The following is a 51,317-nucleotide window of genomic DNA, read 5'->3' on the forward strand; positions in this document are numbered from 1 at the left end:
GGCGCCACTCCGGCCACCGCCCCCGTCCCCACGCCGCTCGCCACACCGGCGTCACGCCACACGCTGGCCGGCCTCCTGCTCCGCCACCGCGAGGCCGCGGCCGAACTCCGCGCCCTCGACGCCGCGATCACCCAGGCCAAGTCCCGGATGCCGCCATGGGAGCGGCCGCCAGCCTCATTGTCACGCGAGCGATGCCGGTGGCCCGAGTGGACGCGGGCGGATCTGGCGGCGCTCGGCCTTCCCGACACCCTGCCGGCCCGTCCGGCGCTGGCGGATTTCGAGGCCGTCCACCACCGCGCCCTGGTGGCCGCTCCCGCCGATCACGAGGCGTTGGCCGCCCTGCATCACACCCGTGTCGTCGCGTGGGAAGCAAAGCGGAAGCGTCAAGGGGACTGGTCGCGCCGCTCCGGCCTGGATGAGTTGCGGGAACGGCAGGATCTGGCGCGCAACCGGAAAAAGCGGGTCGAACGGGCGATCCTGGCCCTGCTGACCGACCCGGCGGCCGGCTTCGACGCCTGACCCTCGCCAACCCAACGGGGCGCCGGCCACTGCCGGCCCCCATGGGCGGCAACGTAAGGAATGGCCAAGGCGATCGGTCAGCGTTTCCGTACAATGGATCCCCGGATCAAGTCCGGGGATGACGGAATAGGGGTATTTTCTTCCGATAATACCTAAAAATCGTCATCCCCGGACTTGATCCGGGGATCCATTGAGCAGGAATGTCCCCATACCTCCCGGAACTGCCGCCCACCCCCAACCCCCGCGGCATCTTCCAACATGTGGTTCCGAAAACGGCCAAACCCGCTTACATAGTGTGGAGCGTGAGGAAGCGGGGAGCTTGATGAGGATAGTCTACGTCGATACCGAGACCAGCGGGGCCGTCAACGGGCCGGGTGGCTTGGTCGAGATCGCGGTGATCGACCAGGACGGCACGGTGCTGATGGACCAGCTGGTCAACCCGATGCACCCGATCACGCCGTTCTGCACCCAGATCCACGGCATCACCGACGAGATGGTCGCCCACTCCCCCACCTGGGACGAGATCCTGCCGGAACTCTCCCGCCTGTTGGAGGGGTCCCACTTCGTCGCCCATAACGTCCAGTTTGATCTGGCCGTGGTCGGAGAGGCGGCGGCCAACATCGCGGAGCGCACCTGCACGGTGGAGCTGTGCCGCCGCAAGCTGGGTCAGGCGCTCAAGCTGTCCTTGGCGGCGGAGCGGGCGGGTCACGTCGCCGCCGGGCCGTGGCACCGCGCGGCGGCCGACGCGCTGGCCTGCCGCACCGTCCATGGCTGGCTGGAGAGCCTGCCCGACCTGACGGCGGAGGAGCGGAAGGCGGTCCGCTCCGCCATCAACCGGGAGAAGGCGGCGCTCAAGTCGGCGCGCAAGGCGTTCGATCCGCGCCTGGTCAAGGTCAAGCGCGAGCGCTGCCCCGAACCGCTGCGGCGCGGCCAGCCCTGGACCGCCGAACAGGACGAACGCCTGCTGGAGATGTGGGACGGCGGCGCCGCCGTGGTCGATATCCTGGAACTGTTCCTACGGACACCCGTCTCGATCTTCGCCCGGCTGGTCCACCTCAAGCGGATCGAACCGGCCCACAACCCCTACGGCCTCCGCCCCCACCAACCCTAGGCTTTCGAACAAACTCAGCCCTCCGCCATCCGGGCCAGGATGGCGGCGTGGGACCGCATGCCGTTGCGGTAGCACGCCAGTTCGAACTTCTCGTTGGGCGAATGGATCAGGTCGTCATCCAGCCCGAAGCCGACCAGGATCGAATCGAAGCCCAGGATGCGCTGGATATACCCGACCACCGGGATCGAGCCGCCCGACCCGATCAGCACCGGCGGCTTGCCATAGATGTCGGCCAGCCCCGCCATCGCCTTCTTCAGATGCGGCGAATCCGCGGGAACCTTGATCGCGGGCGAGTTGCCAAACGTCGTCACGTCCCAGCGGCAATCGGCGGGCGTCCTTGCGTCCAGGAAGGCGCGGATGCCGGCCAGGATCTTCTTCGGGTCCTGCCCCGCGACCAGCCGGCAGCTGAACTTGGCCGAGGCCCTTGCCGGGATCACCGTCTTCGATCCGGCTCCGGTATAGCCGCCCCAGATGCCGTTGATGTCGCAGGTCGGCCGCGCCCAGACCCGCTCCAGCGTGCTCCAGCCCTCCTCGCCGCGTGGCGTCTTGAGCCCGACACCCGCCAGGAATCCGTCCTCGTCGAAGCCCAGGCCGCGCCACTGCTCGCGCTCCGCTTCCGACAGCGGCGTCACGTCGTCGTAGAAGCCGGGGAACTGGACGCGGCCCTGGTCGTCGTGGATCTGGGCCAGCACGCGGGTCAGCGCGTTGATCGGGTTCAGCACCCCGCCGCCATACAGGCCGGAATGCAGGTCGTGGCTCGGCCCGTGCAGCGTCACCTCCAGGTACAGCATGCCGCGCAGCATGTAGGTGATCGCCGGCGTATCGATGTTCCAGCTGTTGGTGTCGGTCACGACGCAGATGTCGGCGCCCAGCTCCTCCCGGTTGGCCTCCAGGAACGGGACGAGGTTGGGACTGCCGGTCTCCTCCTCGCCCTCGAGCAGCACGGTGATCCGGGCCGGCATGGTGCCGTGGACGGCGTGCCACGCGCGGAACGCCTCGATGAAGGTCATGACCTGACCCTTGTCGTCGACCGCGCCGCGAGCCACCACCCGCTTGCCATGCTTGGCGTCCACGATGGTCGGCTCGAACGGCGGGCTGTTCCACAGCTCCAGCGGCTCGGGCGGCTGCACGTCGTAGTGGCCGTAATAGAGCAGGTGCGGCCCTGTTGCACCCGGCGGCCCCGGATGGTGCGCCACCACCATCGGATGGCCGGGCGTCTCGCGCAGGCTGGCCTCGAACCCCATGCCGGTCAACTGGTCGGCCAGCCATTGGGCGGCGCTTCGCGTCTCGTCCTTGTACGTAAAATCGGTGCTGACGCTGCGGATGCGCAGCAGGTCGCACAGGCGGTCGACGGCGCCGTCGAAATCACGGTCGAGATGGTCCAGCACGGGGGCTACGGCGAGCATGGTGTCAATCCGGTTCTGCGGGATTAAGGGACTATGCGATACCAAAGCAGATGCCGAAGCCACCGGCAATAGTTCGAGATAAGCCCTGCGGTCAGGTCAGCGGGCCGGGTGGATTGTGCATCGGCGGCACCGGGATGGGAGCCGGCGGCTCGTCGATCGGCGGCGGCGCGTCGGGGTCGGCCGGGTTGTCGGTATCGGGGATGCCAGGGGTCGGCGGGATCGGTCCGGTCATCACGTGTTCCCGGATGTCCAGCACGTCGTCGAGCGTCTCACGCATGGTGTCTCCTCCGCGTTGAAGGTTTCCCCATGGCAACACGTCAGCCTCATGCCCGTTCCCGATTCAGATCCTGACCAAGTCCGTGAACACCTCGTTGAGGAAGCGCGCTATCGTCGCATTGACGAACTTGATGTCAGCCGGTATCACCCCGCTGGCCATATGCCCCTGGTCCGAATCGATCTCCACCAAACTCGCCTTCGGTATGTGCTTGGCGGCGAACCTCGCGTCGGACGGCGGATGCAGCAGGTCGCGGGTTCCGGGCATCAGCAGCGCCCGCGCCTGGATCTTGCGGAACGCCGCCGCGTAGTCGCCGCCGTTGGCGATGTCGTGCAGATCCTCGGCGCGCGTCTGATAGATCAGGTCGTTGGCGTCCCAGGCCTTGGCGGTCTCGGCCGTCTTGGCGTCCAGCCACCCGATCACCTCGCCATTGTCCTTGAACTGGCGGTCCAGCCCGTCCCAGTGGCGGACCCAGACCTCCAGTTGGGCGGCGGCGGCCCGCAAGCCTTTCTCCGGCTGCTCGACGTAATCGCCGCCGTCCCAGGCCGCGTCGGCCATGATGGTCTGGCGCAGGCTCTCCCAGATCGCGGTGACCCAGGGCGTCGTCCTGCCCATCGACACGATCGGCACGATCGCCGCCATGGTGTCTGGGTACTGGACCGCCCACTGGTAGGTCTGCATGCCGCCCATCGACAGGCCGACCACGGCCAGCAGGCGTTCCAGGTCGAGCCCTTCGGTCACCAGCTTGTGCTGGGCCGTGACCATGTCGCAGATCGAGAACTGGGGAAAGGCGATGCCGTGCTGGCTCTCGCTGTTGCTGGGGGAGATCGCGCGGCCATTGCCGATCGTGTCGACCGCGATGATGAAGTGCTTTTCCGGGTCCAGCGCCTTGCCCGGCCCGATCAGGAAGTCGTGGCGATGGTGCGTGCCCATCAGCGACGGCAGCACCAGGATGGCGTTGTTGCCCTGCTCGTTCAGCTGGCCGTGGGTGACATAGGTCAGGAAGCCGTTCTCGATGACCTGTCCGTTCTCCAGCGGAAAGTCGCCCAGCTCGAACCGATGATGCTCCGGCTCGCCCCGCTTGTCGGCGAGCGCCACCTCCGGAGCCGCCACCGGCGCCGAGGCCAGGGCGAGCGCCACGCCGACGGCGCGGGCCTTGTTGATCCACTGGTTCATCATGTCTCCCCCCGTTGGGCTTTGAAGCGCCCTCCTGGGATTGAACACATCGAGCCGACTTCACGCAAGGTTGACCTGAACCGCAGGACAGGCCAGCTTCCCTCCACGAGCGACAACCGAAAGCGCCAGGACCGATGACGACCGAGATCGAGACACCCCTGCTCCCCTACCGCATCACCATCTGCGGCCTCGACGAACTGGCCGGCCATGCCCAGGCCGGCTTCACCCATGTCGTGTCGATCCTCGACCCGGAGCGGGCCGATCCCCAGGACTTCACGGCCTATGCGCCGCACCGCCGTGTGCTGTGGCGGTTCGACGACACGGTCCGGACCAACCCCGGCATGACCGTCCCGTGCGAGCGCGACGTCCGCAAGATCCTGTCCCTGGGCGAGGAGTTGCTGGCGGAGAAGGCGGACCAGCTGCTGATCCATTGCCACGCCGGTGTCTCGCGCTCGACCGCCACCGCCGTCATCCTGATGGCCCAGAACAACCCGGGCCGCGAATCCGACGTCTTCCGGGAACTGACCCGCGTCCGCCCGCGCAGCTGGCCCAACAGCCTGATGGTTGGCATCGCCGACGAGATCCTCGGCCGCTCCGGCGCCCTGGTCCGCGAGTTGCGCGCCCACCACGCCAAGGTGGCCGCGGCCTACCCCGACCTCGCCGAGCAGATCGGACGCCACGGCCGAGCCCACGAGTTGCCGACCGCTTAAACTCCCAGATAGCGCTGCCGAAGCTCCGGCCGCGCGGTCAGTTCCGGGGAGGTTCCGGACCAGACCACCCGGCCCTTCTCGATCATGTAGTGGCGGTCGGCCAGCCTCAGCATCGGCTCGATGTTCTTGTCGATCAGCAGGATCGACTGGCCGGCCTCCTTCAGCCGGGCGAGGCAGTGCCAGATCTCCTGGCGGACGATGGGGGCCAGCCCCTCGGTCGCCTCGTCCAGGATGACAAGCCGCGGGTTGGTCATCAGCGCCCTGCCGATCGCCAGCATCTGCTGCTCGCCGCCGGACAGCTGGTTGCCCATGTTGCCGGCGCGCTCGCGCAGCCGGGGGAACATGTCGTGGATGGCGGCGAGGTCCCATGGCCCCGGCCTGGAGGTCGCGATCAGGTTCTCGCGCACTGTCAGGTTTCCGAAGATCTGCCGGCCCTCGGGCACCAGCCCCAGCCCCGCCTGGGCCACCCGGAACGCCGGCAGGCCGGAGATCACGGCGCCGTCGAACCGGATCGTCCCGGCGCGCGGCGGCGTAAGGCCCATGATCGACCGCACCGTCGTGGTCTTGCCCATGCCGTTCCGCCCCAGCAGGGTCACGACCTCGCCGGAGCCGACTTCCATGGACAGGCCGAACAGCGCCTGGCTGGTGCCATAATACGTCTGGACATCGTCGAGTAGGAGCATCGCTCAGACTGTCTCCTCGCCCAGATAGGCCCGGCGCACTTCGGGGTCGGACCGGATCTCGTCCGGCGTGCCGGTGGCGATGACGGCGCCGTTGACCAGCACGGTGATCCAGTCGGCCAGCGCGAAGACCGCGTCCATGTCGTGTTCCACCAAAAGGATGGTGTAATGGCCCTTCAGCTTCCGCAGCAGCTCGACCATCCCAGCGCCCTCCGCCGGACCCATGCCGGCCATCGGCTCATCCAGCAGCAGCATGCGCGGCCCGGTCGCCAGCGCCATGGCGATCTCCAGCTGGCGCCGCTCGCCATGCGACAGCAACTCGGCCGGAACATCGGCGCGCGGCCCCAGCCCGACCAGGTCCAAGGCTTGCCGCGCCGGCCCGGTCAGCCGCCCGTCGCGTGCGGCATCCCGCCAGAACCGGAAGCTGTGGCCGGCATGGGCCTGGACCGCCAGCGCCACGTTCGCCAGCGCGGTGAACGGCGGGAACACGCTGGTGATCTGGAACGACCGCGCCAGCCCGGCGGCGGCCCGGTGCTGGACCGGCAGGGCCGTCACGTCCCGCCCATCGAACAGGACGGCGCCGCCATCCGGCCGCAGCTCCCCGGCCAGCTGGGCGATCAGCGTCGTCTTGCCGGCGCCATTGGGTCCGATGATGGCGTGAAGCTCGCCCGCCTCGATCGACAGCGACACGTGGTTGGTCGCCACCAGCCCGCCGAAGCGCTTGTACAGGTCCCGGGTCTCCAGCATTGCCTATCGATCCTCCCGCGCCGGCCCGGCGATCCATCCCCAGATGCCGCGCCGGGCGAACACCACGACGAACAGCAGGACGGGGCCCAGGACGATCTGCCAATGCTCCGTCAGATCGGCCAGTCCCTCCTCCAGCAGCAGGAAAGCCGCGGCACCGACGACGGGCCCGAACAGCGTCCCCATGCCGCCCAGCACGACCATCACGATCAGCTCGCCGGACCGCTGCCACGACATGTATGCGGGACCGACGAACTCCGCCGCGTTCGCCAACAGGGCGCCCGACAGCCCAGCGCCGGCTCCCGAGATCACGAAGGCGGTCAGCTTGTGCCGATACGGCGAGAAGCCCAGCGCCCTCATGCGCCGCTCGTTGATCCTGGCTCCCCGCACCACCATGCCGAACCGGCTGCGCGTCAGCCGGCGGCACAGCCAGACGAACACCACCAGGATCGCGAGGCAGACGTAATAGAACGTCGTCTTGTCGAACAGGTCGATGCTTGACCCGAGCCCACTCTTGTTGTACAGGGCGATGCCATCTTCCCCGCCGTATGTCCGCAGGCCGATCGCCAGATAGAACAGCATCTGCGCGAAGGCCAAGGTGATCATGATGAAGGAGATGCCCGTCGTGCGCAGGCTGATCGCTCCGATCGCCAGCGCGAACAGGGCCCCCATCAGCGCCGCCAGCGGCCAGACGACGAAACCATTTTCCGTCCCCTCGATCACGACCGGCCATGTCATCAGCGGCGAGCCGTCGAAGACATGCCACGACAGGATCCCGACGACATAGGCGCCGATCCCGACGAAGGCGGCGTGGCCGAAGCTGACCATGCCGCCATAGCCCAGGATCAGGTCCAGGCTGACCGCCGCCAGGCCGAGGATCAGGATGCGGGTGAACAGGGTCACGTAGAAACCCTTGCCGATGGCGTCCGCCAGGAACGGCAGGGCCACCAGCAGCGCCAGCCCGATCAGGACCGCCGCCGTCTCGCGCTTGTTCCCCTCGTTTGTTCTCTCAAGCATGGGCCGGAAACAACCCGCGTGGCTTCCAGGCCAGCACCGCCGCCATCAGGATATAGATCGTCATCGACGCCAGCGACGCGCCCATGCCATCGGCCTGCGACGGCGGCATCATCGTCCGCAGCACGGTCGGCAGCAGCGCCCGCGCCAAGGTATCGACCATGCCGACCAGCAGCGCCCCGACCAGGGCGCCCCGGACGGAGCCCAACCCGCCGATCACGATCACCACGAAAGTCAGGATCAGAATGCTCTCGCCCATCCCGACCTGCACCGCCAGGATCGGCCCGGCCATGGCCCCCGCCAAGGCGGCCAAGGCGGCGCCCAGCCCGAACACCAGGGTGTACAACCGCTTGACGTCGACTCCCAGCGCCCCCAGCATCTCCCGGTTGGAGGCGCCGGCGCGGATCAGCATGCCCGTCCGCGTCCGGGTGATCAGCAGGTACAGGAAACCCGCCACCGCCAGCCCGACCGCGATGATCGCAAGCCGGAACGCCGGATAGGGCACGCCGGGGATGATCTCCACCGTGCCGGCCAGCCAGTCCGGCGGCTTCAGGAAGATCGGCTGCGGACCCCAGACGATTCGCACCAGCTCGTTGAAGAACAGGATCAGCCCGAAGGTCGCGAGCACCTGGTCCAGATGCTCGCGCCGATACAGCGTCCTCAGCGCCACCACCTCGACCGCCATGCCGATCAGGGCCGCCAGCGGCAAGGCCACCACCATCGCCAGCACGAAGCTCCCGACCAACGGCGTCAGCGTCGCGGTTAGGTAGGCTCCGATCATGTAGAGGGAACCATGCGCCAGATTGATCATGTCCATGATGCCGAAGACCAGGGTCAGCCCCGCCGCCATCAGGAACAGCATCACCCCCAGTTGCAGTCCATTGAGCCCCTGCTCGACCAGCAGAAGCGTGTTCACATCTTGCACTCGGCGGCATAGGGATCGGCGTGGTCTTCGAACACGGTGCCCCGGATCACGTTGGTCAGCCGGCCCTTGTCATCCTTGACCACCTCGCGCAGGTAGTAGTCCTGGATCGGATAATGGTTGGTGTTGAACTTGAAGTCCCCCCGGATCGACTTGAAGTCCGCCGCCTGCAAGGCCGCCCGCAGCGCGGCCTTGTCGGCCAGGGCTCCCCCCGTCTTGCGGATCGCGCTGTCGAGCAGCAGGGCCACGTCATAGGCCTGCGCCGCGTAGACCGACGGCAGCCGTCCGTAGGCCGCCTCGAAACCTTGGACGAACTTCTTGTTCTGGGGATTGTCGATGTCGCCGCTCCACTGCGCGGTGTTCATGACGCCCAGCGCCGCGTCGCCGATCGCCGGCAGCGAATCCTCGCTGAAGCTGAAGCCGGGGCCGAACAGCGGCACCTTGCCCTTCAGGCCAGCCTGCTCGTACTGCTTGACGAAGTTGATGCCCATGCCGCCGGGATAGAAGATGTAGACGCCATCCGGCGCCGCCGCGCGCAACTGCGCCAGTTCGGCGGCGTAATCCAGCTGGCCGACCGTCGTGTAGACCTCGCCGACGACCTCGCCCTTGAAGAACCGCTTGACGCCGGTCAGCGCGTCCTTGCCCGCCGGATAGTTCGGCGCCATCAGATAGGCGCGCTTGATTCCCTGGGACTGCATGTGTTGTCCCATCGCCTCGTGTTGGCCATCGTTCTGATAGGCCACGCCGAAGAAGAACGGATTGCACTGCTTGCCCGCCAGCTGCGACGGTCCGGCGTTGGGACTGAGCAGGAAGACCTCGGCCCGCTCCAGGCTCGGCATCAGGGCCAGCGCCAGGTTGGACCAGATGATGCCTGTGACGACATCGACCTTATCGCGCTCGACCATGCGGTCGGCCAGTTGCTTGGCGACATCCGGCTTCTGCTGGTCGTCCGCCTCGATCACCGTGGCCTTCACGCCGCCCAGGGTGCCGCCCAGGTCCTTGAGCGCCAGCGCGAAAGCGTCGCGCACGTCGATGCCAAGCCCGCTGCCGGGACCGGACAGCGTGGTGATCATGCCGATCTTGACCTCTCCGTCCAGAGCCGTGACGGGAGAGGCGAAGCAGGCGAGGCCAGCCGCCACGAAGGCGGCGGTGGCGCGGGAAGCGGAATTCATGATCGGGGGGACTCCCTGTCCGGACGCGTTGGTTGCCGCAGTTTAGCGGCGTTATTTGCCGGTATCTCGCTGAATCCGCAAGCCTATCCGTTCAATAGCCGCTCCACCGCCAGCCACAGCGGCCCGGCGGGATCGGCCAAGTCGTCCAGGACGGTGAAATGATTGCGTCCCTCGATATCGAGCATCTCCGCGGTGGAGCCCATGGCGGTGAGGGCGTCGGCGTAGTCGGAGGTCTGGCGGTGGAACTCCGCGCTCTCCAGCCCTCCCACCGCTGCGATCACCCTGACTGGACGGGACGGAAGGCGGCGGATCGGGCTCTCCCCCGCGACATCGTCGCCCGTCAATTGAAGCACCGGCTGGAGCCAGGACCAGCGCAGCGGCTCCAGGTCGAACAGCCCGCTGATCGGCAGGGCTCCCTTGATCACATCGGCGGGCAGACCGTAGATCCGCTCCCAGTCGGTCGCCAACAACCGGCCGGCCAGATGACCGCCGGCGGAATGGCCCGATACCACGATCCGGCGCCGATCGCCGCCAAAATCGGGCGCGTTACGCCAAACCCAGGCCAAGGCCGCCCGGGCCTGCCGGGTGATCTCCGCGATCCTTACGCGCGGGCACAGGTCGTGGTTGATCACCACGGTGGTGACGCCGCGGTTCAGCCCAGCCTCGGCGACGAAGCTGAAATCATCGGCGCTGAAGGCCCGCCAGTAGCCGCCATGGATGAAGACATGGATCGGCGCGTTCGGCGCGTCGGCCGGAAAGACGTGGAGGTATTCGGCCAGCGTCGGCCCGAACGAGCGGCGCAGCCGATGGCCGCAGGTCCGCCGAGTCTCGGCGCTCCGCTCGGCCCAGCCCGCCACGACCGCGCCCATGTCCGCGGCGAGCAGGCGTGGATTGTACTCGCGGTCGATCGCGTCCTGGCTGGTCAGGTGACGGTACATGCCGGCCTCCCCACCCTCTCGGTGCGCCAAGCGCCGCGACGAAAAGGACCAAACCTCCCCTTGGCGGATAGGGTTAAACTCCGGATGTGGACGGCGTCACCACCCATCTCGCGGATCAAGTCACCTGAACGGCGGAGCGGCACGATGAACAGAACCCCTCTTGAGAGAATCGAGCATCTGGAACTCCTTCAAGCCGAAGCCTTGAAGATCCTCGCCGCGTTCGAGAACCTGGAACTGATCCAGGATCCGCCCGACGCGGTCACCCACCGGCTGGTCACGCTGACCCGCCAGCAGGTCGAGGCGATTGGCGAGGCTCTCCAACTCGCCCGCTCGACTTTGGCCGACGCGGCCTGAGACCGAGACGGGGTCGGCCGCCGACCGGTCGACCCCGTTCCAGCCCAGCGGCCAGCGTAGCACCAGCGCCACGACATCACACGCCGAACGAGGGCGGTATCGCCATGGATGTTCCGGACGACCGCCTGCCCCGCGACATTCGGGAATATCACAAGCGGTCCAAGCACGCTCCGAACCGCTACGCACTGGGACCGGCGTTCCTGGACTGGGAATCGCAGCCGAACCCGTTCCGCCGATTCGAGGGCGCCCGGCGGATCGACCTGCCGCTCGGACTGGACCAGCCGACCCCGGCGTTCGGCCAGTGGAACGACGCGACGCCGCGTGGGCTCGGCGCCAACACGCTCGGGCTGTTCCTGGAACTGGGGTTGGGCCTCAGCGCGTGGAAGGCGGTGGATGGGGCCCGCTGGGCCGTACGCAACAACCCGTCGAGCGGCAACCTGCACCCGACCATCGGCTACGTGGCGCTACCCCCGCTGGCTGGGATCGGTGAGGAACCGGCGCTCTATCACTACGCCGTGGATGCCCACGCGTTGGAGGAACGCTGCGTCTTCGACACCGCCCCGGACCTGCCGGAGGGCGGCTTCCTGGTGGGGTTGAGTTCGGTCGTATGGCGTGAGGCGTGGAAGTACGGCGAGCGTGCCTTCCGCTATTGCCAGCACGATGTCGGCCACGCCATCGGCTCGCTTGGCTACGCCGCCGCGTGCCTCGGCTGGCGGCTGACCGTCCTGGCCGAACCCGGTGACGCCCAGGTCGCCAACTGGCTGGGTCTGCACCGCCAGGATGCCGGCCACCGGTATGAGCGGGAACATCCCGACCTGCTGGCCCTCGTCCACCCCTCGCCAGCTTGCGACCAGCGCGTGCCGGAACGCCCGTCCGGCACGTGGCGGGGACGGGCCAACCGGTTGAGCGAGGACCACGACCCCTGGCCGGCGATCGATCTGGCCCTGAGCTTCACCGCCAAGCCTCCGGGAGCGGCGCCACCCGGTCAGCCGGTCATGGCGCCCACCCTGCCCCATCCGAATGAGCCCGCCGGATCGGTCATCCGGCACCGGCGCAGCGTGATGCGCATGGACCCCGGTGGCACGCTTGATCGCGCCGCTTTCGACCGCATGCTCGCGGCCACGCTGCCGGACCCCGCTCGCGTTCCCTGGAGCGGCTTCCCGTGGGCGCCCCGCCTCGCGCTGTTCCTGTTCATCCACCGTGTAGAGGGTTTGGACCGAGGCCTCTACGCCTTGGTCCGCGACCCCGCCTCGCTGCCCACGCTGCGGGAGGCTTGCGATCCGGTGTTCCTCTGGGAAGATGTCGGAGGGAACGGAAGACCGGCGCTGTACCGACTGGCTCCCGCCGACTTGGAAAAAGCCGCCTCGAAGGTCAGCTGCCTGCAAGCCATCGCCGGCAAGGGCGCATTCAGCTTGGGGATGATCGCCGACTTCAGCCGGACCTTGGACGAGGAGGGCGATTGGGCCTACCGCCGCTTGTTCTGGGAGGCGGGCCTGATCGGACAGACGCTCTACCTGGAGGCGACGGCGGCCGGCGTGTCCGGCACCGGCATCGGCTGCTTCTTCGACGACGCGGTCCACGACATGCTGGGCATCGACGGCGGGGCGATGGCTTGGCAGAGCCTGTATCACTTCACCGTCGGCACGGCGGTGGAGGATCTCCGCATCGCGACGGAGCCAGCCTACTGCCACCTCGACCGCTGACGTCGCCCTCAGGCCTCCGCCCAGTGGCGCAGCAGGTTGGCCGTGCTCTTGGAGATCAGGTCGAACTCGGCCGTCTTGCCGTGGCTCTGGAAGATCGCCCGGCGGGCGGTGTCGAGATCGAACAGGATCTCGCGCTTGGCCGCGTCGCGGACGAGGCTCTGTGCCCAACCGACCGCCGCGACGCGGGCGCCGCGCGTGACGGGATCGACCCGGTGCAAGGCTCCCGACGGGTAGAGGATCATCGACCCGGGGTCGAGTTTATAGGACTGCTCGCCGCCGGTCCCCTCCATCACAAGATCGCCGCCGTCATAGCTGTCGGGATCGCTCAGGAACAGGGTGAAGGAGATGTCGGTCCGGACACCTCCCATCATGGCGTCGTCGACGTGGGTCCCGTACTCCATGCCAGCCGTGTACCGGCTGATCATGACCGGGCGGACCGCCTTGGGCCGCGCCGCGACCTGGAACAGCGGGTGTTCCTCGATCGCGGCGTTGACGCGGCGGATCACGTCGGCGTAGGCGGCGTCGGACGGCGACAGCTGCTCGTTCCGCTTGACCAGACGGGCGTGCCAGCCGGCGGTGCGGGCACCGTCGACGAAACGCGCGTCGGTCAGGTGGCGGGTGACATCCGCCAGCAGTTCGGGCGGCAGCACTTGCGCGATGCAGAGGATCATCTGGTTTTCTCCACCGGCCGTCGCCGACTTCCCAAGCTTGAGGTCTAACGCAGCCGGGCGGCCGCGAACTCGATGCGGGACACGATGCCCGACATCTCGCCGGCGGACCGGACCGCCTTGCGGGTCGGCGTGACCTTCGGCCACGTCGTCAACAGGGTGTTCATCTCCTGCCGCAGGGTATTGGCCGCTTCGGCGTCCTTGGTCGTCAAGGTCGGGGTCATCAGTTCGACCCAGGCGTTGGCGACTCGGGCGAAGCCAAGCGAATCCTGGTATTCAACCGGGTTGGCGATCACGTCACCCTCGAAGGCACCCTCGTACTCGTCCGCCGCCACCCGCAGCACGCCGATAACGACCGGCAGGGCGAAGGTGGGATCGGTCTGCTTGGTGGCGGGCACCACCGCGGTCGCGTCGGTCAGGCGGGTCAGGACGACCTCGGTCTGGGCTTGGACGTCGGCCACCGACGCCTTGCGCTTCACCATGCCGGAGAGCTTGTCGAGATCGGCCTTGAAGGGGGAAACGCCCTTCGCGTTGATGACGCCCTCGAGTTCGCCATAGAGCTCCTCGACCGGGTGGAGGAAGTGCGGCAGCGCGTCGTTGGCGCGGCCTTGGGCGAACAGCTCGTTGCCGACGTTCATGTGGCCCCTGATCATGGCGATGTTCGCCAGATACGCCTGCTCCTCGTCCAGTCCGGCCAGTGCCGGGGAGCCGGCCTCACCGCCTTCGCCCCCTTCGCCGCCCTCTCCCCCTTCGCCACCCTCACCGCCTTCGCCGCCGTGTCCATGGGCGGCTTGGGCGATCTGCACACCATGCGCATTGTGCTGATCGCCCTTGGGCGCCTCGGCCCACGCGGTTCCCGCACTGCTGACCAGCACATACGTGCCAAGCCCGACCCAAATCTTGACCTTTGAACCAGCCATCGTTTCAAAGCCTTCCCTTTGTACGCGAATGATAGACATTCGCAATCTCCTCAACGAAGATAGAGCGGCTCGCTGCCTCTTTGCAATGCCAAGCGTTGGGTCCGACGTTTTAGAATCATCCCTGGATGTCCGACGGACCACCGGCCAGAGCGGTCCCACTCAAAACCACGTGGTGACCGCCGAGACGATGTCGTAGCGGTCATCGACCACATACAGCACCCGCCACTTGTCGAACGTCGTGCAGGGATGGGAGATACCGAGCGCCACCATGTCGCCGACCCGGAGATCGACCCGCTCCGGAATCGAAACATGGGCGTGCTGGTCGTTCAGTTCGGTCACCACCAGTCCGCGCGGCGCTTCGACCGGCGCCCCATGATGGCCGGGCCGGAACCAGAGGATCGGCACCGGCATCCCGGCGTCGTGGGAAATATCGCGCTTGCCGACCGTCAGGATGACCTTGTCGGGTTGCGGCCGGCTCTGGACATAGGCCCAGACCTCCAAGGCGGCGGCGGGACCACGCCCCAGCCCATCCACCTCCGGCATGCGGGAGCGGACCTGCTCGAACATCACCGCGTAGGAGTCGCTGTCGTGCGTCAGGTAGCAGCCGGAGCGCAGCAGCACCAAGGTCTCGCGATCCAGTTTCGCCTTGCCGAGCCGGTCGGCCACCATGTCGTAGAACGCGGAACCGCCGGCACTCAGGATCACCGGTCCCGGCCCGAACAGATCCGCCGCCGCGCAGTCCGACGCCACGGCTACGATGCGATCGAGATAGGCCAGGATGGCCGCGTCGCGATCCTGGTCTCCGTCGCCTCGGACCATGCCTTCATAGCCCTCGACACCGCGTAGCGTAAGGAGGGGTTCCGCCCGCTTGACCGCGCGCGCCACCTCCAGCGCGCCCGCGTCGTCGCGGCAGCCCGTCCTGCCTCCGGCGGCGCCGATCTCGACCATGACCTGCAACGGCCTGCCAGGCGAAACCTCCCTCAGGCGGGCCAATAGCCGCTCCACACCATCGATCGAGTCGACGAGGCAGAAGAAGTCGAAATCCGGGTCCGACGCGAGTTCGGCCGCGACATAGTCGATCGCCTGACGGCCCACCAGATGGTTCGCCAGAACGATGCGCCGGATTCCCGCCTCGCGGGCGACGCGGACCTGCTGGGCCGTCGCCAGCGTCATGCCCCAAGCGCCGTCGGACAGCTGCCGATCGAACAGCGCCGGACTCATGGTCGTCTTGCCGTGCGGCGCCAGCGCGGTTCCCGTCAGGTCGAGAAAGCGGCGCATCCACTGGCCATTATGGGCGAGCGCGGCATCCTTCAGGACGGCCAGTGGCAACGTCATGTCCTCGCGCAACACGTTCCAGCCCTTGCCGCCGATCCCGGCCAGCGGAAAGGGCTCCACGCCGGGTGGAACGCCCTTGGTTCTGCCGTCGATCATGGTCACGCCGCCGTCCGTCATGCCCCTCCCCTTCCCTGAACCTCGTTGCCGCGTTGAAGCTGTTAGGGCACGCAAGGTAGGCGACGCCGGTCCCAGTGCCAATGGCCGGCATCATCCGGGCGGACGATGCGTTTTGTCTCAATTGCCAGCGACAAGGGGGACACCGATGATCATCGCACGCATCGAACAGACCGAACGGAGCGTCGAGGCGCGATGGTGGCACTCCGGCCTGTTTCCGACCGGTCGCCAATGTGGTAGCTTTGGTAGCACCCGGGAAGGCAACGGATCAGCCGTGACTGACACTTCGACAGCACCAAACCGCAAGGACGTCCAGATCGTGATCGGGATGGCGCGCACGCTCGCCGACGACATCGCCGATCTGCAACGCCAATCCAGCCGGGGCGTCATCAAGACCTTCCTCCACTACAAGAAGGTCCGGGAAAACTATCTCGGCATCCAGAGCCTGATCTTCACGGTCGAGGATCGCTATCCCCGCGTCGAGCAGAGCCTGCCGACCGGCTTCAATCAGTGGGTGATCCGCGCGAAGCTGAAGGCGCTGTCCGCGTTCACCCACATGAGCCACATGTTCTTCTCGAACCCGCCCCTGACGTTGACGCACTCGCTGGGCGCCTGGGACATCCTGTCCGACGAGATGACGGCGTTCGGCGCGGTGAATGGTTATTTCGACATGATGATCTTCGAAGCCGGCATCGACGACAAGACCGCCGACGCCTTGGAGGCGACGCGCATCGAGATCGAGGAAATTGTCACCATGCTGGAAAACCTGCTGAAGAGCAGCCCGAAGCGCCTCGAGGAGTTCTGATCGCCGATCCGGGCGCGTGGGAACGGCGTGAAGGGCAGGCTGATCCGCCGGTCTGGGGTGCGTCGAAGTGGCTCAAGACAAATCGTTGCTGCATGCCGATTTTTCCCGATTCCTGTGAGCGGGCTCACAGCATGTTAACCATTCTCCATTCATAGTCTGTTTCACGATGTCCACTGGACAGCGTTTCCTCCCTGTAAGACTCGAGCCGCCCGGTGAACAACCGGGCGGCCTTTTTCTTATGGCCAACCCAGTTTTCCCTTCGAATGCCCGGCGAGCTCAGGCTACGGCCTTGTCTTCGCGGCCAGCGCCAAGCAGGGTGTTCAGCGTGGCGATCAAGTGGTCCGCCAAAACCGGCTTGGACAGGTGAGGTGCCCTCCTCAAGTGGTCGTTGATGCCGTCAAGCCTGGCGTAGCCGGAGCAGAACAGGAACGGCACCCCCATCTCGACCAGCCGGTTGGCAACGGGATAAACATCCTGACCAAACAGATTGACGTCCAGGACGGCGACGTCGGGCCGTATGGAGCCCAAGATATCGAGGGCATCCTCGATCCGCCCGACCGGGCCCAGCACCACGAATCCGGCCTCCATGAGAACCTGCTCCAATGCCAGCGCGGTGAGCGCCTCGTCCTCCACGACCAGGACACGCCCGCCGGGAGCCGCGTCCGCGGCGGCCGGGACCGTGACCGCCCCCTCGGGCACCAGGGTGACACCTGATGTGGAGAAGCAGTCCGCGGGCATCGCGATCCGGCACATCAGACCGGCCGGGTGCCAGTCCAGGGTCAACTGGCCGCCCAGTTGGGTCTCGACCGTTTGGCGCAGCACGGTGGAGCCGAAGCCGATCTTTTCCGGAGCGGCGACTGGGGGACCGCCCCGCTCCACCCAGTCCAGCGTCAGGCAGCCGCCGCGATCGGGCGGCTCCACCATCCACGCCACATCGACGCGACCGGCCACCGTCGATAGGGCGCCGTATTTCGCGGCGTTGGTCGCCAACTCGTGCAGGTTCATGGCTACGGCCTGGGCGGCCTCCGGGGCGATCGCGACCGGTGGGCCCGCGATCACCATGCGGCCCGGGCCGCCATAGGCCGCCAATTCGTCGACGATCAGGGACCGCAGGTCGGCTCCAGACCAGTGGTTGGCGGCGAGGAGCGTGTGCGCGCGGGCCATGGACGCGAGCCTGCCCTCCACCGCCGCGATGAAGTCGGCTGGGTTGTCCGTCCGGGTCAGGTGCAGGACCGACTGAACCACCGTCAGGACGTTCTTGGCGCGGTGGTCGACCTCGCGCATCAGCAGCAGAAGCCGTGCCTCCGCCCGTTTCCGCTCGGTCAGGTCGACCGCCATTGTGACGATCAGGCGACGCCCGGTGGCATCCCTGCCGATCGGTGAGCTGCTGAAGTTCCACACGCGAAGCGAACCATCCGAAGCCCGGATCGTTTTCTCGCCTTCATCGACCGGTCCGTCGAGGTGGTGGAGCGATTGAATGGCGCGCTGGACCGTCTCCGCCTCGGCGCCATAAGCGCGCCTCGTCCAGCCCGCGATGGTCCCGAGATCATCACGGTCATAGCCGGTGGCCGACGTCCACGCTTGACTGAGATGGACGACCGTACCGTCGTCGGCGTGGACCATGATCGGATGGGGAGCATCCTCGACCGCCCGCCGCAAGCGCGCTTCGCCATCGCGCAGGATCTCGGCGGAGCGACGTTCGGCATCGATATCGACCAGCGCGACCACGATACCCGTGACCGTACTGTCCATATCGTGGATCGGTGCCGTGGTGACCCGCATCCACGCCAGCGTTCCGTCGCCCCTGCGGTATCGGGCCACCAGTTCCGCCGGCTCTCCCGTCGCCAGCGTGATCGCCAGCGGGTGATCCTGGTCCTCGATCGCGCGCCCGGACTCGTCGTAAGCCTCCCATACGACGAGCGCCGGAAACGGATCGTCGTTCGCCGACCGGCCGATCAGGCGTTTCGCCGGAACATTGCCCAGCACGACCCGCCCCGATGGCGCCTCGACGAACAACAACCCGATGGGGACATGCTCCACCACCACACCGAACTTCATCCTTTCCGCCAGCAAGGCTTGCTCTGCGGCCTTCTCCGCCGAGACGTCGCGAGAGTGGACGAGAATGCCGCCGTCTGGCCGGGGAAGGATCAAGTAGGACTTCCAGCGCTTGAGGATCGGCGAGACACCGACGAACTCGCGGGCCTTGCCATCCCTCATCACATCACCGCAGTTGACGTGGAGCGGCGAGCCGGCGGCCTCGGGGAAGACTTCCAGGAAGCGGCGGCCAAGCAACTGGTCGGGTGGCTTGATCAACTGCGTCAAAGCCTTGGGATTCAAGTAAGTAAAGCGCCCATTTCTATCCAGCGCGTAGAACGCGTCGCCGATCGTCTCCAGGATCTCCGATGTCTGCCCGAGAATTTGCGCTTCCTGGAAGGGATCGCGGCACCGGGCGAGCAGCCAGATGCCGATCGCCGCCGGAACGGCCGTCAGGGCCAGCGACAGTGGAACCGATCCTCCCAGCGCTTGGCAGCCGAGACCAAGATTGGCGAGTAATGAGATGGCCAGACCCCATTCGACGAACCTAGAAAGCCTCATACCTCGCCACGGCTCCAAAACCGAAGGGTTCAACCTCGATGCATTGGGCGACATGGACATCGAATATCATGGGCATGGTTAACAAACAAGCCACCAATGTTCTATACAGACTTGTATAGATCGAACCGACCTCTTGTATGTTTTGTAATCTAATCTATTTTGACCATGCCCTATCGGTTTTATAGTGGTGGTTTATTTACGTAATTCGCGAATCAGGGCTCCAGCCGCCTTGAACGAAAGCGCCGCCACCGTCAGTGTTGGATTGCCTGTGCCCGACGATGGGAAGGCTCCGCTTCCAACCATGAACAGGTTGGGATGATCCCAGCTCCGCATGTCGTGATCCAGCACCGAATCCTTGCTAGACGACCCCATCAAGTGGGTTCCCATGATGTGCCCGGCGCCATAGAAATCGAACCCTTGGCCATCCACTTCGAAATACGATGGCGACGACTTGTCGACCGTCGAATATTCGCGCGCGCCGAGTTGCCGGTAGATCCGCGAATTGACCTCCCGCGCCCGCCTGAACCCCTGCCGGGTGTAATCGCTCAATGTGTAGTCAATGCGCGGCCGCGGCAGCCCGAGGCCATCGACGTGATCTGCCGCCAGGGAGACGCGGTTCCGCGCCTGGGCCTGCTGCTCCACCAGGTTCGACATGCGGATCTGGCGGGTCATCAACCCGTTCAGCCGATCGATCAGCGCGCGGCCGTGAAGTCTCGCGCCATTGGGATTCAACCCGGAGGAGTTGGTCCCGTCGATGAAATCCTGCGTGGTGGTATAGGGATCGTTGATCGGGAAGGCCCAAGCGGTATTGCCGATCTCGATCCGGAACGCCGCCCAATCCTTGCGGTGCGGCGTGTCGCGCAGGGTTTCGATCCCCGAGGTCGCCATCGGACCCCGCATCGGATGGACCGGCTGGCCGTCCGGCATCAGCGCCCAGCTCAGATAGAGCGGATGATCCATCAGGTTGCGGCCCACTTGATCGCTGCTGTTGGCGACCCCCTTGGGCATCTCGTCGGTGGCGGACATCAGCAGCAGGCGGGGAGTCTCGATGGCGTGCGCCGCCAGGACATAGAAGTCTCCCACGGCGGTCCCGCTTCCGGTCGCACCGCCGCGTGGGTCCGTGTATGTCATGTAGTCGATGCTGGCGATCCGGCCGGTTGCGCCGTCCACGACGACCCGCGACGCGACGCTCTTGTACTGGATCGTGACGTTGCCGGTGTTCAGCGCCTTGTTGAGCGTCACCGTGGCATCGTACTTCGCCTGGATCGGGCAGATCGGGATGCAGTTGGTGTTGCCTGCGCAGACCCTGCGGTCCTGGTAGGGGATCGTGTTGCGGCCGGCGGGTGTCGGCGCCACCTGTATCGGCTGTCCATACAGCTCCAGCCCCTTCAGCCCAGCCGCGAACGTGGCGTCCACGAATGACGGTACGACGCCCGGCATGGGATAGACGTAATCGTTCGGGTACAGTCCCTTCATGTAAAGTTGGGTATCCTTGTCGCAGGCGACACCCATCTCGGCCTCCGCCGCCGCGTAGAAGGGCTGCATCGCCTCGTATTCGATCGGCCAGTCGCGTCCGCGTCCATAGCGGCTGCGCATCTCGAAGTCACCCGGCAGCAGGCGGAGCGAGGTGCCGAGCCAATGCCACAGGGTGCCGCCGCCAATGCGCTCATAGGTACTGGAGAACGGCAGGTGCCCATGACCCAGGTTCTGGACCAGATAGCTCTTGGACGGATCGGCCACGTTGATCAGGTCGAGCGTCGTCGCGCGCCCCGCCGCCTCGGAAGCCGGGTTGGAGTTGAGCGTGTTGGGGGGATAAGGCGATTCCGGCATCTTGTCGGCCGACGTGTAGAACCGCTCCATGTAGGTCTCGCGGCTCGCGGGCACGGGCGGGCCGGCCTCCAGGATCAGGACCTTGCGGTTCTCGAGCCCGAGCTGGAGCGCCACGATGGCGCCCGACACCCCGGAACCGACGATGACGACATCGTATTTGACGGTTCCATCCATCATGGAACTCCTTTCACGGCTTCGCTGGTGGCGGTGCTGGGGGCGGCACATAGGCCGCGAGAGGAGCCGGAGGCGGCTCGGCCCAATAGCCGTATTCCTGCATCGAGTAGCCCATCGGATGCGCCTGCATGATCTTCCAGACCCATCCAGCGATGTAGACATTGCTGGAAGCCACGGTGGCGTTCCGCGACGTGCCGGGCGTGTACCAGTTTCCGAGCAGCCAGAGCTTGATGATCGACTGGGCGACCGGGCCGTTGTCGGCGTCGCCAAGGATGGCCGACGCGATCCGATCGTCGTCCAGGCCCTGCGTCTTCAGCGTGGTGAACCGCTCCAGTATCCAGCCCGCGGCGTAAGGTCCGGCATTCCGCGCGAAGGTGTGGTACACGCCCTCGAAGACCCCGTTCGGATCGTTCGGCGGCCTCAGCTTGCCGATCGCGATGCCGGTGAGCGCCTGCGACAGCTCCGCGAATATCGTCCGCGCCTCGTCCTCGTCCATGGTCGTGATCTCCCCGATGGGATCTTCTGGTGCCGGTTGGTGATTGGTGCGGCTCGTGATTGGTGGCGGATCACGGAGGCGTCTTCAGCGGCTTCGCCATCGACAGCATGTACGTGTAATCCGAGAACTTGCCGTCGGTCCCGGTCGCGTTCCTGTGGCATTCGACGCAGCTGGACGACACGTTGGGCGTCTTGCCCTGGATGTAGCTCTCCAGGGTCGCGTTCGCGAGGAACTGCGGCGTCGGCGTGCCCAGGGGATCGACCGGCGATACCGACTGGCAGTTCGGCGAGGCCTCCGTCGGCCACTGCGTTCCGATCAATTCATAATAGCGCCAAGGCGAGGTCGCGCCGACGCCCGCGAGCGCTCCCTGCCACGACGCGTTGATGGCCGAAGTGGCGGCGTCGATCGGCGTCACCCGCATGATCTGGGTCGGCATGCCGGGCTTCGACGGGTTCGACGGGCGCGGCGGTGGCTGGTTGACGTCGGTGCAGTTGGCGCACGCCTTGCCATAGAAGCTGTGCGAGGCGTTCATGGAAACCTGGTCTTGGCTTTGGCCCTTGTCCGGGACGTTGTCGACCTGCTCGAAGGTCGACCAAACCCACTGTGGGCGATTGTCCAGCTTGGTCGCGATGTGCAGTCCCACGAGGCCGGTGTTCTGGAGCACGCAGCTTTCCGCCACCGGCGGATTGGTCGACGCCTGGGTCCAGACGAGCGCCTGGGTGGCATGGAAACGCTCCGGGTCGTCGCCCGCTCCCAGGATCTTCCACGATGCCTTGACCATCATGGCGCCGGATGCGCCAGCGGCGGCGCAGGCGAAGGAGACGCGCCCGCCGGAGGCGGAAAATGCTTGCTGGCCCTGCGTGTTGTAAAGCTGGTTGGTGTCGATGTACTGGAACATCGACTGGTTCATCGCGATCTCGAACCGGGCATAGGCGCCGTTCTGGTCGATCAAGGGGCCGCTGGCGAAGGGTTGGGTCGAGGAGAAAAGCACGTCCGGCTTCTTCGCCGCGTGGGTCAGCACCTTGGTTCCGGCTGGCGCCACCCCCTGGCAAGCGGCCGGTAGGTCGCGACGCGGCGCATCCCAAGGAGTCGGGGGTGTCCCGTCGCTCTTGAAGACCTCGATCGATTCCTTCCAGGTCTCCCATACCCCCTGGCTGGGAGCGCCGGGCTGACCGATCGTGGTTGAAGTGTCCGGTTGGCCATTGCCCAACGCCGGCCAGTTCAACGCGACGAAGGCCTGCCAGGAGAAGGTGTCGAAAGCTTGCTGGGTTTCACCCACCGGTGCCGTCGGCACCACGGGACTGAGCACGATGGCGGGGGGCGCGCCGTCCGCCGCCTCCGCTGGAAAGATGGCGGCGGGAATGATGGCGGCGGCCATCGCCACGACATGGAAAACACCGGTCAGGAGGTTCGCGGGATGTCGCATCGTGACTCCATGGGTCGATCGGAGTGCTGTCCGTCGTCGAGATGTTGAGAATGAAATATTCAGTTTATTTTGAGTTCATAAATACGGATGTAATCAAAAGATCCCTTTCCAAGAATCCATTACATCCAAGTTATGGCATGCCTCAGGCGGTACTTTCAAGCATGTGGTTCATGAAGGGATTTGAGATCACAACGTTTTGTGGTCTCTTTCCGGGATTTATATAAACTTTTTATTGCAACAACTTTCTATCTTGACGAAATCTCACAATCCCGATATGTTTCAACATTGAAATAATTAAGAAGTATCTCTGGTCAAAAGCAAAGGAGATGACGCAGAGGAAATATTCATGATCCCAATTCCCATCCATCAAAATACCAATATAGAACTACTCAGATTTTCTGAGATCAATATTATTTAATCAATTGGCTGAATTCACTGTTGTGTGCAAGTTGCTCGCTAATCTTCCGAACGGACGCTTGAAAAACTATCCATTGCAAAGTAGGAGGGATTCTCTGAGAGCCGTGTTGGTCCCAGACCCAGGACACCTCAACGAATATGTTTTCAATTCGGCTTAAATATTTTTCTTTTAACGGGACATCCGCGTTGGGTCCGGATCGATAGGTGCGGCATGGGTGCTCTTTCGGAAATCGTCGGGTCGTGACCATGGTGGCTCCCGGTGGCCTCACCCGGCGCGACTGGCTCAAGGCGGCGGCCGGAACCGCTTGCCTGAGCGTGGCCGGGTCACCAGCCGCGGCGCTGGCGCGGGATCAGCGGGGGCCCGCGCTGCGCAAGATCGGCTTCCAGGTTGGCTGGCTCGCTGGCGGCAACCAGATCGGCGAGGTCTGCGCCAAGCGGATGGGCTTCTATGAGCGGGAGGAGATCGACGTCAACATCATCCCCGGAGGCGCCAATGTCGACGGCCTCTCGGTGGTCGCGTCCGACAGGTGCGAGATCGGCCAACTGTCCTCCAGCCCGGCGCTGATGATCGCCATCTCGCAGAACGTCCCGGTCAAGTGTTTCGCCGTGGGAACGCAGCGGCATCCCTTCGCCTTCTTCTCGCTGAAGGACAATCCGGTCCGCGCCGCCCAGGACATCGTCGGCAAGCGGGTCGGCGTGCCGCCGACCAGCCTCATCCTGGTGCGCTCCTTCCTGGCGGCCAATGGCATCGACTTCAAGGACGTGTCGCTGGTCCCGATCGCCACCGACATGGGTCCGATGCTGCGCCGCGAGATCGACGTGATGACGGGTTGGATGACCAACATGATGATCATCAGGGCGCTGGGAGACCGCCGCGTCGAGCTACGCCTGTGGGACGCGGGAGTAAGGCTCTACGCGCAGCCCTATTACGCGACGTTGCGGACGATCCGCGAACAACCGGATCTGCTGGCCCGATTCGTCATCGCCACGAGCCGGGGATGGGAATACGCCTTCAACAACCACGCCCAGGCCGCCGACCTGCTGATCGCCGAGTATCCACAGTTGCGCCTTGAGGATGAGAGGCCTTCCGCCAAGATCCTGCTGTCCTACGCGCTGAACGAGGCCACCCGGATTGGCGGCTGGGGTGTCATGGACCCGGCGGTCTGGGCCGACCAGATCGAGCTGTTCGCCAGGCTGGGCCAATTTCCCCTCAAGGTTCCGCGTGTCGAGGATGTCATGACGATGGAGATCCTGGATGCCACCAAGGATCAGCGTCCCCATATCGGCTGAACATGGGCGGCTGAACATGGGCGGCTGATCCAAGCGGAAGGGACTATCGCCGGATCCCCGACAGGAGGCGTGACCGCGCGCTCCGCGCCTGTGGTACAAGACTTCCCCACCGATCCGGCGCGAGCCGAAAAGAAAGGAAGCATACCGGGATGACAGAGGAAAAGCGGCGGCCGTCACTTGGCGGCGCGGCGTTCTTCGCCGACGCGCTCCATCACTTCGACGCCGTCCGCCGCTGGCGCGGCATCGCCATGGATGGAATGGGCCTGGGTGCCCGGGAGAGCTCCTTCAGGGTGGTGTTCGAGGAACCCGGCGTCCGCCTCCGGCTGTACGATCCGGTCCCGGCGAACGGTCCCAACATCCTGATCGTCCCGGCCCCGATCAAGCGCGGCTATATCTGGGACCTGCTGCCCGCGGTCAGCGTCGTCCGCCGGCTGGCGGAGAGCGGCTTCCGCGTCCACATGACGGAATGGACCGACCCCGGCGAGGCCGAGCGGGAGTTCGGCTTGGCGGATTACGCCGACCGCCTGATCGGCGACTGTCTGGCGGCGATCACCAAGCGCGGCGAACCAAAGGTCTTCCTGGCCGGCCATTCGCTGGGTGGCACGCTGGCGACGCTGTTCACCAGCCTCCACGCCGACAAGGTGCGCGGGCTGGTCGTCGTCGAATCACCGCTTCGTTTCGGCGAGGGCAGCGGCGCCTTCGCCAGGATCGTGGCCGACGCGCCGCCGGCCGCCACACTCCGCGAGGCGTTCGGCAACATACCGGGTAGCTTCCTCAACCTCGTCTCCGTCCGCGCCTCGCCGCGGGAATTCAATTGGCAGAGACGCGCGGACCTGGTCGCCAGCCTCTCCGACCGCAAGGCCTTCCAGACCCATCTGGCGGTCGAGCGGTGGACGCTGGACGAAGCCCCGATCGCCGGCCGGTTCTTCGAGGAACTGATCGAGCGCCTCTATCGCGACGATCGGTTCGCGCGGGGAGACCTGCTGGTCGGTGACCGGCCGGCGGCGCCTTCCGGCCTGACCGCCCCGCTTCTGGCGGTGCTTGGAAACGACAGCGAGATCATTCCACCCGGCGCCATGATGCCGGTGATCGACGCCGCCCCAGCGGCGGTGAAGCGTGTGCTGACCTATGACGGCGACGTCGGCGTCGCCCTCCAGCACGTCGGTCCGCTGATCGGGCGCGCCGCGCACGAGACCTTGTGGCCCGAGGTGACCAAGTGGCTGTGGGACATCGTCCGATCCGAGGACTCGAAAGCCGACGCGACGGCCGCGGTGCCCTGACGCGGTCCGCGCGTCCTTGTTGGTCCGGCCACTTATTGGTCCGAATGACGCACCCCGCCAAGGAACGCTGCACTAAAACAGGGCTTTATGGTAAATCTCGGTGGAGAGGATATCTCATGCCGGATGTTGACTCCGCGAGCGCCAGGCGACGCCTCGATCGAAGCGCGCGTCTGGCAGGGTATCCAAGGAGAATCTGATGAGTGGCCACCCAGCGGACAAGCCAGCTTTCGCCAACGACACCGACACGCCGGAGACGCCGTCGATCGAGACGTCTCCTGGCGTGCTTCCGCAGAAACCGATCGCCGGCGAGGCACCCTCGCGCGAGCAGGCCGGCGGCGCCAAGCCGAAGGCGGCTCCCGCGAAGCCGGAAAAACCTGGCGCCCGTTGACGACGCCATCAAATCACAAACCTCAGGCGCCGGCCCGTTCGGCGTTCAAAACAAGGGGGGAACCATCATGGCGACAATGAAGAGCGAAGACACCAAACCGAAGCGCCAACCCGCCGCCAAGCGGACCGCCGAAGCGGCCCCCAGCGAGAACCGGACCGGGCGCGCACCCGCTGAGGAAACTCCGCGGGCAGCCGCCGAGGAGCCCGCCGGAACGCCGATTCCGACCCCGGAGGCCGCCCTCGGCCTTTGGATGACCTGGATGAAGCAGAACATGGCCGGCATGAACGGCGGCGGCATGGGCATGGGAACGGGCGCGCCGAACGCCTCGGGCGACGCCGCCCAGCCTTGGTGGGCGGTCAACGCCGACGCCATGTCCGGAACCCTACTCGCCAGCGGCGTCGAGCAGTTTCAGCGCTTCATCGCTGCGGACCCCATGCTGGCGTCGATCGACAAGGTTTGGAACGCCAATCCCCTGCGCGAGGTCATCCCGGTCGACTGGTCGGAGGCCGTGCGCGCGCTCCGCATCGTCTGGCTGCGCTCGCTGCGCGATCCCGCCAAGGCCATGACCCGGTCGGCCGAGTTGAACATGCAGATCTGGACCTCGGCGTTCGAGGCGTGGAACTCCGCCGGCGCCCGCTGGTGGGGCCTGACAACCGGCGCTCCCGCGTCGGGCGACAAGCGGTTCGACGCGCCGGAGTGGCATTCGAATCCGGTCTACCGCACCCTCAAGGACATGTATCTGCTCGCCTCCGACTTCCTGCTGCGGCAGGGTCTGGAGGATGACGACATGGATCCCAAGGAGCGCGAGCGTATCGCCTTCCACTTGCGCCAGTTCGTCGACGCGATGAGCCCTAGCCTGCTGCTGCTCTCAAACCCGGTGGCGCTGCGCCGCGCGATGGAAACCGGAGGCGCCAGCTTGGCCGATGGTGCCCGCAACCTGCTGCACGACCTGCGCGAGGGCAAGCTCAGCATGGTCGACGCGACCGCGTTCGAGCCCGGCCGCAACCTCGCGGTCACGCCCGGCAAGGTCGTCTACCGTAACCGCCTGCTGGAGCTGATCCAGTACACGCCGGTCACGGAGAAGGTCCATCAGGTGCCAATCCTGATCATGCCACCGTGGATCAACAAGTTCTACATCCTGGACATGCAGCCCAAGAACAGCATGGTCAAGTACCTGGTCGAGCAGGGCTACACCGTGTTCATGGTCAGCTGGAAGAACCCGGACGCCTCGATGGAGGACATCACCTTCGAGGACTACATGAACCTGGGGCCGCTTTCGGCGGCCGACGTCGTCCGCGACATCACCGGCAGTCCGACCGTCAATCCGATCGGCTATTGCATCGGCGGCACCCTGCTGGCGATGACCCTGGCCTATCTGTCGGCCAAGGGCGACACGCGGTTCAACTCGGCCACCTTCATGGTTTCCATGCAGGACTTCAGCCGGGTCGGCGACAGCGCCTTCTTCATGGACGAGCCGCAGATCGACTTCATCGAGCAGCAGATGATGGAGCGGGGTTATCTCGACAGCCGCGAGATGGCCAACATGTTCAACCTGCTGCGCTCCAACGACCTGATCTGGAGCAACGTCGTCAACAACTACCTGCTGGGCGGCAAGCCGCCGGCTTTCGACCTGCTGTACTGGAACAGCGACGGCACCCGCATGGCGCGGGCCGCCCATAGCTGGTACCTGCGCAACACCTATGTCGAGAACAACCTGATCAAGCCGGGCAAGATCCAGCTGGGTGGCGTTCCGATCGACCTGGGCAAGATCAAGCTGGACATCTACGCGGTCGGCGCCGAGAAGGACCACATCGTGCCGTGGACCTCGGCGTGGCGGATCACCCAACTGACCGGCGGCAAGGTCCGCTATGTCATGGCGACCAGTGGACACATCGCCGGCATCATCAACCACCCGGCCGGCCGCAAGGGCAGCTACTCCGTGCTCGACGGCGACAAGGCGCTGGATACGCCGGAGAAGTGGCTGGAAGCCGCCGAGAAGAACCAAGGGAGCTGGTGGGTCGATTGGAACCGCTGGCTCGCCGAGCACGCCGGGGAGAAGGTCCCCGCCCCCGCTCTCGGCAGCGACAAACATCCGCCGCTCTGCGACGCTCCGGGCACCTACGTCCTGGAGAAGTGACCGCCTTCAAGTGAGGCGAGGGGGACCGGCCGGGCGCCGGTCCCCTTTCCCTATCCCAGACGTCAGACCTCTTCGGGGAAACAACCGGCCCTCGCCGCCGCCACGGCGACCTGCGTGCGGTTCTTGACGCCCAGCTTCTGCATGATCGCCCGGACATGGACCTTCACGGTCCCCTCCAGCACGCCCAACGCCCGCGCGATCTCCTTGTTGGAGTGTCCGGCCAGGAGCAGTTGGAAGACATCCCGCTGCCGATCCGTCAGGCGGTCCAGCATGTGGTTGGTCGGCCGTTCCGGCTCGGCGGTCGCGGCACTGATCAGGACGTTGCGCGGCAAGGGCACATAGGTCTCGCCCGACAGCACCAGCGAGATGGCGTGCTCGAGCAACGCCGACGATCCCGACTTCAGCAGGTATCCCTTGGCACCGGCGCGGACGCTGTCGATGACGTCGGCGCTCTCGTCCGACGCCGAGATGACGATCAGCGGCGTTTCGTTCAGCGCCTCGATCATCCGCCGAACCCCGGTCAATCCGTCCTCGGCGTCGAGATGCAGGTCGAACAGGACCAAGGACAGACCCTCGGTGCGCCGGACGATCGACAGGGCCGCGTCCAGCGAGTTCGCCTCCATCACCTCGGCGTCGGGATACAACTCCAGGACCGATAGGGCGAACCCATGGAGCACTAGCGCATGGTCATCGACAATGAGGACCTTTAGACGATTGCTATTCATAATGCCAGATCACGGTGATGATTGCGCAAAACGATATCTACTGAAACGGTATATGCACGGTCGGCGTCATGCCGCATCGCAAACGTATGGCTGGTGCCCACGGATGTTTCCCCCTCGCAAGGCTTCACGAACCCTGATCCGGCAAAGCGTAATGTCTCTTTTTAGTTGCCCCCTACGATCACCGGTTTAGGAATGCGTGTTTGGACTTGTAAGTATCTTATAGCACTGCACAATACCATTCATGTAAGTTTTTCTTAACCATACGATCAACCATCCCATCCGACGCGAACGACCCAAGAACTCGGTGAAAAACTAAACAGGGCGGGAAACGCCGCCGACTGGGAGAGCCTGATGACGACCAACCGCGATGTGATGCTAGTCGACAGCGACCGGCTCTTTTGCGCCGCCTTGGCGGCTTTGCTCGACACGACCGTGTTCCGCATCTCGGCGGAATTTTCGAACCTCGCCGACGCCACCAACGCCATCCGCCAAGGCCGCCGGCCCGACTTGATCCTGTTGAACCTCCAGAGCGGCAATCCGGAGGAACTGGGACATCTGAAGCTGCTGAGATCCACCGCGTCCCAGGCGCGGATGGTCGTGCTAGCCTCGGAGATGACACCGCAGGTCTTGAGCGGCGCCCTGCAATGCGGCGCGGACGGGTGCCTCAACAAGACGATGTCGTGCGAGGCGCTGCAAAGGTCCCTGCATCTGGTCATGCTGGGCGAGGCGGTGTTCCCTCGCGGCATCGCCGATCTGCTGATGAGGAGCGCCGTCGTCGATGAGCCGGCCGCTCCGGCTTCCTCCGCGGCCCCGCCGGCGCTGGGCAACGAGTTGTCGAAACGGGAGATCGAGATCCTGCGATGTCTGCTCGGCGGCCAATCGAACAAGGCGATCGCGCGCAATCTCAATATCACCGAGTCGACCGTCAAGATGCACTTCAAGAACGTCATGCGCAAGATTCGTGCGCAGAATCGTACCCAAGCTGCGGTCTGGGCTATCCAACACGGCATTTCTCCCCGGCTTTCCGCCTAGTTCCATGGCCTATTCCAGTCCGCCTAATCCTCAGGCGTTCACATATCCTTAAGCAATCCTGACCTTCGACCATGTTGCAACCGCGAACCCATTCGCGGCACCATCCTTGGATAAGGCTCGCGGACGCTCCCTTCCTCACAGGGGGAGCGCGACCGGGCCGCTCCAAGGGGGAGGAATAGCGCCATGCGACGGGTTCTCGATCATCTGTGCCAGGATCTGGCCGAAAGGCACATGGGTTCGACGGGGAAGCCGGACGAACGACGGCAGGAATTGCGTTTCCACGCCATGGGACGCAACGGCAACTGGCCCGTCGTCATGACCGAAGGTTCGGGCGACCTGCTCGACATCACGTCGACCCTTCCGCTCACGATACCTCGCGCCGGCCGGAAGCGTGTCGGTGAATTGGTCGACCGCCTGAACATCCTGGCGGAGGACGGCGGCTTCACGGGTCCGGACGCGGTTGGCCGGATCCACTGCCAAGGCGTTCATCGAATTCCGGAGGGAGCCGACCGGAATGGCCTCCGCCTGTTGGTGGAGCGCCATCTGGCGCTGGTCGACCGACACCTGCCGAGTTTCTTCGCGGTGGTGGCCGGCGATCAGACTCCCACCGAAGCCGTTCACCAACTCGAGCGGGTGCGCCGCTTCGCCTGACTTCCGCTCCCCGGCCCTTTCGCTGGTCGGATCCCCGCGCCTTTGATATGACGATGTCGAGCGCGGCACGGGAGCGTGGCGCGCCGATATTGTTCATAGAGCTGACAATTCGCAGCACTGCTTAAATCTTGACGATCCGCGTAGGCTGAACTGTATAAGGGACATGACGATCCCGGCGCGCCCAGCCGCCCATCCAGCCCGATAAGTCAGAGTCCCAGCGAAATGGACCTCCTCCCCCACCATCATCCGGTCGAAACCGCCGCCGCCGCGCTCCCGGAACCCGGGACAGCCAAGACCATAGCGCCGGGTCTGCTCTGGGTGCGGATGCCCCTGCCTTTCGCGCTCAACCACATCAACATCTGGCTGCTGGAGGATGACGCCGGCTGGACGATCGTCGACACCGGTGTCGGCAGCGGCAAGACCAAGGAGTTATGGGAACGGATCTTCGCCGAACACCTTGGCGGCAAGCCGGTCATCCGCGTGATCGCCACCCATTTCCACCCCGACCACATCGGCTTGGCCGGCTGGCTGACCGAGCGTTGGAACGCCCAGTTCCACGCCAGCCTGACCGAGTGGCTATTCGGGCGGATGCTCAGCCTGGAGACACCGGAGGCGATGGTCGCCACCTCCCTGGCCTTCTACCGCGAGGCGGGCTTGGACGAGGCGGCGCTCGCGGTCATGGCGGAGCGCGGCAACGCCTACGCCAAGGGGGTCAGCCGCCTGCCGACCTCGTTCAACCGCCTAAAGGAAGGCGACAGCCTGACGATCGGCGGCCACGACTGGCGGGTGATCACCGGCGGCGGGCACACGCCGGAGCACGTCTGCCTGCACTGCCCGGATCGCGGCGTCTTCATCGCGGGCGATCAGGTGCTGCCGCGGATCAGCCCCAACATCAGCGTCTGGGCGTCGGAACCGGAGGCCGATCCACTGGACGACTTCCTGCGCACACTCGACCGCCTCCGAGCCATTCCGGATGACAGCCTCGTCCTTCCATCCCACGACACGCCCTTCACGGGCCTGCACGCGCGGCTCGACGCCCTGACAGCCCATCACCGGGACCGGCTGGACGAGACGCTGGCGGCCTGCCGCGAGCCGAGCACGGTCGCGCAGGTGACGCGGATCATGTTCAACCGCCCGCTCGACCCGCACCAGCTCGTCTTCGCCGTCGGTGAAGCGCTGGCCCATCTCAACCACTTGGCGCATCGCGGCCACTTGATCCGGCATATCGACGCCGCCGGGGTCCTGTGGTTCTCCCGAGCCTGACATCCGGGACCCGCGGCGGCCCCTAGCGTCCCGGGGCACACCGGAGGCGGGTGGCTCCGGTGCTGGCTTTACGTGGGTATGGATGGCGGGTATTGCTGGGGCACGGCCCCGCGGCGGGCGCCATTGTGACGGACGGAGAGAAGCATGGTTCGGGTCGCCTGCATCGGCGAATGCATGATCGAGTTGTCGGAACGCGCCGACGGCTCCCTGTCACGCAGCTATGGTGGCGACACCCTCAACACCGCCCTCTACATGGCGCGCCTCGGCGTGGCGGTGGACTACGTCACCGCCTTGGGTGACGACGGCTGGAGCGACGAGATGGCGACGGCTTGGGCGTCGGAAGGCATCGGCACCGGACAGGTGGTCCGCATGGCCGGACGGCTGCCGGGGCTCTACGTGATCCAAACCGACGCCAAGGGCGAGCGTCGGTTCCAATACTGGCGCGACCGCGCCGCCGCCCGCGACCTGTTCGACCAGCCCGGCACCCAGGCCCTGATCGACGCGCTGTCCCGCGACTACGGCCTGCTGTACCTGTCCGGCATCACACTGTCGCTTTATGGCGAGGCCGGCCGCGAGCGTCTGTTCGAAGCCTTGGACCGCGCCCGGGCCAACGGCGCGCGGCTGGCCTTCGACACCAATTTCCGGGTCCGCGGCTGGCCCGACCGGGAACTCGCCAAGCGGGCGTACCGCCAGATCATCGACCGTTCCGACATCGTCCTGGCCTCGGTCGAGGATCTCGACCTGCTGTTCGGGGACGATGGCGAACAGGCCCTGCTCGACGGAGGCGAACCAGACGAACTTGTCCTCAAGCTGACCCGTCCCGCCTGCCGCGTGATGGTGGGTGGAGCCGACACTGAGGTCGGCGCCACCCCCGTGCCCAACGTGGTCGACACCACCGCCGCCGGTGACAGCTTCGCCGCAGCCTATCTGGCGGCGCGCCTCACGGGCGCCGATCCGGAGAAAGCGGCCCGCTCCGGCCACCGGCTGGCCGGTGCCGTGGTCCAGCATCGCGGCGCCATCATCCCACGCTCCGCCATGCCGGACGGCGTCTTCGGAGCCTGAGAGCCTCCCCCAAGCCACCACCAAGAATAATTCACGGAGGATACCAGCCTTGGAAAACGACAAGACCGCCTGTGACGTCGCGTCCGCCGCCGGCCTGCTCCTGGAAGCCCGGCGCTCCCACGTCTGGCTGAGGGACCTGCCGCCCGAGGCGCGTCCCGCGTCGATGGAGGAGGCCTACGCGGTTCAGGATCTGCTGGTCCAACGGATGGGCGGTCCCGTCGCCTGGAAGGTCGGATCGCCGACGCCTACCGCCGAACCCGCGCGCGGGGCGCTGGCGGCCAACACCGTCCATCATGGCGCGACCCAGCTTCCCGCCGGCGGTTTCAACGTGATCGGCGCCGAGGCCGAACTGGTCTACAACTTCACATCCGCCTTGCCTGTCCGCGACGCGCCCTATGGGATGGACGAGGTGCTGGCCGCGATCGGCTCGGTCCACGCCGCGATCGAGATCGCCGACACGCGCTACGCGGTTTGGAAATCGGTCGATCAGTTCAGCCAGATGGCCGACCAGATGAGCCATGGCGTCCTGGTGGTCGGGACCGGCAGGACCGACTGGCGCACGGTCGATCCGGTCAACGAGCCCATGACCCTCTGGGTTGGCGACAAGAAGGAATATGAGGTCGTCGGCGGCAACTCGGCGGGTGACCCCAAGCGCATGTTGCTGTGGCTGGCCAATGTCGGCTCCCGGAGCCTGGGCGGCATCAAGGCCGGCGATCAGGTGACCTCCGGTTCGACCTGCGGAACCATCTTCGTCACCGCCCCCTGCAGTCTGGTGGCGGAATTCCCCGGTGTCGGAAAGGCCGAGCTTCAAATAAGCTAAAGCGATCCTTGGCGACATCTCGAAGAATCGGGAGCGTGATTCGACAAGCTCCCGATCCTCCGAGCAGCCCTTATCCAAGGAAGGGAAGCCGCCGACGGCGGTGGTGTGACGACGCCGGAGCCCGGCCTCAGTACGACCGCGGCATCCTCAGCACGTGCTCGCCGACATAGGCGAGGATCAGGTTGGTCGAGATTGGGGCCACCTGGTACAGCCGCGTCTCGCGGAACTTGCGCTCGACGTCGTATTCCGCCGCGAAGCCGAAACCGCCGAAGGTCTGCATGCAGGCGTTGGCCGCCGCCCAAGAGGCGTCCGCCGCCAGCAGCTTCGCCATGTTGGCCTCGGCACCGCAGGGCTTGCCGGCGTCGTGCAGGCGGCACGCCTTGAAGCGCATCAGGCTGGCCGCCTCGACATCCACGTAGGACCGAGCGATGGGGAATTGGATGCCCTGGTTTTTGCCGATCGGCTGGTCGAACACGACCCGCTCCCCGGCATAGGCCGACGCCTTCTCGATGAACCAATGACCGTCGCCGATGCACTCCGCCGCGATCAGCGCCCGCTCCGCGTTGAGCCCTTCCAGGATATAGCGGAAGCCCCTGCCCTCCTCGCCGATCCTGTTCTCCACCGGAATCTCCAGGTCGTCGAAGAAGACCGAATTGGTCTCGTGGTTGACCATGTTGCGGATGGGATGGACGGTCATGCCATTGCCCACCGCGTCCCGCAGATCGACCACGAAGACCGACAGCCCTTCCGACTTCTTCGCAACCTGATCCAGCGGAGTGGTCCGCGCCAGCAGGATCATCAGGTCGGAGTGCTGGAGCCTGGACGTCCAGACCTTCTGGCCGTTGACGACATAGCGGTCGCCCTTCCGGACCGCCGTGGTCTTCAGCTTGGTGGTATCCGAGCCCGTCGTCGGCTCGGTCACCGCCATCGACTGCAGGCGCAGGTCACCGCTGGCGATCCCCGGCAGGTACTTCCGCTTCTGCTCCTCGCTGCCGGCCCGCAGCAGGGTGGACATGTTGTACATCTGACCATGGCAGGCGCCCGAATTGCCACCGGCGTGGTTGATCTCCTCCATGATGATCGAGGCTTCCGTCAGGCCCAGGCCCGATCCACCGTATTCCTCGGGGATCAGCGCCGCCATCCAGCCGGCCCGCGTCAAGGCGGTGACGAACGCCTCGGGGTAGCCGCGTTCCTCATCCACCTGACGCCAATAGGCGCCATCATACTCGTCGCACAGTGCCCGCACCGCTTCGCGCAGATCGTTGTGATCGTCGTGGCTGGGGATCTCGATAGGCATCTCTTTTCCGTCCCTGGCGTCTTTTCCGTCTGTCCCATCCATAACATCAGGCGGCCCGAAGTGGTGCCAGGGTTTTGAGCAACCCGGCCATACTGCCGTATTTTTAGTCATGCGATAAAACGATACCCGCACCACCGCCAACGAAACGGCGCATGGCACCGATCTTGAACAAGCGTGAAGCGAATTTGGATTTGACGGGCGGAGGCACATTCGCGCATGGGCACGATGAGAAGATTGATGACCGCGGCGGCGGTCACGGCTGCGCTGATGGCACCGGAACTGGCCAGCGCCCAGGGCACCCTGCGGATCGGCATGACCTTGGCGGATATTCCGCTGACCACGGGGCAGACCGACCAGGGCGGCGAAGGCCAGCGGTTCATGGGCTACACCGTCTACGACGCGCTGGTGAACTGGGACCTGACCTCGGCCGACAAGGCGTCGGACCTGGTTCCCGGTCTCGCGACCGAATGGGCGGTGGACGCCAGCGACAAGACCAAATGGATCTTCAAGCTCCGCCAGGGCGCCAAGTTCCACGACGGCTCGGAGTTCAAGGCTCCCGCCGTGGTCTGGAACCTGGACAAGCTGCTGAACGACAAGTCGCCGCAGTACGATCCCAAGCAGGCGGCCCAGGGCCGCAGCCGCATCCCCGCCGTGGCCTCCTACAAGGCGGTCGACGATTACACGCTCGAGGTCACGACCAAGGAGCCGGACGCCTTCCTGCCCTACCAGCTTTCCTGGATCCTGATCTCCAGCCCAGCCCATTGGGAAACGGTCGGAAAGGACTGGGTCAAGTTCGCCGAGAAGCCGTCCGGCACTGGGCCGTGGCAGCTGGTCTCGTGGACCGCCCGCGAGCGGGCCGAGATGCTGCCCTTCAAGGACTATTGGGACAAGACCCGCGTTCCCAAGCTGGACAAGCTGATCCTGGTCCCTGTCCCGGAAGCCGCCACCCGCACCTCGGCGTTGCGTTCCGGCCAAGTCGACTGGATCGAGGCCCCGGCTCCCGACGCCATCCCCAGCCTGAAGCAGGCCGGCTACGCGATCACGTCCAACGGCTATCCCCACAACTGGACTTGGCATCTCAGCCGGGCCGAGGGCTCGCCCTGGAACGACATCCGCATCCGCAAGGCCGCCAACCTCGCCGTTGATCGCGACGGTCTCAGCGAGCTTCTGGGTGGCATGATGGTGCCGGCCAAGGGCCACGTCCTGCCCGGCAGCCAGTGGTTCGGCAAGCCCAGCTTCGACATCACCTATGATCCCGACGCGGCCAAGGCTCTGCTGGCCGAGGCCGGCTACGGTCCCGACAAGCCGGTCACCGTCAAGGTGCTGATCTCGGCCTCCGGGTCCGGTCAGATGCAGCCGCTGCCGATGAACGAATACATCCAGCAGACGCTGGGCGAGGTCGGCATCAAGGTCGAGTTCGAGGTGGTCGAGTGGAACACCATGGTCAACCTGTGGCGGGCCGGCGCCAAGTCGGATCAGGTCAAGGGCGCCAACGCGATCAACTTCACCTACTTCATCCAGGACCCGTTCACCGCCTTCATCCGGCACCTGGACAGCAGGCTGACCGCCCCCAATGGGACGAACTGGGGCTGGTACAACGACCCGGAGATGGACGCCCTGTTCACCAAGGCCAAGAACACCTTCGAGCCGGCCGAGCAGGCCAAGGTGCTCCAGCAGGTCCACGAGAAGTTCGTCGACGACGCCTTGTTCCTCTACGTCACCCATGACGTGGCGCCGCGCGCCATGTCGTCCAAGGTGAAGGGCTTCGTCCAAGCCCAGAACTGGTACCAGAACTTCTCCTCCATCACGGTGGAATGACGCCTCGGTGTTGGCGATTCGAGCGGGGGACGGCCAGCCGGCCGCCCCCCGCGCCTCAGGAGGCCCAGCGGGGAACCGCCCATGATCTCGTACCTCATAAGACGGCTGCTGTACTCCGTGCCGATCGCGCTTGGCGTGTCGCTGATGATCTTCATGCTGGTCCATCTGGCGCCCGGCGACCCGATCAGCGCCATCGCCCCGGCCGACGCGCCCCCCGACGTGGTCGAGCGGCTGCGCGTCGACTATGGCTATGACAAGCCGCTCCCGATCCAGTTCGGATTATGGCTGGGTCGCGCCGTCACCGGCGATCTGGGCAACTCGGTGGCGTCCGGCCAGCCGGTCGCGGCGGAGGTCATGTCGGCCGTCGGCAACACCATCCTGCTGTCGCTGTGCGCCGCCGTGTTCGGCTTCACGCTGGGCGCCGTGCTGGGTTTCGTCGCCGGCTACAAGCAGGGCCGCGCGATGGACAAGATCGCCACCGCCATCGCGGTGGCCGGCATCAGCGTGCCGCACTACTGGCTGGGCATGGTGCTGGTGATCGTCTTCTCGGTCCAGCTCAACGCGCTGCCGGCCGTCGGCATGGGGCCGGGCGGCTCCAACGACTGGGCCTGGGACTGGCTGCACATGCGCCACCTGATCCTGCCCGCCATCACCCTGGCCGTGATCCCGATCGGCATCGTCATGCGGACGACCCGCTCCGCCGTCGCCGAGATCCTGAACCAGGAGTTCGTCCAGGCGCTGCGGGCCAAGGGCCTGTCGGAACGCCACGTGCTGGGCCACGTCATCCGCAACGTGGCGCCGACCGTGCTCGCGGTGATGGGCCTCCAGCTCGGCTACCTGCTCGGCGGCTCGATCCTGATCGAGACGGTGTTCTCGTGGCCAGGCACCGGGTTCCTGCTGAACACGGCGATCTTCCGCCGCGACATCCCCATGCTCCAGGGCACCATCCTGGTGCTGGCGCTCTTCTTCGTCTTCCTCAACGTCGTCGTCGACCTGATCCAGACGGCGGTCGATCCTCGCATCAAGAGGGCCTGACCCCATGGCCGAAACCACGCTGCCCGGACTTGTGCCGGATGTCCCGATCGCGTCGCGAGGCTATTGGAGCAGCGTCTTCCGGCGCCTCAGCGGCGACTGGACGACCATCCTGTGCCTCGTCGTGCTGCTGATCATCATCCTGTCCGCCGTCTTCGCGCCCTGGATCGCTCCCGCCGATCCGTACAAGACCAGCGTGATCCGCCGCCTGAAGGACATCGGCACGCCAGGCTTCCCGCTCGGCACCGACGAGCTGGGCCGCGACATGCTGAGCCGCCTGATCCACGGCGGGCGTCTGTCGCTGGTGATGGGCATCACGCCGGTCATCAACGCCCTCATCATCGGCAGCTTCCTCGGCATCGTCGCGGGCTTCGTCGGTGGCAAGATCAACATGGTGATCATGCGGACCGTCGACGTGTTCTACGCCTTCCCGTCGGTCCTGCTCGCTATCGCGATCTCGGGAGCGCTCGGCGCTGGGCTGGTCAACAGCATCGTGTCACTGACCATCGTCTTCATCCCGCCGATCACCCGCGTGGCGGAAAGCGTCACGACCAGTGTCCGCAACCTGGACTTCGTGGAGGCGGCCCGGGCGAGCGGCGCCGGCGGCTTCACCATCATCCGGGTCCACGTGCTGGGCAACGTGCTGGGCCCCGTCTTCGTCTTCGCCACCGGCCTGATCAGCGTCTCGATCATCCTGGCGTCCGGCCTCAGCTTCCTGGGGCTTGGCGTCCGCCCGCCGGAACCGGAATGGGGCCTGATGCTCAACACGCTGCGCCAGTCGATCTACGTCAACCCCTGGGTTTGCGCCCTGCCCGGCGTGATGATCTTCATCACCTCGATCTGCTTCAACCTGATGAGCGACGGCCTGCGCTCGGCCATGGACGTGAGGGCATGATGGAATCGAAGGCCCAACCCCTCCTCCTGGTCAAGGACCTCAAGAAGTACTTTCCGATCCTGGGCGGTGTCCTGAACCGCAAGGTCGCCACGGTCCAGGCGGTCGACGAGGTCTCGTTCGAGGTCGCCAAGGGCGAGACGCTGGGCGTGGTCGGCGAGAGCGGCTGCGGCAAGTCGACCACCGCCCGCCTGCTGATGCGCCTAATCGAGCCCGACGAGGGTGCCGTCATCTTCGACGGCGAGGGCGTCGGCGAGCAGCACGGGTTGTCGGTTCGCGACATGCGCCGCAACATGCAGATGGTCTTCCAGGACAGCTACGCCAGCCTCAACCCGCGCCTGACGATCGAGGAGTCGATCGCCTTCGGCCCCAAGGTCCACGGCGTCTCCGGCAAGGTCGCCCGCGAACGCGCCCGGGCCTTGCTGGCGAAGGTCGGACTTGACCCCAACCTGTTCGTCCGCCGCTATCCCCACGAATTGTCGGGCGGCCAGCGCCAGCGCGTCAACATCGCCCGCGCCTTGGCGCTGGAGCCGCGCTTGGTGATCTTCGACGAGGCCGTCTCCGCCCTGGACAAGTCGGTCGAGGCGCAGGTCCTGAACCTGCTGAACGACCTGAAGCGCGAGATGAACCTGACCTACATCTTCATCTCGCACGACCTCAACGTCGTCCAGTACATCAGCGACCGCGTACTGGTCATGTACCTGGGCAAGGTGGTCGAGACCGGGACGGTCGAGGCGATCTACGGCGATCCCCGCCATCCCTACACCCGCGCCCTGCTGGCTTCGATGCCCAGCATGGACCCGGGCAACCGGACGACGGCGCCGGCGCTGACCGGCGATCCACCCAACCCGATCAATCCGCCGTCCGGCTGCCGGTTCCGCACCCGCTGCGCCTTCGCCGAGGAGATCTGCGCCAGCACCGAGCCCCGGCTGGAGATGATCCACCCGGCCGAACGCCACGCCGCCGCCTGTCATATGGAGATCGCTGGTTCCGGCCATTCCAAGGCCATGGCCACCTCGCCGCCCAAGGCCCCGCCTCAGCCCCAGCACATGGGAGTCGTCGCATGACCGCCGCCTTGCGCCAGGACCAATCACCCGTGGCCGAAGCCGCCCCAGCCCCGCTCGTCACGGTCGAGAACCTGACCGTCAGCTTCAAGGGCGGCGACGGCGTGATCAAGGCCGTCAACGGCGTTGACTTCACCCTGGAACGCGGCAAGGTGCTGACGATCCTGGGCGAGTCCGGCTCCGGCAAGAGCGTGACGCTGAAGGCGATGATGCGGCTGCATCCACCCCGCAAGACCAGCTACACCGGCCGCATCGCGATCGGCGGCCGGGAGATCCTGTCGCTGTCCGACCGCGAGTTGGGGCAGGTCCGCGGCTCCGTCGTCAGCATGATCTTCCAGGAGCCCATGCTGGCGTTCGATCCGGTCTACACCATCGGCCAGCAGATCGCCGAGACGGTCGTCCGCCACGAGGGCGTGTCGCGCCAAGCGGCCGACAAACGGGCGCTTGAACTGCTGGAGATGGTTCAGATCCCGTCGGCGGCCCGCCGGCTGAAGGCCTATCCTCACGAGATGTCGGGCGGCATGCGCCAGCGGGCGATGATCGCCCTGGCGCTCTCCTGCCGGCCCGACCTGCTGCTGGCCGACGAGCCGACCACCGCGCTCGACGCAACGGTCCAGATGCAGGTGCTGATCCTGCTGCGCCAGCTTCAGCGCGAAATGGGCATGGCGGTCATCTTCGTCACCCACGACATGGGCGTCGCCGCCGAGATCGCCGACGAGGTCGCGGTGATGTACGCGGGCCGCTTCATCGAGACCGGGCCGGTCGGCGACGTGATCGGCCGCCGCCTGCACCCCTACACCGAGGGCCTGCTGGCCTCCACCGTCCACGGCGCCCAGCGCGGCCAGCGGCTGGAGACCATCGCGGGAGCGCCACCGAACCTGGCGAAGCTGCCCTCGGGCTGCGCCTTCGCGCCGCGCTGCCGTTACGTCGAACCCCGTTGCCGCGAGACCGAGGTGCCGCTGTTCCACCCGAAGCCCGACCACGCCGCCAGATGCCTTCGAATCGACCGCTGAAAAAACCAGACCATGAGAGTTCTCGTCATCAATCCCAACACGACCGTCGCCGTCACGGAGGCGATCGTGGCCGAGGCGCGTCGATCCGCACCTCCGGACGTTGAAGTCACCGGCGTCTCGGCCCGCTTCGGTTCGCCCTTCATCCAGACGCCGGAGGACTCCGCCACCGCGGCGAAAGCGGTGCTCGAACTGGTGGACCGTCTGTCACCCGGCTTCGACGCCGTCGTGATCGCGGCGTTCTCCGATCCCGGACTGGACGCGGCGCGCGATCTCTCGCCGGTCCCGGTCGTCGGCATCGCCGAGAGCGCCATGCTGACCGCCGTCATGTGCGGCGGCCGGTTCGCGATCGTGACGCTCGGCTCGGCCTTGAAGCCGGTGCTGGAGCAAGCCGCCCGCCGGATCGGCTGCGCCGACCGCCTATCGGCGATCCACACTCTTGATCTGGCTACCGGTGATGACGATGGCGCCGCCAAGGTGACGGCGGTCCAGCGCGACCATGGGGCGGCCTTGGCCGGCCTGTGCGGGCGGGCCGCCGCCGAGGGCGCCCGCTCCATCATCCTGGGCGGCGGTCCGCTGGCGGGCCTCGCCCATCAGATCAGGAGCCATGTCGCCGTCCCGCTGCTGGATGGCACCGCCTGCGCGATCAACCACGCGGCCAGCTTGGTGAGAATGGGTGTGCGATTTTGGCCCCAGGCGCGGGAGAGCGCGTGACCCCTCACTAAAATCCACTCGCCATTCGGCGATCGTGATCCGAATGTGGCCTGCCAGCCGTTACAGGGGCCACCGTGCTCCGACGGGAAACCACATAGGGATGCTTGCCGAAGATGGATTACCTTCTCGCCCTTGCCGCCGATCCGGCGGCCTGGATCGCCCTCGCGACACTTATCGCGATGGAGGTGGTGCTTGGCATCGACAACCTGATCTTCATCTCGATCCTGACGAATCGGCTGCCGGAGGCCGACCGCTCCCGCGGGCGCCGGATCGGCATCGGCCTCGCTCTGATCCTACGCCTGGGCCTGCTTGGCACGGTCGCCTTCATCGTTCAGCTGACCGAGCCGGTCTTCAGCCTGTTCGGCCATGGCTTCTCGTGGCGCGACCTGATCCTGATCGCCGGCGGGTTGTTCCTGGTCTGGAAGGCGACCAAGGAGATCCATCATAGCGTCGATCCCGATCCCGGCCCCGACATGTTCGGCGGCAAGGCGGGCACAATCACCTTCGCCTCGGCTATCGGTCAGATCCTGGTGCTCGACCTAGTCTTCTCGGTCGACAGCATCATCACCGCCGTCGGCATGACCGACCACATCCCGATCATGGTGATCGCCGTGCTGGTCGCCGTCACCGTCATGCTGGTCGCCGCCGACCCGCTGGCGAACTTCATCAACAAGAACCCGACCATCGTCATGCTGGCGCTGGGCTTCCTGATGATGATCGGCATGACCCTGATCGCCGAGGGCATGGGCGCCCATGTGCCCAAGGGCTACATCTACGCCGCGATGGCCTTCTCGGCGCTGGTCGAAGGGCTCAACATGCTGGCCCGCCGGGCGCGGGAACGCGGCGGCAAATCCGCCCACTGACGCTGGGAACGGGACTGGCGGCGGCCCTTCTCAGGTCGGCGCCAGTTTTCGTCCCGGCAGCAGATGGGCACGCAGGATGGCCTGAGCCGGCATTTCCAGGTGGCGATGGCTCAGCAACGCCAAGGCGATCAGACAGCCGGTGTACAGGGCCAGCATCGCCGGCATCCGGAACGGTCCCGAACTGTATTCGCCGTTCACCAGGGTGACCGCCAGCGCGAACGCGATCTGGAGCGGGAAGTGGATCAGGTAGGTCGAGTAGCTGATGTCGCCAAGGAAGGCGAGGCGAGACATCCCCGCCCTCAGATTCGGACCCATCAGGTCCTCGCCCAACGCCAGGGTCAGCAGGATGGCGGGGAACAACGCCACCGTGAACAGCAGGTAGGTCACCAAGGCGTTGGCGGCGACGCGGAGTTCGGCGGGGAGGCCGGCGGTGAGGGCCTGGGAGATTTCGCCATCCAGGTTCCACACGATGGTGGCGCCGGACGCGATGATGACCCCGACCGCCGCCAACAACGCCTTCCTGGCGCTTCCCATATCTCGTAGGACTTGGACCGACATCAGGACCAATCCGCCGAGGAAGAAGCAGAAGACGCCGCGCCCGATCGTTTCGATCCCCATCTGCTTGATCACGAGGCCGATCACGACGAGAGCGGCGATTTGCCACCAGCGGGTCAAACCGAAGCGCGCCAGGGCGAAGAAGCCGGCGTAGAGCAGCACCTCGACCGACACGGACCAGATCGGCGCGTTGAAGGACCAGCCCCTTTCGAACCCCCAGGTCGGGGCCAGCAACAGGTTCAGGACGAAGTGGTAAGCGTCGTTGTTGGGGTAGACGAAGGGATGGCCCAGCCGGGAGACCATAACGCCCTGCAACGCGGCGACGGTGAGCAGGGTGACGAGATGGAGGGGATAGAGCCGGGAGAAGCGCAGGACGGAGAAGCGCCAGCCGCCGACCCTGCCACTCCGGATATCGTCGCGATATCTCCAGAAAAAGATGAACCCGGAAAGCATGAAGAAGAAGTCGACGCCGATCCAGCCTAGTTCATAGGGGATGCGAAACCCGTCGAAGAGGGGCTGGGCCGCGCGGTCGAAATCCACCAGATTCCCATTGGGGCCGTACCAGAAGTGCTGCCAGTGCCACAGGATGACGGTGAACGCCGCGATCCCCCGCGCGATGTCCAGGGCGACGTGGCGGCTTCCGGGATTGGTGCGCGAAGCGTCTCCGCCTGGATGATGGGCGGTCATGGGAAGATCATCGTGGGTCATCCAAGGAATTGTTGAAAGGGGGAGAGGTCTTCCCCTCCCCCTTTCCTTGTCCTACGCCTTGAGCAGCTTGGCGTGGTGGGCGATGTGGTCACCCATGAAGGTCGAGATGAAGTAGTAGCTGTGGTCGTAGCCGGGTTGGCGGCGAAGCGTCAGCGCGGTTCCGGACTTGGCGCAGGCCTCCTCCAGCAGTTCCGGCTTCAGCTCCTTCTCCAGGAACTGGTCCGATGTCCCCTGGTCGACCAGGATCGGCGACTTCCAGCCACCCTTCTCGGCCAGCAGGGAGGCGTCGTACTGCTTCCAGGCCTCGCGGTCGTCGCCCAGATAGCCACCCAGCGCCTTTTCGCCCCACGCGCAGCGCGACGCCGAGACGATCGGGGAGAAGGCCGAGACCGAACGGTAGCGGTCGGGGTTGCGGAACGCCATCACCAGGGCGCCATGGCCACCCATCGAGTGTCCGAAGATGCCCTGGCGCGCGGCGTCGATCTTGAACTCCGACGCTATCAGGCCGGGCAATTCGTCGCGGATATAGCTGTACATCCGGTAGTTGGCCTTCCACGGCTCCCGCGTGGCGTCGACGTAGAAGCCGGCGCCCGAGCCGAAATCGTAGCTGTCATGCTCGCCGGGCAGGTCGAGACCGCGCGGGCTGGTGTCGGGCGCCACGATGATGACGCCGTGCTCCGCCGCGTAGCGCTGGGCGCCCGCCTTGACGGTGAAGTTCTCCCACGTGCAGGTCAGGCCGGATAGGTACGTCAGCACCGGCAGCGGGCCATCGGCCGCCTGGGGCGGGACATACACCGCGACTTCCATGTCGGTGCCCGTGCTGGACGAGCGGTGCTTGTAGACGCCCTGGGTGCCGCCGAAGCAGGCGTTGCTGGAGATGCGTTGCAAGCTCATCTGGCGTGTTCCTCGTTTTTTTTCGTCTCTGAAGTCGGCCTGTCATCGGCATGCCATGGTGGGGTGCCCCGCCACGGCGGTCAAGAACAAGACGGTCAAGAACAAGAGGCGTGACAGCCGGTTGCACCGGGCGTAGCATTTACTTGGAAGAGCGAACAAATCGCTCCCGAAGTCTGCCGCACCTGCGAAATAGTCCAGTGTGATCAAAGACAGCCCAAGAAAACATCCGGGGAGGATGCGAAACATGTCCAGGTTCACGAGACGTGACACACTCAAGATCGGGGTCGGCGCCGGAGCGCTGGCCGGCGCCGGCATGCTGGGCTACCGCCCGGCCCTGGCCGAGGTCATGGCGGCCGATGTGCCGGCACCGAAACTGACGATCGAGAAAGGCGCCGAGCTGCGCGTGCTGCGGCCCGCCAAGTTCGTGCAAGGCGACGAGACCCAGTTCCTCGCCAACGCCGAGAAATTCACCAAGGACACCGGCGTCAAGGTCCGGGTCGACAACGAGAGCTGGGAGGATCTGCGGCCCAAGACGGCGGTCGCCGCCAATATCGGCAGCGGGCCGGACATCGTCCTGGCCTGGAACGACGATCCCCAGCAATACCCCGACAAGCTGGTCGACCTGACGGAGGTCGCGGAATACCTCGGCAAAAAATACGGCGGCTGGTATCCGATCGCCGAGCGGTATGGCAAGGGCGCCGATGGCAAGTGGATCTCGATGCCGATCGGCAGTTCGGGCGGCGCGCTGGTCCACCGCAAGTCCTGGATCAACGAGGCCGGGTTCGAGACCGTCCCGAAGGACACCGCCAACTTCCTGAAGCTGGCCCAGAACCTCAAGAAGAACGGCCATCCCATGGGCTTCGCCCTGGGCAACGCGCAGGGCGACGGCAACACCTGGACCCATTGGCTGATCTGGTCCCACGGCGGCGCCATGGTCGATGAGAACAACAAGGTGATCATCGACAGTCCGGAGACGGTCGCGGCACTGGAATACGGCAAGCAGCTGGTCGACCAGTTCATCCCCGGCACGATGTCGTGGCTGGATCCGTCCAACAACAAGGCGTTCCTGGCGGGCGAGATCAGCCTGACCTCCAACGGCATCTCCGTCTATTACGCGGCCAAGAACAGCCCCGATCCCGCCATCAAGGCGATGGCGGCGGACATCTTCCACGCTCCCTTTCCGATCGGTCCGGTGGGCAAGCCAACCGAGGCCGGGCTGCTGGTCAACACCATGGTGTTCAAGCACACCAAGTATCCCAACGCCGCCAAGGAGTTCGTCCGCTTCATCTTCGAGAAGGAGCAGTACGAGCCGTGGCAGAAGGCCAGCATCGGCTATTGGAGCCATCCGCTGGCGGCCTATTCCGGCAACCCGATCTGGACCGAGGACCCCAAGCACGCCGCCTACGCCGAGGTGATGAAGAACATGCTGTGGTACGGCTATCGCGGCGGCCTGGGTTACGCGTCCGCCGCGACCTTGGCCGACTTCATCATCAACAACATGGTGGCGCAGGTCTGCTCCGGCCGGGCAACGCCGAAGGAGGCCGCCGCCGAAGCCCAGAAGCGGGCGGAGCGGTACTACAGGACCTGAGCGGATGGTCAACCATCCCATCGCGGGCTCTCGGGCGGGAACGGTTCCCGCCCAGGGCAAGCGGGTGGCGCGGCCCAAGGATTCCTGGATCGTTCGCACCTTCGACAATCCCGCCGTCCTGTCGTTCCTGTTCATGCTGCCGGCGGCGACGCTGCTGTTGGTGTTCCTGACTTATCCGTTGGGGCTGGGGATCTGGCTGGGCTTCACCGACACCCGCATCGGGAGGCCGGGGGTCTTCATCGGGTTGGACAACTACGTCTCGCTGTTCCAAGACAGCATGTTCTGGCTCGCGGTCACCAACACGGTGCTCTACACGGTGATCGCCACGATCGGGAAATTCACCCTGGGCTTGTGGCTGGCGCTGCTGCTGAACAACCACCTGCCCGCCAAGGCGCTGATCCGGTCGATCATCCTGGTGCCCTGGATCGTGCCGACGGTGCTGTCGGCGCTGGCGTTCTGGTGGATCTACGACAGCCAGTTCTCGATCATCAGCTGGGCCTTGGTCGAGTTGGGCTTGATCGACCACTACATCGACTTCCTCGGCACGCCCAACAACGCGCGGGCCTCGCTGATCGCGGCGAACATCTGGCGCGGCATCCCGTTCGTGGCGATCTGCCTGCTGGCGGGGCTCCAGACGATCTCGCCCAGCCTGTACGAGGCGGCGGCGCTGGATGGAGCGTCGGCCTGGCAACGGTTCCGGCATGTCACGCTGCCGATGCTGATGCCGATCCTGGCTGTCGTGATGACCTTCTCGATCCTGTTCACCTTCACCGATTTCCAGCTGATCTACGCGATCACGCGCGGGGGTCCGGCCGGGACCACGCACCTGATGGCGACACTGGCGTTCCAGAGGGCGATACCGGGCGGACAGCTTGGCGAGGGGGCGGCCATCGCCGTGGCGATGATCCCATTCCTGCTGTTCGCGACCCTGTTCAGCTATTTCGCCCTCGCGCGGCGGAAATGGCAGCAAGGAGGCAGCGATGACTGAGGCCCAGCATGTCCGATGAACGCGCCGGGATGGACTATCTCAACACGTGGCCGCGCAAGCTGGTCACGGTCTACGCGCCGCTGTCGGCCTTCCTGATCATCCTGCTGTTCCCGTTCTACTGGATGACGGTGACGACCTTCAAATCCAACGAGGAGCTTTACAACTTCAAGGACTATAACCCGCTCTGGATCCATTCGCCGACGCTGGACAACGTCAAGCGGTTGCTATTCGACACCGACTACCCCCAGTGGCTGGTGATCACCATGACGGTGGCGGTGGTCGCCACCGCGATCAGCCTGTTCGCTAGCGTGCTGGCCGCCTACGCGATCCAGCGCCTGCGGTTCAAGGGCGGGCAGACGGTCGGGCTGATGATCTACCTGGCCTATCTGGTGCCGCCATCGATCCTGTTCATCCCGCTGGCGACCATGGTGTTCCAGTTCGGGCTGTACGACAGTCCGATGGCGCTGATCCTCACATATCCGACCTTCCTGATCCCATTCTGCACCTGGCTGCTGATGGGATACTTCAAGTCGATCCCGTACGAGCTGGAGGAATGCGCGCTGGTCGACGGCGCGTCGCGCATCCAGATCCTGTGGAAGATCACCCTGCCGCTGGCGGTGCCGGGCCTGATCTCCGCCGGGATCTTCGCCTTCACCTTGTCCTGGAACGAGTTCATCTACGCGCTGGCCTTCATCTCCTCGGTCGAGAAGAAGACGGTGCCGGTCGCCGTGCTGACCCAGTTGGTCGAAGGCGACGTCTATCACTGGGGCTCGCTGATGGCGGGGGCCTTGCTGGGATCGCTGCCGGTGGCCGTGATCTACTCGTTCTTCGTCGAGCACTACGTCTCGAGCCTGACGGGGGCGGTGAAGGAGTGACGGGAGTCTGGTCTGGAACACTGGAATATGCGTCGGCGTTGTGCGATCCATACCTGAAATTGAGGATCGCGAAGGGGTAAGCGTCGATGTGTGTGTGCCACGGTTCCGGATTTCATCACGAACACGAAACCATCAAGGACCGCGCCGGGTCGCTGAGCCGGCGCGGCTTCATGGTGGCGCTGGTGGGGGTGAGCGGGACGGCGCTGGTCGGCTGCGTCGGCGGCGGCACCGGCCTGGGGCTCAACCTGGTTTCGTCGGAGGAGGTCGAGAAGCTGGGCATCCAGAGCTGGGAACAGCTTCGGGCCGAGACGCCGGCTTCGACCAACACCACGTACCAGCGGGCGCTTCGGCAGGTCGGCTCGGATATCGTCCGCGCGATCGGACAGGATCCCGCCCAGTGGGAAATGGTCGTCTTCGCCAGCAAGGAGACCAACGCCTTCGCCTTGCCCGGCAAGAAGATCGGCGTCTACGAGGGCATGTTCGCCGTGGCCGAGGACACCAACCAGCTGGCCGCCGTGGTCGGGCACGAGGTTGGCCACAATCAGGCCGAACATTCGCGCGAGCGGCTGAACTCCGCCGCCGCGACCAGCATGGGCCAGCAGTTGCTGGCGGCCGCCCTCCAGATCGGCAATGTCGGCTACGCCACCGAGATCGCCGGGCTGCTGGGCGCCGGGATCGAATATGGCGTCATCCTGCCCTATTCGCGCAACCAGGAGCTCGAGGCCGACAGCATCGGCCTTATGAACATGGCGCGCGCCGGCTATGATCCGCGCGCCGCGATCACGCTGTGGCAGAACATGCAGGCCGCCGGCCAGCGCGCCCCGGAGTTCCTGTCCACCCACCCGGCGCCGGACAGCAGGATCGCCGCGCTGGAGGCCAAGATGCCGGAGGCGCTGAGCGTCTACAAACCCCGCGTGGGCTGAGCGGGAAGGCGAATGGGAGGCTGACCTTCGGGTTATTGATCCGATGTGGCGGCGCTCCAACGTTTGGGAACAGATGTCCGTCCACCGGATCGAAACGCCGTACGCATGACCCTCGCCCCGTCGTCGCGCCATCACCGTTCGACCAACCGTCTCCACACCGTGCTGCTCCTGACGGGCATGGTCGCCTTGCTGGTGGCCTGCGGCTGGATCATCGCGGGACCCGAAGGCGGCTTGTGGGCGCTGGTGCTGGGAGGTGTCAGCCTCGCCTTCGCGCCGCGCATGTCTCCCCAGATGGTCCTGGGTATGTATGGCGCGGTCCCGCTGCATCCTTGGGACCTGCCGAAGGTCTCGGCCATGCTCGCGGAATTGGCCGAGCGCGCCGGCCTCCCCAAGGTGCCCCAGCTTTATTGGATACCAAGCCCGACGTTGAACGCCTTCGCGATGGGCACGCGCGGCGACGCGGTCGTGGCTTTGACCGACGGGATGATCCGGACGCTGGACATTCGCGAGTTGGCCGGCGTGCTGGGGCACGAGATCACCCATATCGCCAACGGCGATCTGTGGCTGATGGGCTTGGCCGACACGGTCAGCCGGCTGACCCGCATGATGTCGCTGTTCGGCCAGATCCTGCTGCTGTTCAACCTGCCCCTGCTGCTGGCGGGAGCCGTGACGATCCCCTGGGGGCTGATCCTGCTGCTGGTGCTGGCCCCGACGATTGGCGCGCTGCTTCAGCTGGCCCTGTCGCGGACGCGGGAATACGACGCCGACCTGGGCGGCGCCACGCTGACCGGCGACCCGATGGCTCTGGCCAGCGCGCTCCGCAAGCTTGAGCATCATGGGCGTGGGCTGTGGGAATCGCTGCTGATGCCGGGCCGGCGCAATCCCAGTCCGTCGCTGCTGCGGACCCACCCGCCGACGGAAGAGCGTATCCGCCGGCTGGCGAGCCTGCGCGATCACGTCGGCGCCCGGCCACCGGCGGCGGCGTCGGGAACCGTCCCCAGGAGCGGAGCGGCCATGGACGGCCGCTTCCGCGCCGTGCCCGCCCAGCCCCGCCATCGCTTGACGGGACTTTGGTACTGAGACGTCGGCCATGAACCTTTGGGGTTAGGAGATGTGGGATTGATCCAGGTCAAGATCACCTCCGCCCCAAGGTGAGACAATCCACCCACAGTATCGGAGGGGCGCCGATCGCCGGATGATACTGCCGGCCACTCCGAATTTGGCCATGAAGCGATAGCGCCCTCTGGGGAAGGAGATCAGCCATGAAGATCAGCACCTTTCTGACTCTCAAAGGCAAGGCCGTCGTCACGGCGCGTCCGACCGACACCATTTCCAAGGTCGCGCATCTGCTGAAGCTGCATCGAACCGGTTGCGTGGTGATCACCCAGGACGGCAAGCACGTCGAGGGCATCGTCGCGGTGCGCGATGTCGTCTATGCCATGGCGGAGCGCGAGAGCCACATCCGGCATCTCAGCGGCGCACAACTGCTGGACGAGCCCGTCAGCGTGATCATGACCAAGGCGGTGAAGACCTGCCGGCCGGAGGATTCCGTGCGTCAGGTTCTGGAGAACATGATCCGCTGGCACATCCTGCATGTGCCGGTTGTCGACCACGGCGTCGTGTGCGGCATCGTCAGCGTCGATGACGTGGTCAAGCTGGCGATCACCGAGATGGACATGGAGAAGGGCGCGCTCCAGGACCGGGCGATCCTGTATCAGACGCTGGAGACGCTGCGCTGACGCGGCCACTCCTCTTCCGAAAGGTTTGCTCCTGGAAGATTTGCCCCTGAGAGGTTTGGGATGCCGGCCCCAGGCTCCCGCACCACGCCAAGGGCGCCGGCGCCCCATTCCAGAAGCCACTCGCCGGGCCGGCCGCCCCGGCAGCGGAGCAGGCTGGTCCGCCAGCGGGGGGGCCCCAGGCCGGGCTCTCCCGCCAGCGGCGCGCT

The 51,317-nt window shown here is 65.8% G+C and carries 48 protein-coding genes and 1 pseudogene; 28 read left to right on the forward strand and 21 right to left on the reverse strand.

Going from position 1 to position 51,317, the window contains the following annotated elements:
* Together N825_RS39920 and N825_RS37220 are read left to right on the forward strand one after the other, a co-directional pair.
* Positions 1 to 519 (forward strand): hypothetical protein (locus tag N825_RS39920; protein WP_037460197.1); only part of this gene is annotated, 519 nt, incomplete at its 5' end.
* A gap of 322 nt (positions 520 to 841) precedes the next feature.
* Positions 842 to 1,630: a 3'-5' exonuclease gene (locus N825_RS37220; protein WP_051513625.1), complete on the forward strand. Its 789-nt coding sequence runs from the start codon at positions 842 to 844 to the stop codon at positions 1,628 to 1,630.
* Between the two features lie 14 nt (positions 1,631 to 1,644).
* Here the strand turns inward: N825_RS37220 and N825_RS30725 are convergent, their stop codons facing one another.
* From N825_RS30725 to N825_RS30735, 3 genes are all read right to left on the reverse strand, one after another.
* Positions 1,645 to 3,036, reverse strand: a complete 1,392-nt coding sequence (locus tag N825_RS30725; protein WP_037460199.1) for a dipeptidase — start codon at positions 3,034 to 3,036, stop codon at positions 1,645 to 1,647.
* Between the two features lie 91 nt (positions 3,037 to 3,127).
* The gene (locus N825_RS30730; protein WP_037460202.1) at positions 3,128 to 3,313 is read right to left on the reverse strand and encodes a hypothetical protein; all 186 of its coding nucleotides are present in this window, start codon (positions 3,311 to 3,313) and stop codon (positions 3,128 to 3,130) included.
* A gap of 63 nt (positions 3,314 to 3,376) precedes the next feature.
* The gene (locus N825_RS30735) at positions 3,377 to 4,489 is read right to left on the reverse strand and encodes an alpha/beta fold hydrolase (RefSeq protein ID WP_051513626.1); all 1,113 of its coding nucleotides are present in this window, start codon (positions 4,487 to 4,489) and stop codon (positions 3,377 to 3,379) included.
* A gap of 131 nt (positions 4,490 to 4,620) precedes the next feature.
* Here N825_RS30735 and N825_RS30740 point away from each other — a divergent pair, with 131 nt between their 5' ends.
* A complete protein-coding gene (locus N825_RS30740; RefSeq protein WP_051513629.1) occupies positions 4,621 to 5,196 on the forward strand; it encodes a tyrosine phosphatase family protein in 576 nt (191 codons plus the stop codon).
* Here the strand turns inward: N825_RS30740 and N825_RS39925 are convergent.
* The 6 genes from N825_RS39925 to N825_RS30770 all read right to left on the reverse strand — a co-directional run bounded on the left by N825_RS39925 (position 5,193) and on the right by N825_RS30770 (position 10,666).
* Positions 5,193 to 5,879 (reverse strand): ABC transporter ATP-binding protein, encoded by a 687-nt coding sequence (locus tag N825_RS39925; protein WP_037460203.1) that lies wholly within the window; start codon positions 5,877 to 5,879, stop codon positions 5,193 to 5,195. The genes N825_RS30740 and N825_RS39925 overlap by 4 nt on opposite strands.
* Positions 5,880 to 5,882: 3 nt before the next feature.
* Complete coding sequence (locus tag N825_RS39930; RefSeq protein ID WP_037460204.1) at positions 5,883 to 6,623, reverse strand: ABC transporter ATP-binding protein; 741 nt, start codon at positions 6,621 to 6,623, stop codon at positions 5,883 to 5,885.
* A gap of 3 nt (positions 6,624 to 6,626) precedes the next feature.
* Positions 6,627 to 7,637, reverse strand: a complete 1,011-nt coding sequence (locus tag N825_RS30755) for a branched-chain amino acid ABC transporter permease (RefSeq protein WP_037460205.1) — start codon at positions 7,635 to 7,637, stop codon at positions 6,627 to 6,629.
* Positions 7,630 to 8,550, reverse strand: a complete 921-nt coding sequence (locus tag N825_RS30760) for a branched-chain amino acid ABC transporter permease (RefSeq protein WP_037460208.1) — start codon at positions 8,548 to 8,550, stop codon at positions 7,630 to 7,632. The genes N825_RS30755 and N825_RS30760 overlap by 8 nt, the downstream gene beginning before the upstream one ends.
* Positions 8,547 to 9,728 (reverse strand): ABC transporter substrate-binding protein, encoded by a 1,182-nt coding sequence (locus N825_RS30765; RefSeq protein ID WP_037460209.1) that lies wholly within the window; start codon positions 9,726 to 9,728, stop codon positions 8,547 to 8,549. The genes N825_RS30760 and N825_RS30765 overlap by 4 nt, the downstream gene beginning before the upstream one ends.
* An 83-nt stretch (positions 9,729 to 9,811) precedes the next feature.
* Positions 9,812 to 10,666: an alpha/beta hydrolase gene (locus tag N825_RS30770; RefSeq protein WP_037460210.1), complete on the reverse strand. Its 855-nt coding sequence runs from the start codon at positions 10,664 to 10,666 to the stop codon at positions 9,812 to 9,814.
* 144 nt (positions 10,667 to 10,810) lie between these two features.
* Between N825_RS30770 and N825_RS30775 the strand changes: the two genes are divergently transcribed.
* A complete protein-coding gene (locus N825_RS30775) occupies positions 10,811 to 11,020 on the forward strand; it encodes a hypothetical protein (protein WP_037460212.1) in 210 nt (69 codons plus the stop codon).
* 104 nt (positions 11,021 to 11,124) lie between these two features.
* The gene (locus tag N825_RS30780) at positions 11,125 to 12,723 is read left to right on the forward strand and encodes a SagB/ThcOx family dehydrogenase (protein WP_037460214.1); all 1,599 of its coding nucleotides are present in this window, start codon (positions 11,125 to 11,127) and stop codon (positions 12,721 to 12,723) included.
* A gap of 8 nt (positions 12,724 to 12,731) precedes the next feature.
* Here the strand turns inward: N825_RS30780 and N825_RS30785 are convergent, their stop codons facing one another.
* From N825_RS30785 to N825_RS30795, 3 genes are all read right to left on the reverse strand, one after another.
* Entirely contained in the window at positions 12,732 to 13,394 is a 663-nt protein-coding gene (locus N825_RS30785; protein WP_037460215.1) for a Fe2+-dependent dioxygenase, read from the reverse strand.
* Between the two features lie 44 nt (positions 13,395 to 13,438).
* Positions 13,439 to 14,311, reverse strand: coding sequence for a hypothetical protein (locus N825_RS37225; RefSeq protein WP_051513631.1), 873 nt, complete (start codon positions 14,309 to 14,311; stop codon positions 13,439 to 13,441).
* A 159-nt stretch (positions 14,312 to 14,470) separates the two neighbouring features.
* Positions 14,471 to 15,763, reverse strand: a complete 1,293-nt coding sequence (locus tag N825_RS30795) for an amino acid deaminase (RefSeq protein ID WP_037460216.1) — start codon at positions 15,761 to 15,763, stop codon at positions 14,471 to 14,473.
* Positions 15,764 to 16,034: 271 nt separating this feature from the next.
* Between N825_RS30795 and N825_RS30800 the strand changes: the two genes are divergently transcribed.
* Complete coding sequence (locus tag N825_RS30800; protein WP_245613282.1) at positions 16,035 to 16,565, forward strand: hypothetical protein; 531 nt, start codon at positions 16,035 to 16,037, stop codon at positions 16,563 to 16,565.
* Positions 16,566 to 16,841: 276 nt separating this feature from the next.
* On the opposite strand, the gene N825_RS37230 is transcribed toward N825_RS30800, so the two are convergent.
* The 4 genes from N825_RS37230 to N825_RS30820 form a co-directional block, all read right to left on the reverse strand.
* A complete protein-coding gene (locus N825_RS37230) occupies positions 16,842 to 19,160 on the reverse strand; it encodes a PAS domain S-box protein (protein ID WP_051513633.1) in 2,319 nt (772 codons plus the stop codon).
* A gap of 192 nt (positions 19,161 to 19,352) precedes the next feature.
* On the reverse strand, positions 19,353 to 21,167 hold the full coding sequence (locus tag N825_RS30810) for a GMC family oxidoreductase (protein ID WP_037460218.1): 1,815 nt from the start codon (positions 21,165 to 21,167) through the stop codon (positions 19,353 to 19,355).
* A 10-nt stretch (positions 21,168 to 21,177) separates the two neighbouring features.
* On the reverse strand, positions 21,178 to 21,660 hold the full coding sequence (locus tag N825_RS30815; RefSeq protein WP_051513637.1) for a hypothetical protein: 483 nt from the start codon (positions 21,658 to 21,660) through the stop codon (positions 21,178 to 21,180).
* 70 nt (positions 21,661 to 21,730) lie between these two features.
* Entirely contained in the window at positions 21,731 to 23,086 is a 1,356-nt protein-coding gene (locus N825_RS30820) for a hypothetical protein (protein ID WP_051513639.1), read from the reverse strand.
* 663 nt (positions 23,087 to 23,749) lie between these two features.
* Between N825_RS30820 and N825_RS30825 the strand changes: the two genes are divergently transcribed.
* From N825_RS30825 to N825_RS30840, 4 genes are all read left to right on the forward strand, one after another.
* On the forward strand, positions 23,750 to 24,793 hold the full coding sequence (locus N825_RS30825; protein WP_037460220.1) for an ABC transporter substrate-binding protein: 1,044 nt from the start codon (positions 23,750 to 23,752) through the stop codon (positions 24,791 to 24,793).
* A 149-nt stretch (positions 24,794 to 24,942) separates the two neighbouring features.
* Positions 24,943 to 26,073, forward strand: coding sequence for an alpha/beta fold hydrolase (locus tag N825_RS30830; RefSeq protein ID WP_051513641.1), 1,131 nt, complete (start codon positions 24,943 to 24,945; stop codon positions 26,071 to 26,073).
* 196 nt (positions 26,074 to 26,269) lie between these two features.
* Positions 26,270 to 26,461 carry a hypothetical protein gene (locus tag N825_RS30835; protein WP_037460221.1) on the forward strand — a complete coding sequence of 64 codons (192 nt, stop codon included), beginning with the start codon at positions 26,270 to 26,272 and terminating at the stop codon, positions 26,459 to 26,461.
* A 67-nt stretch (positions 26,462 to 26,528) separates the two neighbouring features.
* Positions 26,529 to 28,598 (forward strand): PHA/PHB synthase family protein, encoded by a 2,070-nt coding sequence (locus N825_RS30840; protein WP_198038970.1) that lies wholly within the window; start codon positions 26,529 to 26,531, stop codon positions 28,596 to 28,598.
* A 62-nt stretch (positions 28,599 to 28,660) separates the two neighbouring features.
* On the opposite strand, the gene N825_RS30845 is transcribed toward N825_RS30840, so the two are convergent.
* Positions 28,661 to 29,323 carry a LuxR C-terminal-related transcriptional regulator gene (locus tag N825_RS30845; RefSeq protein ID WP_037460223.1) on the reverse strand — a complete coding sequence of 221 codons (663 nt, stop codon included), beginning with the start codon at positions 29,321 to 29,323 and terminating at the stop codon, positions 28,661 to 28,663.
* Between the two features lie 351 nt (positions 29,324 to 29,674).
* On the opposite strand from N825_RS30845, the gene N825_RS30850 reads away from it, so the two are divergent.
* The 5 genes from N825_RS30850 (at position 29,675) to N825_RS30870 (ending at position 34,151) form a co-directional block, all read left to right on the forward strand.
* Positions 29,675 to 30,355, forward strand: coding sequence for a LuxR C-terminal-related transcriptional regulator (locus N825_RS30850; RefSeq protein WP_037460224.1), 681 nt, complete (start codon positions 29,675 to 29,677; stop codon positions 30,353 to 30,355).
* A 183-nt stretch (positions 30,356 to 30,538) separates the two neighbouring features.
* Entirely contained in the window at positions 30,539 to 31,006 is a 468-nt protein-coding gene (locus N825_RS30855) for a type III secretion system chaperone family protein (protein ID WP_157619655.1), read from the forward strand.
* A gap of 222 nt (positions 31,007 to 31,228) precedes the next feature.
* Positions 31,229 to 32,269 (forward strand): MBL fold metallo-hydrolase, encoded by a 1,041-nt coding sequence (locus tag N825_RS30860; protein ID WP_051513643.1) that lies wholly within the window; start codon positions 31,229 to 31,231, stop codon positions 32,267 to 32,269.
* A gap of 144 nt (positions 32,270 to 32,413) precedes the next feature.
* Positions 32,414 to 33,331 carry a sugar kinase gene (locus tag N825_RS30865; RefSeq protein ID WP_037460228.1) on the forward strand — a complete coding sequence of 306 codons (918 nt, stop codon included), beginning with the start codon at positions 32,414 to 32,416 and terminating at the stop codon, positions 33,329 to 33,331.
* 49 nt (positions 33,332 to 33,380) lie between these two features.
* Entirely contained in the window at positions 33,381 to 34,151 is a 771-nt protein-coding gene (locus N825_RS30870) for a 2-keto-4-pentenoate hydratase (RefSeq protein WP_037460229.1), read from the forward strand.
* 127 nt (positions 34,152 to 34,278) lie between these two features.
* Here N825_RS30870 and N825_RS30875 read toward each other — a convergent pair whose 3' ends face one another.
* Positions 34,279 to 35,448, reverse strand: coding sequence for an acyl-CoA dehydrogenase family protein (locus N825_RS30875; protein ID WP_037460230.1), 1,170 nt, complete (start codon positions 35,446 to 35,448; stop codon positions 34,279 to 34,281).
* 237 nt (positions 35,449 to 35,685) lie between these two features.
* On the opposite strand from N825_RS30875, the gene N825_RS30880 reads away from it, so the two are divergent.
* The 7 genes from N825_RS30880 to N825_RS30910 all read left to right on the forward strand — a co-directional run bounded on the left by N825_RS30880 (position 35,686) and on the right by N825_RS30910 (position 42,841).
* The gene (locus N825_RS30880) at positions 35,686 to 37,266 is read left to right on the forward strand and encodes an ABC transporter substrate-binding protein (RefSeq protein ID WP_245613284.1); all 1,581 of its coding nucleotides are present in this window, start codon (positions 35,686 to 35,688) and stop codon (positions 37,264 to 37,266) included.
* 81 nt (positions 37,267 to 37,347) lie between these two features.
* Positions 37,348 to 38,301 (forward strand): ABC transporter permease, encoded by a 954-nt coding sequence (locus N825_RS30885; protein ID WP_037460232.1) that lies wholly within the window; start codon positions 37,348 to 37,350, stop codon positions 38,299 to 38,301.
* 4 nt (positions 38,302 to 38,305) lie between these two features.
* Positions 38,306 to 39,193: an ABC transporter permease gene (locus N825_RS30890; RefSeq protein ID WP_051513645.1), complete on the forward strand. Its 888-nt coding sequence runs from the start codon at positions 38,306 to 38,308 to the stop codon at positions 39,191 to 39,193.
* Positions 39,190 to 40,257, forward strand: a complete 1,068-nt coding sequence (locus tag N825_RS30895) for an ABC transporter ATP-binding protein (protein ID WP_051513647.1) — start codon at positions 39,190 to 39,192, stop codon at positions 40,255 to 40,257. The genes N825_RS30890 and N825_RS30895 overlap by 4 nt, the downstream gene beginning before the upstream one ends.
* On the forward strand, positions 40,254 to 41,267 hold the full coding sequence (locus N825_RS30900; RefSeq protein WP_051513648.1) for an ABC transporter ATP-binding protein: 1,014 nt from the start codon (positions 40,254 to 40,256) through the stop codon (positions 41,265 to 41,267). Before N825_RS30895 ends, N825_RS30900 begins: the two co-directional genes overlap by 4 nt.
* Before the next feature lie 12 nt (positions 41,268 to 41,279).
* Positions 41,280 to 41,978, forward strand: coding sequence for an aspartate/glutamate racemase family protein (locus tag N825_RS30905; protein ID WP_051513650.1), 699 nt, complete (start codon positions 41,280 to 41,282; stop codon positions 41,976 to 41,978).
* Between the two features lie 113 nt (positions 41,979 to 42,091).
* Positions 42,092 to 42,841 (forward strand): TerC family protein, encoded by a 750-nt coding sequence (locus N825_RS30910; RefSeq protein ID WP_037460233.1) that lies wholly within the window; start codon positions 42,092 to 42,094, stop codon positions 42,839 to 42,841.
* A gap of 30 nt (positions 42,842 to 42,871) precedes the next feature.
* On the opposite strand, the gene N825_RS30915 is transcribed toward N825_RS30910, so the two are convergent.
* Positions 42,872 to 44,083, reverse strand: coding sequence for an acyltransferase family protein (locus N825_RS30915; protein ID WP_198038971.1), 1,212 nt, complete (start codon positions 44,081 to 44,083; stop codon positions 42,872 to 42,874).
* Between the two features lie 72 nt (positions 44,084 to 44,155).
* Positions 44,156 to 44,998, reverse strand: coding sequence for an S-formylglutathione hydrolase (gene fghA / locus N825_RS30920; protein WP_037460235.1), 843 nt, complete (start codon positions 44,996 to 44,998; stop codon positions 44,156 to 44,158).
* 244 nt (positions 44,999 to 45,242) lie between these two features.
* On the opposite strand from fghA, the gene N825_RS30925 reads away from it, so the two are divergent.
* The 6 genes from N825_RS30925 (at position 45,243) to N825_RS30950 (ending at position 51,111) form a co-directional block, all read left to right on the forward strand.
* Positions 45,243 to 46,586 (forward strand): ABC transporter substrate-binding protein, encoded by a 1,344-nt coding sequence (locus N825_RS30925; RefSeq protein ID WP_037460274.1) that lies wholly within the window; start codon positions 45,243 to 45,245, stop codon positions 46,584 to 46,586.
* A 4-nt stretch (positions 46,587 to 46,590) separates the two neighbouring features.
* A complete protein-coding gene (locus N825_RS30930) occupies positions 46,591 to 47,574 on the forward strand; it encodes a carbohydrate ABC transporter permease (RefSeq protein ID WP_084165212.1) in 984 nt (327 codons plus the stop codon).
* 8 nt (positions 47,575 to 47,582) lie between these two features.
* Complete coding sequence (locus tag N825_RS30935; RefSeq protein WP_037460236.1) at positions 47,583 to 48,449, forward strand: carbohydrate ABC transporter permease; 867 nt, start codon at positions 47,583 to 47,585, stop codon at positions 48,447 to 48,449.
* Positions 48,450 to 48,535: 86 nt separating this feature from the next.
* Entirely contained in the window at positions 48,536 to 49,372 is an 837-nt protein-coding gene (locus N825_RS30940) for a M48 family metallopeptidase (protein ID WP_245613285.1), read from the forward strand.
* Positions 49,373 to 49,477: 105 nt separating this feature from the next.
* Positions 49,478 to 50,452: a zinc metalloprotease HtpX gene (locus N825_RS30945; RefSeq protein ID WP_037460239.1), complete on the forward strand. Its 975-nt coding sequence runs from the start codon at positions 49,478 to 49,480 to the stop codon at positions 50,450 to 50,452.
* Between the two features lie 182 nt (positions 50,453 to 50,634).
* Positions 50,635 to 51,111 (forward strand): CBS domain-containing protein, encoded by a 477-nt coding sequence (locus N825_RS30950; protein ID WP_037460241.1) that lies wholly within the window; start codon positions 50,635 to 50,637, stop codon positions 51,109 to 51,111.
* Here the strand turns inward: N825_RS30950 and N825_RS40145 are convergent.
* A pseudogene (locus tag N825_RS40145) lies at positions 51,087 to 51,317 on the reverse strand (hypothetical protein); the annotation flags it as partial. The gene N825_RS30950 and the pseudogene N825_RS40145 sit on opposite strands and share 25 nt — an antisense overlap.

This window comes from Skermanella stibiiresistens SB22 (genome assembly GCF_000576635.1).
GTDB lineage: Bacteria > Pseudomonadota > Alphaproteobacteria > Azospirillales > Azospirillaceae > Skermanella > Skermanella stibiiresistens.

Coding starts and splice junctions, on each gene's coding strand:
- N825_RS30925 (WP_037460274.1), top strand. CDS start 45,243: ATGTCCAGGTTCACGAGACGTGACACACTCAAGATCGGGGTCGGCGCC.
- N825_RS30905 (WP_051513650.1), top strand. CDS start 41,280: ATGAGAGTTCTCGTCATCAATCCCAACACGACCGTCGCCGTCACGGAG.
- N825_RS30910 (WP_037460233.1), top strand. CDS start 42,092: ATGGATTACCTTCTCGCCCTTGCCGCCGATCCGGCGGCCTGGATCGCC.
- N825_RS30875 (WP_037460230.1), bottom strand. CDS start 35,448: ATGCCTATCGAGATCCCCAGCCACGACGATCACAACGATCTGCGCGAA.
- N825_RS39930 (WP_037460204.1), bottom strand. CDS start 6,623: ATGCTGGAGACCCGGGACCTGTACAAGCGCTTCGGCGGGCTGGTGGCG.
- N825_RS30780 (WP_037460214.1), top strand. CDS start 11,125: ATGGATGTTCCGGACGACCGCCTGCCCCGCGACATTCGGGAATATCAC.
- N825_RS30820 (WP_051513639.1), bottom strand. CDS start 23,086: ATGCGACATCCCGCGAACCTCCTGACCGGTGTTTTCCATGTCGTGGCG.
- N825_RS30815 (WP_051513637.1), bottom strand. CDS start 21,660: ATGGACGAGGACGAGGCGCGGACGATATTCGCGGAGCTGTCGCAGGCG.
- N825_RS37225 (WP_051513631.1), bottom strand. CDS start 14,311: ATGGCTGGTTCAAAGGTCAAGATTTGGGTCGGGCTTGGCACGTATGTG.
- N825_RS30740 (WP_051513629.1), top strand. CDS start 4,621: ATGACGACCGAGATCGAGACACCCCTGCTCCCCTACCGCATCACCATC.
- N825_RS30860 (WP_051513643.1), top strand. CDS start 31,229: ATGGACCTCCTCCCCCACCATCATCCGGTCGAAACCGCCGCCGCCGCG.
- N825_RS30845 (WP_037460223.1), bottom strand. CDS start 29,323: ATGAATAGCAATCGTCTAAAGGTCCTCATTGTCGATGACCATGCGCTA.
- N825_RS30895 (WP_051513647.1), top strand. CDS start 39,190: ATGATGGAATCGAAGGCCCAACCCCTCCTCCTGGTCAAGGACCTCAAG.
- N825_RS37230 (WP_051513633.1), bottom strand. CDS start 19,160: ATGAGGCTTTCTAGGTTCGTCGAATGGGGTCTGGCCATCTCATTACTC.
- N825_RS30810 (WP_037460218.1), bottom strand. CDS start 21,167: ATGATGGATGGAACCGTCAAATACGATGTCGTCATCGTCGGTTCCGGG.
- N825_RS30890 (WP_051513645.1), top strand. CDS start 38,306: ATGGCCGAAACCACGCTGCCCGGACTTGTGCCGGATGTCCCGATCGCG.
- N825_RS30885 (WP_037460232.1), top strand. CDS start 37,348: ATGATCTCGTACCTCATAAGACGGCTGCTGTACTCCGTGCCGATCGCG.
- N825_RS37220 (WP_051513625.1), top strand. CDS start 842: ATGAGGATAGTCTACGTCGATACCGAGACCAGCGGGGCCGTCAACGGG.
- N825_RS30765 (WP_037460209.1), bottom strand. CDS start 9,728: ATGAATTCCGCTTCCCGCGCCACCGCCGCCTTCGTGGCGGCTGGCCTC.
- N825_RS39925 (WP_037460203.1), bottom strand. CDS start 5,879: ATGCTCCTACTCGACGATGTCCAGACGTATTATGGCACCAGCCAGGCG.
- N825_RS30880 (WP_245613284.1), top strand. CDS start 35,686: ATGACCGCGGCGGCGGTCACGGCTGCGCTGATGGCACCGGAACTGGCC.
- N825_RS30945 (WP_037460239.1), top strand. CDS start 49,478: ATGACCCTCGCCCCGTCGTCGCGCCATCACCGTTCGACCAACCGTCTC.
- fghA (WP_037460235.1), bottom strand. CDS start 44,998: ATGAGCTTGCAACGCATCTCCAGCAACGCCTGCTTCGGCGGCACCCAG.
- N825_RS30865 (WP_037460228.1), top strand. CDS start 32,414: ATGGTTCGGGTCGCCTGCATCGGCGAATGCATGATCGAGTTGTCGGAA.
- N825_RS30835 (WP_037460221.1), top strand. CDS start 26,270: ATGAGTGGCCACCCAGCGGACAAGCCAGCTTTCGCCAACGACACCGAC.
- N825_RS30730 (WP_037460202.1), bottom strand. CDS start 3,313: ATGCGTGAGACGCTCGACGACGTGCTGGACATCCGGGAACACGTGATG.
- N825_RS30840 (WP_198038970.1), top strand. CDS start 26,529: ATGGCGACAATGAAGAGCGAAGACACCAAACCGAAGCGCCAACCCGCC.
- N825_RS30775 (WP_037460212.1), top strand. CDS start 10,811: ATGAACAGAACCCCTCTTGAGAGAATCGAGCATCTGGAACTCCTTCAA.
- N825_RS30725 (WP_037460199.1), bottom strand. CDS start 3,036: ATGCTCGCCGTAGCCCCCGTGCTGGACCATCTCGACCGTGATTTCGAC.
- N825_RS30850 (WP_037460224.1), top strand. CDS start 29,675: ATGACGACCAACCGCGATGTGATGCTAGTCGACAGCGACCGGCTCTTT.
- N825_RS30755 (WP_037460205.1), bottom strand. CDS start 7,637: ATGCTTGAGAGAACAAACGAGGGGAACAAGCGCGAGACGGCGGCGGTC.
- N825_RS30770 (WP_037460210.1), bottom strand. CDS start 10,666: ATGTACCGTCACCTGACCAGCCAGGACGCGATCGACCGCGAGTACAAT.
- N825_RS30930 (WP_084165212.1), top strand. CDS start 46,591: ATGGTCAACCATCCCATCGCGGGCTCTCGGGCGGGAACGGTTCCCGCC.
- N825_RS30950 (WP_037460241.1), top strand. CDS start 50,635: ATGAAGATCAGCACCTTTCTGACTCTCAAAGGCAAGGCCGTCGTCACG.
- N825_RS30825 (WP_037460220.1), top strand. CDS start 23,750: ATGGTGGCTCCCGGTGGCCTCACCCGGCGCGACTGGCTCAAGGCGGCG.
- N825_RS30830 (WP_051513641.1), top strand. CDS start 24,943: ATGACAGAGGAAAAGCGGCGGCCGTCACTTGGCGGCGCGGCGTTCTTC.
- N825_RS30935 (WP_037460236.1), top strand. CDS start 47,583: ATGTCCGATGAACGCGCCGGGATGGACTATCTCAACACGTGGCCGCGC.
- N825_RS30735 (WP_051513626.1), bottom strand. CDS start 4,489: ATGATGAACCAGTGGATCAACAAGGCCCGCGCCGTCGGCGTGGCGCTC.
- N825_RS30785 (WP_037460215.1), bottom strand. CDS start 13,394: ATGATCCTCTGCATCGCGCAAGTGCTGCCGCCCGAACTGCTGGCGGAT.
- N825_RS30915 (WP_198038971.1), bottom strand. CDS start 44,083: ATGACCGCCCATCATCCAGGCGGAGACGCTTCGCGCACCAATCCCGGA.
- N825_RS30795 (WP_037460216.1), bottom strand. CDS start 15,763: ATGACGGACGGCGGCGTGACCATGATCGACGGCAGAACCAAGGGCGTT.
- N825_RS30900 (WP_051513648.1), top strand. CDS start 40,254: ATGACCGCCGCCTTGCGCCAGGACCAATCACCCGTGGCCGAAGCCGCC.
- N825_RS30940 (WP_245613285.1), top strand. CDS start 48,536: ATGTGTGTGTGCCACGGTTCCGGATTTCATCACGAACACGAAACCATC.
- N825_RS30855 (WP_157619655.1), top strand. CDS start 30,539: ATGCGACGGGTTCTCGATCATCTGTGCCAGGATCTGGCCGAAAGGCAC.